This is a genomic window from Microvirga sp. VF16 (assembly GCF_016864375.1).
Taxonomy (GTDB): domain Bacteria; phylum Pseudomonadota; class Alphaproteobacteria; order Rhizobiales; family Beijerinckiaceae; genus Microvirga.
The window spans coordinates 2943041-3000394 of sequence record NZ_CP069354.1 but is presented as its reverse complement, the minus strand read 5'-3'; the positions used below and the strand labels follow the sequence as shown (position 1 = coordinate 3000394).

The following is a 57354-nucleotide window of genomic DNA, read 5'->3' as shown; positions in this document are numbered from 1 at the left end:
GGTTTACAAACACGCCATTTCCACCATCATGCCAGGGCAGCCCGTCCAGTTGTTCGACCAGATCGACGAGGCTGGCGAGAAGGCTTGAGGTGACGGAACCACGTAGTCCGGGGGAAGAACGTCTCGCTCAGCTTGCCGAACCCGAAAAAGAGGTTGCGGCAGGGACACGAACGCTCGTCGTCGGACCCTACCTGACGCGCAAACGGCGCAGCGTTGTCGATGCGGACGGCGAGGGGACCAATCCTCGCCCTCCGGAAGCCCGTCTCGATGAGATCACCGGTCTCGCTCTCGCGATCGATCTGACCATCGCCAAATCGCTGATAGCGCCCCTAGCCTCGCCTCGACCGGCGACATTCATCGGCAGCGGCAAGGTGGACGAATTGGCCGGTATGATCCGAGCGGAAGAGATCGGCCTTGTCGTCATGGACTGCGCGCTCAGTCCCGTGCAGCAGCGCAATCTCGAAAAGGCCTGGGGCGCCAAGGTCATCGACCGCACCGGCCTGATCCTCGAAATCTTCGGGCGGCGGGCGCGCACCAAGGAAGGTACGCTCCAGGTCGAATTGGCGCACCTGTCCTATCAGAAGGGCCGACTGGTCCGTTCCTGGACCCACCTCGAGCGTCAGCGCGGCGGCTTCGGCTTCCTCGGGGGGCCTGGTGAGACACAGATCGAGGCCGACCGGAGACTGATCCAGGAGCGGATGAACCGGATCGAGCGGGATCTCGAGAGCGTCGTGAAGACGCGCTCCCTGCACCGCACGAGTCGTCGGCGGGTGCCTTACCCGATCGTCGCCCTTGTCGGTTACACCAATGCCGGCAAGTCGACCCTGTTCAATCGCATGACCCAGGCCGATGTTCTGGCCGAGAATATGCTGTTTGCGACTCTTGATCCCACATCCCGCGCCATTGAACTGCCCCACGGCGAGAAAGCCATTTTGTCGGACACGGTAGGCTTCATCTCCGATCTTCCGACGATGCTCGTGGCGGCCTTCCGTGCCACCCTGGAGGACGTGGTCGAGGCGGATGTCTTGCTGCATGTCCGCGACGTGTCTCACGGGGAGACAGAGGCTCAGGCCGGCGACGTGGCTGTCGTCCTGCGTGAACTCGGCATCGATCCGGACGATACGAAGCGCATCATCGAGGTTTGGAACAAGGCGGATCTCCTGTCACCGCTGGATCGTGAGAGGCTTGCCACCACCTCGCATCGAACCGACGAGGAAAGACGGCCGATCCTCATCTCGGCCCTGACCGGGGACGGCATTCCGGAGCTTCTCACCACCATCGAGCAGCACTTGGCCATGGGACGGCCGACCTACGAGATCGATGTCGCGCCGGAGGACGGGCAAGGGCTCGCATGGCTGCATGAGAACACGGAGATCCTGGGCCGCGAAACAACGGAGAATGGGCACACCATCCTCCAGGTTCGCCTCGTGGCCGGCAAAGAACCCCGCTTCCTCAACCGGTTTCCAGAAGCCCGCGTTCTATGACGATGAACCGGGCTCGCGCTCGGCCAGTTTCGCGGCGACCCAAAGTTCTTCCATCTCTTCGAGCGAGGCGTCATCAAGGCTCCGGTCCTGCTTTCCGAGAGCTTTCTCGATGGCCTTGAAGCGTCTTTCGAACTTGGCATTCGTCCGCCGCAGGGCCCGCTCGGAATCGATGCCGAAATGGCGGGCGAGATTGGTGACAGAGAACAGGAGGTCGCCGATTTCGTCCTCGATTCTATCTCGCGCGCCGGATGAAGATGCCTCCTTAACCTCCTCCAGCTCCTCATGAATTTTGTCGATGACCTGTGCGGCTTCCGGCCAGTCGAAGCCGACCTTCGCGGCCTTTGCCGTCAGCTTCTGTGCGCGCGTCAACGCGGGCAGAGCCGTTGGGATTCCGCCGAGAAACCCAGCCTCGTGAGCCTCGGGCATTTGCCCCATCTTCTCGCGGATCACACGCCGTTCGGCCTTCTCCTTGCTCTTGATCGAGTCCCAAAGGCTCTTCACTTCCTCGGGCGATAGGTCCTTGGTGTCTCCGAAGACGTGGGGGTGGCGCCGGATGAGTTTTCGCGTGATGGCTTCGACCACATCGGGGAAGGCAAACGCGTTCTGCTCCTCGGCCATGCGGGCGTGAAAGACCACCTGAAGCAGCAGATCGCCGAGCTCATCCCGAAGATCGGCGAGGTCGCCGCGCTCGATGGCGTCAACGACCTCATAGGCTTCCTCGAGCGTGTAGGGGGCAATCGACGCGAAATTCTGCTCCAGATCCCAGGGGCAGCCGGTTCCGGGCGTGCGCAGGGCCGCCATGATCTCGAGGAGCCGTGTGATGTCGGAGGAAGGCTTCATGATGAAATCCCTGATCGCTTCGCCCGTGTCATAGCCTGAGGACAAAACGCGGAGCTAGCTGGATTCGCGCCATGTCCCTGCGTTAGCGGTATAAGGAGGAGTGAAATGCTTCAGGTATAGTAAGGACAAACCATATGAAAGCGCGGGTCAAACTGGTCGATGGCATGATGTTCGTGGGCGAATCCGGCAGCGGCCATGCCGTTGTCATGGATGGCGCCCCCGAATATGGCGGCCGTAACCTCGGCATCCGTCCCATGGAAATGCTGCTCATCGGATTAGGCGGATGCACAGCGTTCGATGTGGTCCAGATCCTTAGAAAAGGTCGTGAGAAGGTCACGGATTGCGATGTGGAGGTCACCGCCGAGCGCGCTGAGACGGACCCTAAGGTCTTCACCGCGATCCACATCGATTACCGCGTCAAGGGCAGGAGTCTTGCACCGGCCAAGGTCGAGAGGGCGATCGAGCTTTCCAAGGAAAAGTACTGTTCGGCTTCGATCATGCTCGGGGCGGTTGCCAAAATCACCCATTCCTGGACTTCTATCGACGAGGCTAAGGAGATGGAGGACGCTCCCTCCTGAGCCGTCAACATCCGGGACCACGATCATGAAGCTGTTCTTCTCGGAAGCCCAATTGGCCCACCGGCCCAAGCAGTACATGATGCATGGGCGGATCGTGGATCCCTTCGAAAATCCCGATCGTGCCACAACGCTGGCCAAAGCCTTGGAAACGCAAGGGCTGCTCAGGACGGATCCGGGCGATTTCGGCCGGGATGCGATCTTGGCGGTGCATGCCGGGCATTACGTCGGGTTCCTTGAAGATGCCTATGATCGATTCCTGAAACTGCCCAACCACGGCCCCGAAGTGCTGCCGAACGTTCATCCCTATCGGGGGGCAGGTATCGAGCTGGAGGAGCGCGGCAGGCCGCGCACGACGGGAATCCTGGGCCAAGCGGGCTGGTATATTGGCGACATGTCCTGCGCGATCATGACTGGGACCTTCCAGGCTGCTTATGCCTCGGCGCAGACAGCGATTGCCGGTGCGCAGGCGGTGCTGGCCGGAGAGCGAGCTTCGTATGCGCTCTGCCGACCGCCCGGTCACCATGCTTATCCCGACCGCGCTTCCGGCTTCTGCTTCTTCAACAATGCCGCCATCGCGGCCGCAGTGCTGCGCAGCCACTTTCCAAAGGTCGCCATCGTCGATTTCGACACCCACCATGGCGATGGCACGCAAGCGATCTTCTATACGCGCCATGATGTCTTTTACGGCTCGGTGCACACCGATCCATCGTCCTATTATCCGCATTACGCCGGATATGCTGATGAAATCGGGGCCGGACCCGGCGAAGGAGCAAACCATAATTTGCCGCTTGCGCCGGGTGCTAACGACGAAGCCTTTATTGACGCCAACCGGCGCCTGGCGCTGGAAGTTCAGGCGCATGGCGCCGAGGCGCTGGTACTGTCGGCCGGTTGGGATGCCCACCGAAGCGATCCGCTCTCGAAGCTCAACGTCACGTCGGACGCGTTCGCCCGGATCGGAGAAATCTGGGGAAAGATCGACCTGCCGACCCTGATCGTTCAGGAAGGCGGATACTCGCTCACGGCTGTCGCAGAAGCGGCTCCAGCTTTCATCGCTGCATTCAGGGCCAATGCAGCGGAATAGAACAAGTGTCACGGCGGAGTCGCCCCGGGCCTGTTTTCAAGATTAGTCGCCTCGAACGCAGGAAATCAGTCTGATCAAAGCTACGGTAGCATCGTTCAGTTCAGGGACTGCATGGTTGGCGCATTCTTTGAATCGGAGATGCTCATCGGCACGACAATGAAGGTTGATCTATCTTCTACATGTGATGCCGATCTGACGGTGCACGTCGTAGCCTGACGCCCGATAGCCTCGGCAAAGCGACATCGGAAGGGTGTTTGGAGGAAGCTCACATGCGTCGTGGCCGTCGGCATTCCCTATTGGGGCTTCTGCTCACACTGACCTGGATCGTCGCGGCCAGTATGCCAGCCCGAACAGCCGAGACGTCCGGGACTATCGCCGTCATCTCTGATATCCATTTCAATCCGTTCGCAACATCGGGTATCGCACCTCGACTTGCGGAGTCCGAGCCGGAAGAATGGCCGGTCATCTTCGCTGCCGCAAGCGGGCAGAGCTTCCCCAGGCGTGGCGAGGACACAAATCAAGCATTGCTCGCCTCCGCACTCAGTGCGCTCTCCGAGAAAGCAGGGAGCGCCGATCTTGTCGTCGTATCAGGCGATCTTCTGGCACACCGCTTCGAAGAGATAGCGGCTCGGATGCTAGGCATGGCACCAACTTCCGGCCCCGTACGAGCGCTGGATGTCAAGACGGCACGTTATGTCGCTGATGGTCTGCGCACCGCACTGCCCGGTCGCCCCATCCTCATCGCCTTGGGAAATAATGATTCCGAGTGCGGCGACTATCAGCTTGAGCCGGGTGGTGCCTTCCTTGCCTCCTTGAGCGACACGGTCCGCGAACTGGCAGGGCCAGATCATCTTGCTGCGGACTTCGGTCAGACCTTCGCATCCGGCGGCTATTATGCGATGCGCCATCCGGTACTTCTGGGCATAACGATCCTTGTTGTCAATGACGTGTTGTGGTCGACCGACTACCGGAATACGTGTGGTACCACTAGAATCCAGGCGGCAGAGGCAATGATGACCTGGCTCGAACGGCAGCTGGAAGACGCGCGTTCGGCCGACAGGGACATCTGGCTCGTTCATCACATCCCGGTCGGTATTGATCCCTATGCGACACTTCAAGCTTCGTCCGATTTGAGCTGCCCAGCACGGGTCGCACCCTTCCTTAAGGAACCCTTCGCATCCCGCTTCGCGCTCCTGCTTCAGGAATATGCCGTTATCATCCGGGCCGGTTTTTCCGCCCACACCCATCAAGACAGCTACCGGTTGCTCATGGATGCCAATGTCGCGGTTGCGGTCGAAAAGGTGACACCGTCGATCAGCCCGATATTCGGAAACAATCCTGCCTTTCACATCTTCGACTATAATCGGCGAACCGGAGACATAACCGACTTCTCGACATGGTATCTCGCCAATCTGGAGCAGGTCGCCGGAAGTGCGCCAGGCGAGTGGCGACGGGAGTATGTATTCACCCAGGTCTATGGCGAACAGGCCTATTCGGCAGCTGCCATCAAGCGGATTGCAGATGCCACGCTCGAACGTGGAGAGACAGGCGAACAGGTTCGCAATAACTTTCGACGACTTTATCAGGTCAGCCATGGCGAGATCCCTGTTGGGGCATTGACCGCTTATGCGTGCGCCATCGCTAATCTGGCCACCTCATCCTACAGCGCCTGTTACTGTGACAGAAAATAGGGTGTGCTCGAAGACGCTGCCGGTTGCTCAGGTGCGCAGAATATATTCCTTATTGCTTGCTGGCACCATCGTGCGGAGGAGAGCCGGTTTCAATATTATTCGCTTCACACGGAAAGACGCGGACTATGGAATGGATCCTAGAGACAGATCTACTTTTGTGCAGGTCTCTAAATAGTAGAATTTGGCTACTGGATCCTCCGGTGCAGTGAGCCACTTCACACACAAAGTGCGTGGTGCCTCTCAGCGCACAGCGAGTTGGGGACGCAATCAACTGGCATCGCAACGATTTCTGAAACGCGCGTCTTCAAGAAGCTCACGCAATCGCTAAGAGCGGCGCAGCACGCTGTGTGACCTTTATCTCAGAGCAATTCGCCTCCTCCATTTACAATCAATGTCATTCAGGAGGTCGGCATGTGGGTCATCTCTCATATCGTGTTCTCGTATCTGCATTTCGTTCCAGGCGGCAACGGCGGTTGGACGCAGAGTGGCGACTATCCTCGGTTCACGACGGAAGAGCGCCGAGATATATCGATTCCATTCGAAGGCTACTGGCGGCGCGTTAGCTAAGAGAGCCGGTGCCATCAGTTCAGCAGAGCACAGGTAGATGAATGACTGCGACGCCGGCCCAAGGAGATCTCACGGTTTATATCATGGATGAACGGGTAGGGACGGACCTTCGCATTACAGCAATGTGTTCCCGGTCCTAGGATACACCCATGAGATTAAATCAATGGGCACCGATAGCAGATTGGAAACCAGGGGCCACTCCGCTTATGTCATGGATCGAGCGATGCTCGTAACTAGCCCATCGCAGTTCACGTCAAGCTTCACAACACAGAGAGTGATCGAGCGCCGTCTATTGGGGAGGTTCCTCAATCGATGCTAAAGATTTTCGACAGAAGGGGCGGATAGTGCAGATCCTGCTCCTGTTGCGATAGACAACTGGTCTCAGCTATTTTTTCTCGGTAGAAGCCCAGCTTTGACATCTTCCACCGTAACGGCTTTGCGAAACACGGCCTCTCGAAGATAGATCGAGTCGAAGACCAATTTCGTATCATTCTTCCGAATGAATATGAACGGTTTACGGGTGTGTTTCATAAGCGGCTCCCATTTCAGAGTAAGACTTTGTTATCCCAAAAGTCCCTGCAGGACTGTGTCCCTCATCACAGAGCGGAAGGAATGATCCTGGCTTCCTTTCAAGAAGGATTAGGCTGAGGCCCCATCACGCCGTGGTGTCTATCTGACACTGTGATGCCGGTTACAGATACGAAGCCGCTTCTAAGGCATGAATGTTCAATCTGAAGTTCAGATGTACAGGAGCGGATGTGATGGATAAATGCGCGCGATACTGGGCCCGCTACATGAACACAATGGCCCAGTCACGTCAGGCAACAAATCCGTTCAGGCGCAAGATGCTGGTCCGAGAGGCCTATATTTGGCTTCAACGATACTTTGATGCCGAGGAACAGGAGCTTTCTCGTCGATGCATCGCTTTGGCACAGAGATAACATAAGTCGGCGGAACAGGTGTTTACTTCATAGTTTTCTGCGGCATGCGATTGTTGGCTAGTCCAGTTCAAGTGGCAGCATCGCAAGGCGATGCAATGTGGGCCGCATAGTTTTAGCCGCAAATGTTCTCACAAAAGTGATGCTTAGCCAAATTCGACGAAACTCTCACCGACCTATGCGCTTCTGACCGAGAAGCCCGGCGGTCATTGGCTTTGAACCGCCGGGCTATCATGGTCAGATCATCAATGTCGTTGATATGAAGGCAACGAATATCCTGATCGAGTGGCTTGTCAGCCGCAAAAACAATCCTGGAAAGAATGCTATCGACGATGATCCCGCACGATCGGACGAGAACGATGATCTCGTACGATCGGTCCCCGAGAGGTGTTCGTGACAACCACGCCTCCCGAGTAGGAATCAACAGGTCGACGGTGATCTCGCACTATGTGGGTCGGCCTGTCCCATAGGTCTCGAGGGCGTGTAGTGACTCGTGGATCACACGCTTCGGCGGTCGTAGCGCCATATCCGCTCAATAGCACGAGGGACAGCACAGCACCAAACCGTGCCCGATAAGTCTTCATCATTTCCAATCTCCTCTGAAAGGGGCATTGCACCGTCCAACCTTACACAGACGAAGAGCTCGCTAATGTGAGGCCGGTCACAGAGGCGGGACTGTATCGACGACGCTGCCATATGAGAGATGGCAAAGAAAAAGCGCCCAGATTGAACCGGGGCGCTGAGTTGACAGGGAGGAACCCGTTCAACCTAACGCAGTCATATGCGGATAACTGTGCGCTACGTCACACCGGAGTTGTGTGACGCCAGCCACAGAACGACGATGCACTCGGATTCATGATGGTCTCAATTGAAGGAGATCATCATGACGCTCACCATTCTTGATCCACGGACCGGTCAGAAAGTGACCATTTCACTTCCGGCTAAGCCGGCAGGCTCCGTCAGAATATAAACCTACAAATTTTGACTGCCGTGGCCCGGATGCCGGTCCATTCGCGGAATGCGGGATAAGAGTATGAATCTCAACCAGCACTATCAGGAGAAGGCCGCCAAGGCGGATCGTCTGGCGGACGATCCGCGCCAGAAGGCGGAAATGCGCGTGGAACTTCGCTCGACGGCGCGCAGATGGCGCCACTTGGCGGAGCAGGCCGATTGGCTCGCCCGCCGGTCCCGACATCCGAAGTTGTGACTTCAATCGAGACCGCTCACCGAAGCAATAGATCTTTTCCCTGAAGCGCAGTGTCGATGGACGGAAAGGTCGCGCTTGTCCGGGATGCAGGCGCTCAGCGCATAGGTATCGGAACCTGAAAGGCTTGTAACATCGTGAGGCTCGCGTTCGGACCGGTCAGGAGGTGATGATCTCGGTCGTCGGCATCGGAATAACAGCTTGGCGAACCTCGGCCTTATAGGGGCAGGATCTATCCTATCCCCCTGACGCTTTCCTTAGTGGAGGGTCGGCATGACATCGGAAAATGGGATCAACAGCATTTCCTCGTCGTCTTCATCGCTGACATAGACGTGCCAATCCGTGAAATCGCGTGTGCCGTAGGCCCCCTCGACGAGGATCCGCGCCAGGGTTAGAGCCCGGTCACGGGCCTCTATCAGGTCGAGAACCTCGGCTCCGTCACGATCGATCAGGATCTCGCCGGGACCTGCGCAGTGAAAGTACAGATAGAACATTTAAGCCTCCATCTCGATGACTTCACTCTCGCACGTGCCGTCTCCGGCTTCTGTGATGACAATCACGGTTCGCCGGGGCTGCCGGTGGCATGGTCGGTCTCACACGGAGCCCGATCATGTCCCGTCGCATCCTATGTCTCCTCGCTCTTCTGTTCGTGGCCGACGCCATTGCTGTGAACGGCCGCGCGCCCCGGCCCGTCGTTTTGTCCGGCAAGGAGATGCTTGATGTGACCCGGCTTACCCGTCTGCAGGTTTCACTCGCCGTCTAAGGCCATTTCATCTCTGTGACCGCCGTCACGGAAACAGAGTGCAGTTTCGGCAAACCTAGGAACGAACTCAGGAGGTTGTCATGGTTCTCATCGTCTTGGATCGATTGACCGATCAGCCAGTGATCGTCTCCGTCCCGGTCCGGCCTGCCGTTCGTAGGGCAGAGCCCGCAATCGTCATCCATCTCCGCCAGTTCGCGAGCAGGAGGCCGTCATGAAGCGCTCCAAAATCTCCGCGATGCGGCGCGCGCGGCGCTGGATTTTGCAAGAGCTGAGAGGAACTAAGCAGTAACACTAGGACGTTCGGAGGCGGGACGGGCTTAATCCGGCAAGATTTCCCGCAAGCTATGCAGTTCCTACCTACGTTCAGTTTACATCATCCGTCCCTGCTCAAGGGCTGAAGCGTATCCTCTCCGGTTGAGAGAATCCCTTATTCATATATAATTGCTTGGCTTCCGGATTGGAGGAGTAGGACTCCTCCTTTGCGAGACCATTCAGGGGAGGCGCGACGGTGCGTCTCGGTAGGGACCAGATCCAAAGGGATTTGCCGTTTTTCTCGGCTCTTTCCGTGAGCTCTTTTTTCTCCGCGCTCGGACCTGACGCAATTGCACAGATCGCCGCCTTGTGCACATCCCGAAAGATGCTGGATGGGGAAACATTATTTCTCAAGGGAGATCCGGGAGATGCCCTCTACGGCGTGCGGCGAGGACAGATCGTCATCACGATAACGACCGATACAGGCCGGCAGTTCACGCTCAATATTCTCGGACCCGGTGACATCTTTGGCGAGATCGCACTGTTGGATGGGCATCCCAGGAGCGCCGATGCGATCGCCTCGGGTCAGGTCGAACTCTTCATGATCCGGCGAAGCGACTTTCAGGACCTTCTCAAGCGGCAGCCGGAGATCACGACGAAAATCATCGAACTGCTTTGCGAGCGCCTGCGCTTCTCGAGTGAGCGGTTGGAAGAGGCCTCTCTCCTGTCTCTCAAATCCCGGTTGGCGCGACGCCTGTTGAAGTTGGCCGAGGATTTTGGTGAAGAAATCGACATCACGCAGGAAGAACTCAGCGTTCTCGTCGGAGCGGGGAGGGAGACGGTCAATCGGCAGCTGCAGAAATGGCGGAAGAGCGGCGTTGTGGAACTTGGTCGGGCCCGGGTGAGAATCGTTGACTTACGACGCCTGCAGAATGAAACCGCCGAACGCGAGCGAGAAGCGGATTGAGTTTATTTGAACGCCATCGCCGTGGCGTGGGAGCCCTTAGTGCACGGGTCACTTATCGTTCGATGACGTAAGCGTCGTTCCGGCCGGCTCGAGCGTGAGGTAAACCCAGCCCGTTGTCTCGGCGCTTTCCCGCTTGATATATCGGTAGTTCGTCCGGAACCACTCCAGCACGTCGTCCGTCTTGTTGTCGAGGATGAGGTCGCCACGATCCGTGCGGACGGTCAGAACCGCATGACCTTCTCCATTCTCATCGATGACCACAGTCATTCTCAGAGCGCGCCGCGGCAGACCCGCCTCGATCAGCATCTTGCGCTTGAGGAGCTGATAATCCTCGCAATCGCCCAATCCGTCGGTCGGATAGCTCCACAGGTCGACGACGTCCCAGTGGTTATGGTCAGTTACCGGTATCAATGCGCGGTTCACGGAGAGATTCACGGAGGAGAGAAGCGCGGTAAGATCCTCCGTCAGTGGGAGAATTTCCGGTTGACGGAGATCGACGATGCATTCGTCGGGGTTTCGGCTGCAGAATTCCAGCCAAGCGGAGAGGGGCGGGGCTTCATTGTCTCGAAAGAGATGAGGTCCGGCATTCACCGAACTCATCGCCGACAAGAGGCAGACCAGAGCGATCCAAATCCGTCTTCCCATTGCAGCCTCCCGCGGGAGATGTGCGATCAGGCCGGATGGGAGCACTCCCTTAGACCTGAATCGCTGATGGGATCAGACTGACTTGTTTCGTACCGTTCTTCTGTGCATGCGGTCACAAATCTTGGCTGGCACCGGACTGAAGACCTCATCGCTTCTTGGGCCTACAGATACTTGTCGCGAATATCGATGGATGACTCGATCCCGACTTTCGGGAAATCGTCTCGCAACCACGCATCTGCCTTTTTGCGGCCGATCACGTGCAACTCGACGAGGAATTCCCAATCGGCATTCAACTTCGAGGCTGCTCCGAGATTCTGCATGACCTCGTCGGCCGCAACGGCATGCAAGCGCACCTGCCTGATGTCGGGGGTAAGGACGCGCCCCTCGTCGACAAGCCTGTTCAGAAATTCGACCGCACGCACCTCCCTCATCAGTGATGAGTTGAAGCTGATCTCATTGATTCGGTTGAGAATCTCAGCGGCCGTTTTCGGGACGGTGGGCCGGCTGATGGGATTGATGTGAACCACCACGATATCGGAAGACTCGCAGAGGTAAATCAGTGGGAAGAGAGCTGGATTGCCCATATAACCTCCGTCCCAGTAATACTCTTGGTCGATTTTGACTGCCCGAAAGATGAAGGGCAGACAGGTCGATGCGAGGACGACTTCGGCACTGATCTCGTGGCTTTCAAAAACCCGGATCTTTCCCGAACGGACATTGGTGGCCGAGAGAAACAGTTTGACTTTCGACCTGCTTCGCAAAAGCTCGAAATCAACTACCTGTTTAAGCACATCGAGGAGTGGATTGTAGTTGAATGGATTGAGTTCGTATGGCGAAACGATTTGCGTCAGCATGTGAAACAGAAGAAAGGCTGGTGATGCCTCAAGACTGCGATTTCCCATAAGGTGATCGAAGAAAGAGGGTTGAAGCGGACTCAGGCGAGCGGCGCACGAGACCTGCTGCCAAAACTCCCTCAATGCCCGACGAGCCCCTTCGCGTCCTCCCTCGATCAGCCCGTAAGCGCACACAACGGCGTTCATCGCTCCGGCGCTCGTAGCGCTGATCCCGTCGAAGGTTATGGCGTCTTCTTCCAGCAAGCGGTCGAGCACGCCCCATGCAAAAGCCCCATGGGCTCCTCCACCCTGAAGAGCCAGATTGACCGATTTCACCTCCTGTCCCCGCGTGGAACGACCCTTGCGGGAAAAGTTGCTGTCAGCCCTGTTCATGATTGCCTCTTGGCGGCGGCATCGCCCAGCATCCTGACCAAGAGGATCTTATATGGCTTCGGTCCCCAATGACGAGGGTGCGAACTGGGTAGAAAACGCCCGTGCCTAGCCATCGGAAGCGGCACGGCGAAGCCTCGCACGCATTAGAGCATTAATCCCTTAAGGGCGCATCGTCGGGCGCGGAAAACCGGGTCCACTTTTCGCTAGCGCGGCCCTTACGGGACGACACACTGCGCTCGCGCCTGCGCGGGATCCCGCGCAGGCGTCAGATCGTCAGATGAGCGGCGTGCCGGATCATTCCTCGCGGAAGGTAACGGCAAGTCGATCGGTGAGGGGCTGCGTCAGATAGCTGATGATGCGCCGGGAATTTCCGCGGATCAGTACTTCGGCGGGAAGCCCGGGTGTCAGCTCCTTCCCTTCCAGCTTGCGCCGTTCTCCCGGGGCGATTGCTATCTTGACGGTAAAAAAGGCCTGCCCGGTCTCGCTGCTGACGACCTGATCCGGAGAGACGTTGGTGACCACTCCCTCAAGTTCCACCGGCGTCGGGAGCTTGAATGAGCTGATGTGGATGGTCGCTGGCTGATCGATATGGACCTGATCCACCTCGTCAGGCCGGATTTTCGCATTCACGATCAGCGGTTCCGTGTTTGGGATAATCGACATCAATTTTTGGCCGGGGCCGACGATGCCGCCGATCGTATGCACCATGAGTTCATGGACCAGGCCAGTCCGTGGTGCCCGGATGTCAAGCCGCTGAAGGCGGTCCCGAGCGGCCGAGAGCTGCTCCTCGGTTTCGGCGAGACTGGCCGTGACCCCCTGAAGCTGTCTCAGGACCTCGGATCGTGCATTTTGAGTAAGCTCAGCAATTTTGAACTGGATTTCCGTGAGCTGGGAGTGGGCGCCAGCGATGCGGGCTTCTATATCGCCCATCTCGCCTTTTAAGCGGCTGACCTCACGCTCTGTCTGGCGCAGCACGGGACGTCTGATCAGGCCCTTGCTGTCGAGCATCCGCTGGTCGGCAAGCTCGGCCGTCACCTGGGCGAGTTCTTCCTTGAGCGCCTTGTATCTCTCGTTGAAACCATCGATCTGCCGCTCGACCTGATGTTTGCGCTCCTGATGCTGAGAGAGCTGGCTCATCCGTGTGAAACGCCGCTCGTTCATGAAGTTCTCCTCGGCCGCAAACGCTGCTCTCAGGGCGCTTTCCGCCAGCTTCGAGGGAATGGAAATTTCAGGTCGCGTGATCGTCGTTCGGTCCAGGTTCTCAGCTTCGAGGCGAGCCTTCTGGGCGGTCAGATCGATCAGCTTGCGTTCGAGGATGCTTGCATCTGCCGTAACCTTGGCGGTGTCGAGCCGGACGAGGACTTGCCCCTCCTGCACGAGTTCCCCATCCCTGACGAGGATCGCTCCGATGACGCCGCCTTCCAGATGCTGAACGGCCTGAGCGCTGGATTGAACGGCAAAAGTCCCTGAAGTGACCACGGCGCTGTCAACCTTGGCGGCGACCGCCCAGCCGCCAATCCCGAAGAACACAATAAACGAACTGAACATGAACCAGCGCATCAGCCGGCGCATGGAGGAGGAATTGGCGACGAGATCAGCTTCGAACTCGGTCATGACGCGCTCCGCTGTGTGGGCTACCGTCGCCCGAGCACGGGCGACGGGCTAATCCGGCTTCAGGTTCTCGCTCCGGGCCTGAAAGCCTGGCGCTCGTTCCTGTATCAAATTGACACGCCGCGCCCCCCGGCGCTGTGGTCCAGTTCACAGTTCCTAGCTCACGAGGCCATTCACTCGCTGCGCCCGGGTCGCATCCAGGCTGGTGACGGTGGCAGTGGCGGGGCTGTCCGTTCGATTCACTGTTCCTGATACAGGCGAAGCGGGTTCGGACTGCGAGGGTGAAGTGGGGTGTGGCTCGGACACAGGCGTGCCCGCTGCGCCGGTTGGAACGGGCTGGGTGCCCGATGTTCCACCGCCTGATTGCGAGTTCGACATCTGAGACGGCTTATGCGGCTGTCCGATGCGAGGGAACAGGGCAGCAAGAACCTGCTCCTTCGGGCCGAACATTTCAGCGCGACCGCCGCGAACCGACAGGATCTTGTTGGCGGCGAAGATGGCGCTTGGCCGATGAGCAACGATAACGACGATCTTTCCGGCCTGACGCATCTGGTGAATGGCGTCGTTCAGCGACTGCTCGCCAAGCGGATCGAGGTTGGAATTGGGCTCGTCGAGCACTACCAGGAATGGATTTCCGAACAGGGCGCGGGCGAGACCGATGCGCTGACGCTGGCCGCCTGACAATATGGCGCCACCCTCGCCGACGGGGGTATCATACCCCCGCGGGAAGGCGAGGATCATGTCGTGCACACCCGCCATTTTTGCGGCTTCGATCACCTGTTCGGTGGTGGCGTCCTTGCGGAAGCGGGCGATGTTCTCCGCAACTGTGCCGTCGAACAGCTCGATGCTCTGAGGAAGATGGCCGATCGCATCAGCAAGCGCATCCGGTGAATACTGGCCGATCAGGGCATTGTCGAAGCGGACCTCGCCACGAGCTGTCGGCCAGGCACCGACCAGGGCGCGGACGAGTGTAGATTTACCGCAACCGCTCGGGCCGATGATCCCAAGGGCATCACCCGCCTCGATTTCGAAGGATACGCCGGCAACGGTCGCAACCGCTCCGCCGGGGGGCACGATTGCAACATCACGCACTGACAGTGTGTGGTTCGGCCGCGGCATGCCGTGCTGCTGCTGAGCAGTCTTCGGAAGCTTGGAGGAGAGAGCGCGAAGGCGGCGGAAAGCCTGCAAGGCGGCTGATGTGTGGCGCCAATTCCCTATGACCTGGTCGATAGGCGTGAGCGCCCGCGCGAGGATGACAGAGCTCGCGATCATGGCGCCCGCCGACATCTGCGCCTCGATGACCAGATAAGCTCCGAGCGCGAGCATTGCAGATTGCAGGACCTGGCGAACCGTCTTGGAAATGGCGCCGAAGACACTGGCGTGATCCGCAAGAGCGCGCGCATGCGAGATCGAGTTCACGTAGCCGCTGCCCCAGCGCTTGCACAAATCGTCTCCCATGCTCATGGCGGCAGCCGCCTCGGAGTTGCGCCTTGCGTCCAGCAGCACAGTCATGTTCGCCGCATGCACCTGGTTCGCAGCCTTGACCGTTCCTTTGGTGACGAATTCGTTGATCAGGCTGAGGATGACGAGAAACAGAGCGCCGCCTGCGGCAGCAAGAAATAGGATTGGATTCACGAGAAACAGGATCGCGAAGTAGATCGGCATCCACGGAAGATCGAGAAGGGCAACCGGGCCAGGGCCCATGAGGTAATTGCGGATGGCGGCCAGATCCTGCAACGGATCATGGTTGCGGGCATGCGGCCCGAAATGGAGTGGCAACTTCAGCGTCGCTTCGAACAGGGTCGGAGCCAGTCGGTGGTCAAAGGTGATGCCCACCCGCGCCATGAGCTTGCCGCGCAGCCCCTCCAACAGACCATAGAAGGCATAGAGCAGCAAAGCGAGCAGAGAAAGAGCTGCCAGTGTCGGAACGCTCTTGCTCGACAGTACTTTGTTGTAGACCAGCATCATGAAGATGGGACTGGTCAGCATCAGGATGTTTCCGAGGCAGCTGATGGCACTGATGCCGATCAGCGGCTTCTTGAGCGTGCGAAGAGCGGTACGGAGTTGGACCTCAGCGCTGTTCCTCATTCCATTCTTCATCACAAGCGTCCTTATTACGAGCCATCCACGCGATCTGAAACTGTCTGACAAGCCAGGTGGGGCCTATTGGTGTCTGTGGCCTGATCATGGATGAGCCCTGCGCCAAACGCTGTGACACGCTTCACAGTCTTTCATTTTGGAGACCCACCTCGCATCCAGAACTTGGAAAGGTCTTGGCCCGTCGTTCGACGAGCAACGCTCCTGATACCGACGAGATAATGTTGCGCGCCGACGGCAGAGGAGATGGTAGTGCAAACGGAGCGTATGCGCCGGAAGCCGGGGCCATGGCACCTGTGCAGGTTCAAAGCCTCGAACGAGGCTCTGATGATAGAGCCCCTCAGGTCATGCGGAAGGACGGTAGCCGCGTTCTCACATTGCTCAGGAAAACTCTGAATGATTCAGGAACCCGGACGATTGTTCTGTCGATGCCAACTGCAAGCCGTTCGCATTGACATCGCCTCCGATATCGATGGAACCGCCGTTGGCAGCGTTCAAGAAGACAAGCGTGTTCTGGACCTGTGTCGTCTGGATCAGGGTATTGAACTCCACATCGAGATCGTCGATAGCGAAGACGATAATCGGCGGGAAGCCTCCAGCGGGCCCCAGACTATTGGATAGGTGACCGAAAAGCACCGCGTCGAATCCGCCGGCATCGTCCCAGGCGGCGGCATCCCAGCCAAGACTTCCGCCTTCATGTTGCTCCATGGGGCCGGGAGTGTCCCAATGATCACACCCGCGGTCGCCATAATCGCTCCTGAAATGGTCGTCAGGCCGATCACCTCGATCCCCGTTTTCATGGATGTCACTCCGGCCTCCGCGCAGACGCTCATGAGGCTCGTCGTCCTGCCAGAGGTTGCGATGATGGCGGGGCATGGGGCTCTCCTCGATTGCAACCCAATCGGACGATCCCTCTGATCATCTGCGAAAATCGGGCGCGATAGCTGGCTGTACACCCAAGCCTGGCCGCAGACAGTGATCTGCGTCACACTTGGCCGGCAGGCTGTCTTTGCACGCGTCTCGCCGACCGTTATGCTCGGGGCACTGTGCTCGACCTTTGTGGGAACTCGATCATGGCTGACGTTCAATCGTCGAATGCGGCAACAGGCGCAGATAGGCCGGTCAAGTTCGAAGAGCTTGATATTTTCAAGGCCATTGATCCGCCGACTGCTGAGCTGATCGCCCGTAAGGCTCAGAACCGGACATTGGAGAAAGGCGAGTTGCTATTCAATGTCGGGGATACGTCCGACTCACTTTATGTGATTGCCGAGGGGCGAGTTCGGATCTGGACTGTTTCGGCCGCAGGTGCCGAAGTCACGCTTAATGTGCTGACGAATGGTGCCGTTTTCGGCGAGATCGGCATGCTTGACGGTGGCGTGCGGACAGCGGGTGCTTCCGCCATGCTGCGTACGCGCCTGACGAGTATCGCTCGGCGAACCTTCTACGAGGCGCTGGATCGAGACCCGCAACTGGTGCGCAACGTGATCGATCTGCTGTGCAGGCGCCTCAGATGGACCAGTGCCCGAATGGAAGATGCCACCCTGCGTCAAGCGCCTCAGCGTCTTGCGCGGATTATCGGCCATCTTGCCCGGGATCATGGCAAAGCCACGCCTAGAGGAATCGAAGTCGTTCTCAAGCTGACTCAAAGCGAGATGGCTCAATGGACGGCGATGTCGCGGGAGGGCTTGAACAAGGTTCTGAACCGATGGGCCGAAGAGCGTCTCTTGACTCAGGATCGAGGTGGGCTGGTTGTTCATGACCTCGAGCGGATCGATGAGATTGCAGAATTCGGCGAGTAGGGGTCAAAGACGCCGTTGCGCCACTATCTGTTGAGCACGCGTGAGAAATTGCAGGCGCTCGTCCTTCGCCGGAATCTCGCGGGCAAGGTCGTCAACAAGCTCAGCTAGATCCGCTAGATTTGCGGCATGCCGTTTCACGAGCAATCCCGCGACAGGGCCGAGATAGGTCGTCAGGGTGTGAGTGAGCTCGGCAAGACAGGCTTGACGGGCAGTGGAGTCCAAAGGTGCGGAACGAGCAGGGAGGCTCTCCGGCGCCACGTCATCATCGGATGGTGAAGATGTCGCTGCCGGATGAACAGGGATGACGAGGGGGGCGGCCTTTGGCAGTGATATGGCTTGTGGCCCGGGGCACGCGGGGGACGGCAGGGGCGTGTCGGCTCTGTCTTCCATCCGTGCTGTAGCCACCGAAAGCACTGTTCGATCGAGTGGCTCGATCAGGCTCACGGTAGCATTCATATCGGTCGCAGACGGTGGCATCGCCACAGTGAACGTCGTGATCCGCCGTGGACTGTGCTTGAGGTCGAATACGCCGCGCTCGCCGAAGGTCGCCGAAATGCGAGGCGCCACAGCTTCCATGACAGCTGCCGATACGAGGATTCCCCCCGGATCCGCGAGGCTTTCCAGACGGGCCGCAATGACAAGGGTCTCGCCGAAGGGAAGATCGTCCTGGAACAGGACATCGCCGAGATGGATGCCGATCCGCAGACGGACCGCATCGAACTTCGTCATTGCGGTGAGACGCGCCTGTGTATCGAGTGCGCAACGTACAGCATCGACGGCGCTTTCGAAGAGCGCGAATATGCCATCTCCGGGCATCCCAAAAAGCCATCCACCATGAGCCGCAAGCTCCTCCCGGGCGATGCGCCGGGTCGCCCATAGGGCGTCCAGGGTGTTGGTTTCGTCAACGGAAACCAAGCCGCCAAAATTCGCCATGTCGGCCGCGAAGACCGCTCGTAGGCGTCGAATTCGTTTGCCGGAAGGCTGGGGTGCATCGGGTGCCAGATTATCCATCACTCATTCATCGAGTACCTACACGTCATTGTTTGGTTTCACTGAGCTTACCACGAATCTTGAGAAAGCTCGCGCGGTCCCGTTCGCTAGGAATGAAGTCGGAAAGACGGCGGTAGAAGTCATCTCGGCCGACAGATTTCTCGGCCTGCCGAGCGACCAGCGTTGGCGCAACAGGGCCGATGAGCGGCAGCAGTACTTCGGTCACCGCACGAATTTCAGTCTGGGAAATGACGGCTTCCATCTGCGCTATCTTGAAGCCCTTGTCGTCACGGAGCATCTGCTGAGCCGCTTTTCGGAAGGTGGCGGCGTCAGCCTCGGTTTTGATTTTCTCGACAAGGAATTCCAGGAACGTATCGATGTCCATCGTCTCGTGCGAGGCCTGTTTCACCAATAGGTGGCCTATCGGGCCGAGCGAGTGGGCAAGAGATCGTCCAAGTGCGTCGATTGTGGTGGGCGTGAGGACTTCGGCCATGGTTTGGTTGAGCTGTTCCTTTGCAGGCGCAGGCTGCTCTTTTCCAGGCAGGTGGGAGAGCTCGGTGAGGTCAAGCGGTGGAAGGTCAGCACTGGGGCGCATCTCGATCGATGCATTGAGTGCGACGACGAATTCATCCGCCGTCTGAAAACGATCCTCTGGGTTTCGCGCTAGAGCCCGCTGCACGACGGCGTCGATCTCCGGCCAAAGCTCCGGCCGATAGGTCCTGATCGATGGCGGTGGTTCGTTCATGAGCTTGCGCATCAATTCAGGCAGGTCGGCCGCAACGAAGGGCTTCGCGCCGGTCAGCATTTGAAAGAGGATGACTCCGGCCGAGAAAAGATCCGCGCGGACATCGGCCGGACGCCCGAGAAATCGCTCCGGGGCCATATAGTTCGGCGTGCCGATCGGGATACCGCCAGGCTTCGTGAGATCCAGAGCCTCGACATGGGCCACACCGAAGTCGGAAACCTTGATCGAGGCGGCCGAAGGGCAGAGGATATTGGCAGGCTTGACGTCCCGGTGAATGACGCCCTTGGAGTGCGCATAGCCCAGGGCGAACAGCAGCTGGGCCATGATTTCGCCGACCTGGCGGATGGGCAGCAACGTGCCACGCCGGATCACGTTCTCCAGCGTACCTGCATTGACATACTCCATGATGATGTAGGGCGCGCCATCCTGCTCCACGAAGTCGAAGACCGTGACGATGTTCGGGTGCAGGCACCGTGCTGCGGAGCGCGCTTCGGTGGCGAAACGACGGAGGAGCTCGTCATTCTCGCTCAGGTTCTCCAGGATTTCGGGACGAAGCGTCTTGATCGCCAAGGGCCGATCAATCTGTTCATCGTAGCCTTTATAGACGACACCGATCGCACCGCGGCCGATCACGTGGTCAAGGCGATACTTGCCAATTCTGGCGGGGATGGCGCCACTGGCTCCGCCTTGGCTACTGCCTGTCCTCAGATCCTTGTCTGCGGTCATCGGAGAAAATTCCCTGACGAGCGGTAATCTGGTTCTGTTAGGCCAGGGATCAATCGTATTGATCACTTTTCAAGCATCTTCAATGCGCTATCCAAGCTCCTGCGCATCCGGTTAAACGAGCGTGACAGGGATGAGATCTCGTCCGAACCTGGGTATTCGAACTCGGCCACAGATGCATCGCCCATGCTGACGGCCTCTGCAGTTTTCGCCATTCGCGTCACCGGGCTGATCACATACCGATTTAGCAGGATGTTGAGCAGGATCAGCAAGATCAGGAAGATGATGCTCGAGGTGCCGACAAATAATCCTAGATTCCGCCAGATCGATCCTTCGGCGATGTCCATGGGCACGGAAATGATCTGTGCTCCGATCGTCTCGTTAAGCTTCCAGCCGAATCCATTCTTGTTGCCGTAAAGAGCAACCATCGAGGGAGGAGCCCTGTCCGGCGTCGAATGACAGGTCAGACAAGACTCGTCCCTGATCACCAGGGGATAGGTTGCCGTGTAGTGGGAACGGTTGTCGATCGTCTGAAAGCTGACGTCCTTGGTCAGGTCAGGATTTGCGCGGAGTTTCTCGATGAGTTCCCGCTCCCAATCGCGCGCAAGATCCGCGGGGTTCGTCGGGTTGAGTGCTGCTTCCTTGTAGAAGAACTGCGGGTAGAACCCTCGGAAATTGCGGAAAGCCGTCTGTGCAGAGAACGACGGAACCGTTTGCGGCAGGAACTGAACGCTGGAATGTTCAGCCAGCAAGGGCTGAATTTCTTCCGAGGTATAGCGGCGTATGGAAAGCGCTTGCGCTCGCAGAACATCGATCTGCGACTGCAGCTGTTCCATGGCTTCCCGCCTGGAAATTTGATAAAATGGATAAATTGATAAGCTGAGTCCAAGCAGATAGCAGACGGCGAGAATGATATTGAATTTCAGCCGTAATCCCACGGGATATCTCCAACGGCTCGAGAGGTTAGTTCGCGTAACAACTACCGGATTCCATGATAATGCAAGTCTTGGAGACGTGCCATGCATTTCGGTCAAGCAGGTGGATTTGCAGGCAGATCCTCTGTGCGCAAAAGCACATTGGGAGGGCTTAATCGGGGACATCCGATACTGAATTTCGGGGTAGGCGTCGTCTTTGCGCTTTCCTTGCTGCTGATGGGCATCGCATCCGCTCATGCCGCTGGAAGAATCGCATTAGTCCTAACGGCGGAAGATTATCAGAAACTTCCGAAATCCAGCATCGGGACGAAGCGGGGCGCCGAGATCGCCGAGGCTCTCAAAGCGCGGGGCTTTGAAGTGATCGTAAGCCCCAATCCGAGCAATGCGACGGCCAGAGCTCATCTGCGAGACTTCGCGGCGAAAGCGGAAGGATCCGATCTCGCGTTCGTCGTCTTGATCGGGCACGGCGTGGCCTGGGGTGGCCAGACCTTTTTCCTAACAACCAACACCGAACTCGGGCGAGCGACCGACCTGCTGTCACGTGCCCTCTCGACTACCAATATTGCGCAGATCGTCGGGCGAGCGCAGACAGGTGGTGTGTTCTTTTTCATGACGTCGCCGACCTTCGAGAACCCCATCGAAGGATTGGATGCCAGGCCTCAGTTCACCAGTGAAGTCCCGAAGAACGCCGTCACCATTTTCTCCAGCTCAGCTCGCATTCCGGTATCCCGCATCGACGCCGCAGGCGAGCAGGCTGCAGAGGCGCTGACCAAACTGCTCCAGCAACCAAGCCCGTCGCTCACCGAGGCGATCAAGATTGCCTCGAACGGCAATTTAGGGGCGGTATTCGGGCGCGTAGACGAAGTCAATCTCGCAAAACCTACTCCCGCGCCTCCAACGCAATCTGTCGCCGCGATCTCTCCACAACCAGCTGTCGGTGTCCAGAAGACGGAGGAAATCGAAGGAAAGCTGGAAGAGGAGCGGCGCGCGCGTGAGCAGGCAGAAACCCGCGCGCGCGACGAGCGGCTCAGGGCCGAGCGGGCCCAGGCCGAAGTGCTGAAAGCTCAGGCCGATGCCAAGAAAGCGCAGGCCGATGTCGAGCGCGCTCAGGCGGATGCTGAAAAGGCCAAGCAGGAGGCCAAACGTGTTGAAGCCCAAGCTCAGATCGCGGCCGCCCAGGCGGAACAATTGAGGCATGTGTCCGTGGCGCCGACGATAGAAGACGCCCAGCTCGGGCAAAAGCAACGCCGTTTGATCCAACAACGGCTCCGGGAATTGGGTCTCTATACGGGTCCGATCGATGCCATCATGGGCCCGCTGACACGGGAAGCGATCATGGGCTACCAGCGAAGCCGCAGCGCGGCGATCACGGGCTACCTGACGGCCGAGCAGTTTGATGCGCTCCTTCCGAAAGAAGATCAGTGAGTGAAGGCTCGCTGCTACCCACTCACTGATCTAACGCGTTCATCACGTTCATGCGATCCTGACGCTCGTGATCTGGCATGAGGGCAGGGCTGGTTTATCCTCGGGTCCACCAATCGGAGCCCGAGGTTCCAATGACTCCTCAGTCTTTTATCTCTCCCAATCGTCGGTCCGTGTTGATCCAGGCCGGAGTTATCGTTGCGGCGGCAGTCGCGCCGAGGATCCTGATCGCAGCCGAGCTTGTCGCGACGCCGGGGCAGACCGAGGGACCTTTCTACCCCGTCGAATTCCCCCCCGACATGGACAATGATCTTGTCCGGGTGACTGGCCAAGCCGCACGGGCGATAGGGCAGGTGATCCATGTATCGGGCCGTGTGCTCGACATGCGCGGGCAGCCGAGACCTGGAAGCGTCGTCGAGATCTGGCAATGCGATGCCAACGGCGTCTATCGTCATCCTCGGGCGGCCGGGCAGGGGCGCATCGACCACGCCTTCCAGGGCTATGGCCGCATGCAGGTCGATGAGCAGGGGCGCTATCGCTTCCGCACCATTCGGCCAGTGCCATATCCTGGCCGCACGCCGCATATTCATTTTGCCGTGCATGTGCCGGGGCAGGGGCGGCTGGTCACGCAGATGTATATCGAGGGCGAACCTCTGAACGCCCGTGACGGCGTCTTAAACGGTATTCGCGATCCGAATGCTCGCCGCAGCGTCATTGTTCCGCTGCTCGCGGCGCAATCGCCCGAGGCCGGCGCTCTCCATGGGCAGTTCGACATTGTCGTGGCGGCGTGATCGCCAGCGAGCCTATTCGGGCGTCTGACGCTCTCCCCTGCGGGGATGAATGCGAATCCGGCCGTGGATGATGACTTCCGTCCTCTCGACTGTGACGTCGGCCCCAGCCGGGGGCATCTCGGGTAATCCAGTGAGATCGCCAGCTTGCCCCGCGGCGGGGCCTTCCCATCCTTCCGAGCGCCAGGCGGCCTGCTGCTCGTCGAGATCGAGCACGCCTTCCTGATTCAGAATGCCCGCGACCGTGCCGACCTCAGACGCATCGCATCTCACGATCACCACAGTGCCGCCGCGGATGACGCCCTCCTGATACGCATAAGCATCGGCACGCGACACGCCGAGATCCTCCAGAAGAGGAGGCAGGTTGTGCGGGGTCGTCCAGATGTCGATGGCGTCCGCCGGAATGCCGGCCTGCTTCAGACGGTTCGCAGCGGTGGTCGCGTGGTGTTCGCTGTGGAAGAGGGATGTGACGGTCTTGGTCATCGGGTCGATCCCCTGCAGGCCATCCGTAAAACCCGGCCAGCCGGGCGATCGGCTCAATCTGCACTTCGGTCAACGTATCACGGCGTCCCCGGATCCACCACCGGCCCAGGATGGTGCTTGCGGGGGAGCCTGCACGCGGTTCATCATGGCAACGGCCGGAAGCGTTATGCGTTGGATCGTCATGGCAAAGCCTCTCAAGCTCGTCTCCGTTCCGTCCACGAATACTCCCGGCGTGGTCGCGTCGGCGGTCTATGCGGGCGGGCGGCGTGTGATGGAGATCCCGATCGAGGAAGCCGGGGAATGGTCGCGCAAGCCCGGGCATGTCGTGTGGATCGGCCTGCATGAGCCCAGCCTCGATCTTCTGAGAAAGGTTCAGGCGGAGTTCGGCCTGCATGAACTCGCTATCGAGGATGCGCTCAAGGCCCACCAGCGTCCCAAGGTCGAGCAATATGGCGAAGCTTTGTTCGTCGTTGCCCGTACGGCCCAGATGGTGGAAGGACGCATCGCTTTCGGCGAGACGCATCTGTTCGTCGGACGTGGCTATGTGGTCTCTGTTCGCCACGGTGCCTCGACGACCTACACGCCGGTGCGGGAGCGCTGCGAGGCGGCGCCGAAATCGCTCTCGGAGGGTGAGGACTTCATCCTCTATGCCATCCTCGACTTCATCGTCGACAATTACATGCCGGTCATCGAGATGATCCAGGAGGAGGTGGAAGGGATCGAGGACGGCATCCTGAGCGCGAACCAGCCACAGGGCCAGATCGTGCGGCTCTACCAGCTGCGCCGGGATCTCCTGCGCCTGCGCAATGCCGCGGTGCCGCTGGTGGAGGTGTGCCGGCGCCTCGAGCAGCCGGGCCTGCCGGGGATCGACAGCACGCTCCACCCGCTCTTCCGCGATGTCTCGGACCACATCCGGCGGGTGCAGGAGGAGATCGAGTCGTTGCGGGAGGTCCTGGCCTTCGCATTCGAGAGCAGCCTGATGACCGGACAGGCGCAGCAGAACGAGATCACCCGCAAGCTGGCCGCCTGGGCGGCCATCCTGGCAGTGCCGACCGCAGTCGCCGGTATCTACGGCATGAACTTCGATGTTCTGCCCGAACTGCACTGGGATTACGGCTATCCACTGGTGCTGGCGTTCATCGCGGTGATCTGCTCATGGCTGTATTGGCGCTTCCGCCGGAAGCAGTGGCTCTGAGCCGCCCTGCTCAGAACAGGGCGTTCATGTGGGAGCGCTCCGCACGCACGAGGCTGTTATTGCTGCGATGAGAGACGGGCTAGGCGCATGCGTTCCATGATGTGCCGGCCGGAACCGTTGACATGCCGGGCGATCACCTGTGCGGCCCCCTCGGCATCCTGCGCCTTAATGCAGGCGATCAGCTCACGATGCTCTTCCAGAACGTTCGTTTGTCGGCTCAGCGAAGTCGGGAAGCGGCGGCTGATGGCCCAGAGGATCTGACGGTGGCGCACCCATAGATCGACCGCATGGCGATTATAGTGGCGGTCGTACATGAGCTGATGGAACCGCAGGTCGAGATTGGAGTGCTTCATCTCGTCCGCAAAATTGAGCGCCTCGATTTCTGCCTGGATGCGCTCCAACTCCTCGATCTCGGCGTTCGTGACAATCCCGACGAACCAGCGGGTGAGGGCCGGCTCGATAAGCACTTCGATCTCGCAGATATCCCGTACGAATTCTTCGTCGATGGGGCGAACGCGGGCGCCGCGGTTCGGCGTCATGATGACGAAGCCTTCGCCACGCAGCTGCTGTAGAGCCTCCCTCACGGGATTGGTGGACGTGCCCATGCGGCTCGCAAGCTCGGACACCTTGAGGCGCTCGTTCGGTTTGACGCGCCCGTGAATGATGTCGTCCCGCAGTCGGTCATAGACCGACGGGCCTGTGTCCTCGTCCTCACGTTCGGGAACAGCTTGTCGAATGCTGGCAATCGTTCTCATAGGAATGTTTCTTTATTCACTCGGCCCTCACTTGCCAAGCGCGAAGCATCTTAAACCATACATTCAGATTGACAAATAATGTACGATTTGAAAACTTTTCCGTGCGACGGCCGAAAAGCCGTGGTTCGGGAGGGAGCCGGCAAAAAGCCGGCCAAGAGGAGAAAACGCTATGGGCTACCAGCACAAGCTGCCCGGCCTCGTCATGTCGACAGGCCTGTTAGGCGCCATGCTTCTAGGGGCGATGTCCCCGGCCGGCGCAGCGGATTACAAGCAGGCTCCGATGCTCGATGAGCAGGTGAAGGCAGGCAAGCTGCCCGCCGTTGCCAACCGGCTCCCGGAAAATCCCTATGTGGAAACCATGATCGACGGTGTCGGCAAATATGGCGGCACCCTGCGCACGACGATCCTCGCGAACGGTGACCATTACAATCTGACCCGCACCATCGCCAACGAACTGCTCGTGCGCTGGGATCCGCAATGGAAGAAGGTCGTGCCGTCGCTCGCCGAGGAGTTCAAGGCTTCCGAGGATGCGACCACTTACACGTTCAAGCTCCGGAAGGGGCTGAAGTGGAGCGACGGTCAGCCCTTCACGGTCGACGACATCATGTTCTGGTACGAAGACGTGTTCATGAACAACGCGCTCTCGCCGGCCAAGAACCCGACCTTCACGGTCGCCGGCAAGCCGGTGAAGGTGACCAAGATCGACGATCAGACGGTGGAGTTCAAGTTCGAGTCGCCCTACGGCCTCTTCCTGCAACAGCTTGCCTATGGCCAGGGCCACCTGCCGGTCATCTATCCCAAGCATTACCTCAGCAAGTTTCACGAGAAGTACAACAAGGACGGCATCCCGGCGCTCTTGAAGGCCAATCCCGCCGCCGGCGATTGGGTGGCGCTGTTCAACTCCAAGGTTTCGCTGACCTTCCAGCCGCCGTTCTGGCAGAACCTCGAACTGCCGACGCTCAATCCCTGGGTGCTGACCGTTCCCTATGCCGACAGCGAGCGTGTGGTCGCAACCCGCAATCCCTATTACTGGAAGGTGGACACAGCCGGAAACCAGCTCCCCTATATCGACGGAATCACCTGGGCCAAGCTCGACGATCCGCAGCTCATGGCACTCAAGATGACCTCGGGCGAGTTCGACTTCGCCTTCCGTCACATCAACAACGCGACCTTCAAGTCGGTGCTCTTCGATGGCCAGAAAACCGGCAATTACCGTTTCGTGGACGTGAAGGACCTGCCGGCGAATGACGCGGTCATCCTGCTCAACCTGAACTCGACCGATCCGGTCAAGCGCAAGATCTTCCAGAACAAGGATTTCCGGATCGCGCTCAGCCATGCGATCAACCGCCAGGAGATCATCGATCTCGTCTATGTGGGGCAGGGGGCTCCGTCACAGGTGGCTGTCCAGCCCGAGCACGAGCTCCATAACGAGCGCCAGGCGAAGCAATACACCGAGTTCGATCCAAAGCGCTCGGTCGAGATCCTCGACAAGATCATGCCGAAGAAGGATGCCGAAGGCTTCCGTCTTGATGAGAAAGGCAAGCGCTTCACCATCAACTTCATGGTGGCCGACGTCTTCGGCCTGTCCTATCCGGACGTGATGCAGATGGTGCAGAAATACGCCAAGGATATCGGCATCGATATCCAGCTCCGCACCACCGACCGCGCACGCCTCAACACGATGTGGTATGCGAACGAGCAGGACGCCTATATCTGGAACTGCGTCGGCGGACTTTCCGAGGTCTACACGGATCCACGCTGCTACATGCCCTTCCAGAAGGCCGACATCTTCTTCGCGATGAAGTGGAGCGAGTGGTATTCGAACCGCACCACGGGCGAAGAGCCGCCGGAATCGATCAAGGCGCTGATGGCCGCCTATGACAAGGTCAACGCCGCCGTCACGGATGACGACCGTCGCCAGAAGATGAAGGAATTCATCAACCTGTCGGCGGATAATTTCCTCAACATCGGCATCTCGCGCCCCATGCCGAAATACATGATGACCTCGAACAACCTGAAGAACGTCGTCAACGGCATCCCGATCACCGGCAATCTCTGGCACCCGGCTCCGACGCTGACCCAGTGGTATTTCGACAAGCCGGCCAAGTAAGGCTCCGTCTGGTGCCGGCGGCGGCATGCGTGCTGCCGCCGGATACCCCTTCGATTTCATCGAACGGTCAGGTTCATGCTTCGTTACATCACCAAGCGAATGGTGTTCGCGATACCGACACTGTTTGCCGTCTCCATCGTAGCCTTCATCATCATCCAGCTCCCGCCGGGAGATTATCTCACGACCCTGATGGCGGACTGGGCGAGCCAGGGCGGTGCGGTGGAGGCCGGTACGGTCGCCGCCATGCGCGAACGCTATGGCCTCGATCAGCCGATCTATGTTCAGTATTACAAGTGGATCGCCGGCATCTTGATCCGCGGCGATTTCGGCATATCCTTCGAGCTCGGCAAGCCGGTCACAGAGCTCATCTGGAACCGTCTCGGCTTCTCGCTGCTGCTCTCGATTCTGACGCTGTGCTTCGTCTGGGCGATCGCCATCCCGATCGGGATCCTGTCGGCGGTGCGGCAGTACTCGATCTCCGATTACACCGCAACTTTCCTGGCTTTCTTCTTCCTGGCCGTGCCGGACTTCCTGATGGCGCTCTCGGCCATGTACATCATGTCCGCCTTCTTCGGGCAGAGCGTCGGCGGGTTGTTCTCGCCCGATTATGTCGACGCGCCGTGGAGCCTCGGTAAACTCGTCGACTTCGCCCGGCATGTCTGGCTGCCGGTCGTGGTGATCGGTCTCGGATCGCTCGCGGCCCTGGTGCGTATCATGCGCGCCAATCTGCTCGACGAGCTCTCGAAGCCCTATGTCACCACGGCGCGGGCCAAAGGCATGTCGGAACTGGAGCTCCTGCTGCGCTATCCGGTGCGCCTTGCCCTCAACCCACTGATCTCGACCCTCGGCTGGATCCTGCCGGCAGTCATTTCGGGTGAGATCATCGTGTCCGTGGTCATGAGTTTGCCGACCACCGGGCCGCTGCTGCTCCGCGCGCTTCTCGCCCAGGACATGTATCTCGCTGGCTCGCTCATCCTGCTGATCTCGGTGCTCACCATCATCGGCACGCTGATCTCGGACATCCTGCTCGCCATCACCGACCCGCGGATCCGGCTCCAATGACAGATATCACCAGCCTTCCGCCCGAGACCACGACGTCACTCGATCTGCACGGCAGGGACATGGCCGTCGCCGGCCAATGGCGCCTGTTCTGGCTCAAGTTCAAGAAGCACAAGATCGCGCTCTTAAGCCTCGTCGTGATCGTGTTCATGTATCTCGTCGCGGCGTTCGCGGACTTCATCGCGCCCTTCGATCCCAATGTCCCGAACGCGCGCTTCACCTATGCACCGCCCCAGGGCCTCTCGCTGTTCCTGGACGGCTCGTTCCAGCCGCATGTCAACCAGCTCAAGATGACGCTGAACACCGAGTCGATGCGCCGGGAGTTCACGCCCGACCCGACGAAGCCGCTCTCGGTGTCCTTCTTCGTGCCGGCACAACAGCCCTATGACCTGCTCGGCTTCATCCCGATGCAGACCAAGCTCTTCGGCCTCACGAACCCGAAGCCGGGCGACAGCTTGTACATCTTCGGCGCGGATCGTCTCGGTCGCGACATCTTCTCTCGCGTCGTCCACGGTGCCAAGATTTCACTGTCCATCGGTCTCGTAGGCGTCTTCATCAGCCTGATCCTTGGGGTCACCATCGGCGGCATCTCCGGCTTTTTCGGCGGCTGGATCGATCTCGCGATCCAGCGCTTCATCGAGCTGCTCCGCTCGATCCCGACCATTCCCCTCTGGATGGGATTTGCGGCGGCGATCCCCGTCGGCTGGCCACCGCTCCGGACTTACTTCGTCATCACGCTGATCGTTTCTCTGATCGGCTGGACAAGCCTAGCGCGTGAGGTACGCGGCAAGTTCCTGTCCCTGAGAAACGAGGATTTCGTGATCGCGGCCCGTCTCGACGGCATGAGCGAGATCGGCATCATCTTCCACCATCTGGTGCCGTCCTTCATTAGTCACATCATCGCGACCCTGACGCTTGCGATCCCGTCGATGATCCTGGCCGAGACGGCGCTGTCCTTCCTCGGTATCGGCTTGCAGCCGCCGATCATCTCCTGGGGCGTCCTTCTGCAGGAGGCACAGAACATTCGCGCAGTCGCTCAGGCGCCGTGGCTGCTCTTCACGCCGGCCGCTGCCATCGTTATCTCGGTCCTGGCGCTCAATTTCCTCGGCGACGGTCTCCGCGATGCCGCAGATCCCTACGAGTCGGTGGCATGAGCATGACGAAGGACACGATCCTCGAGGTTCGGGACCTCAAGACCGTTTTCCCGACCCGTACCGGCATCTTCAAGGCGGTCGACGGCGTCTCGTTCGAGCTGCAGCGCGGCAAGACTCTCTGCGTCGTCGGCGAATCCGGTTCCGGCAAGTCCGTAACCGCGCGTTCGATCCTGCAGATCGTCGACAGGCCCGGTCACATTGAGGGCGGGTCCGTCCTGCTCACAGGCGCCGACGGCTCGACGACCGACCTCGCCAAGCTCGACTCGCGGGGCCGGGAGATCCGCAGCGTGCGCGGCAAGGAGATCGCCATGATCTTCCAGGAGCCGATGAGCTCGCTCTCGCCGGTTCACCGTATCGGCACGCAGATCGGCGAGGCGCTGCGTATCCACTTCGGCACGCCCAAGCACGAGCAGCGCGAGCGCGTTCTCGAACTCCTGCGGCAGGTCGAGATCCCGCGTCCCGAGGCGGCCATCGACCGCTACACCTTCGAGTTCTCGGGCGGCATGCGCCAGCGCGTGATGATCGCCATGGCGCTTGCCTGCAACCCCTCGGTACTGATCGCCGATGAGCCGACGACGGCGCTCGACGTGACAACGCAGGCCGAAATCCTCGATCTCATCAAAAGGCTGCAGCAGAGCCACGGCATGGCCGTGCTCTTCATCACCCATGACATGGGCGTCGTCGCCGAGATCGCCGACGAGGTCCTCGTCATGTATCGCGGCAAGGTGATGGAGAGGGGACCCGTCGAGCAGATCTTCCATGCGCCGCAGGACGCGTATACGCGCCGGCTGATCGACTCCGTCGTCAAATTGGAGAAGAAGGCGGAGGTTCGGTTGTCGCGACCGGCAATCCCGGCCGGAACCCCGCCGCTTCTCGAAGTGCGGAACCTTTCGCTGACCTTCCCCTCGGGCCTCAAGGCAGTCGACGACGTCTCCTTGAGCGTTCGACCAGGCGAGACGCTCGGCATCGTCGGCGAGTCCGGATCCGGCAAGACCACGATGGGACGCTGCCTGCTGCGCATCTACGACGCACAGGCCGGCGCCATCGATTACCGCCGCCCGGACGGTCTTACGGTCGATATCCGCACCGCCGACAAGGGCGCGCTGGAGAAAATCCGCCGCGAGGTCCGGATGATCTTTCAGGATCCCGTGGGATCGCTCAGCCCGCGCAAGACCGTCGGCCAGATCATCGCCGAGCCGCTCAAGATCGCCGGCATGAAGGGTAGGGAACTCAACGACCGCGTCGCCGACCTGATGCAGCAGGTCGGCTTGGAGCCGGCCTGGCGGGAGCGTTATCCGCATGCCTTTTCCGGCGGCCAGCGGCAGCGCATCGGCATCGCCCGCGCGATCTCGCTGAATCCGAGGCTTATCGTCGCCGACGAGGCGACCTCGGCTCTCGACGTCTCGCTGCGCTCCCAGATGCTCGACCTGATGATGAAGCTGCAGGACGAGCTCGGTCTCTCCTATGTCTTCATCTCCCACGACATGTCGGTGATCCGCTACATGTGCGACCGTGTCGCTGTCATGTATCGCGGCAAGATCGTCGAAATGGGCGAGACCGATCAGGTCGTCAACAATCCGGCGCATGATTACACGCGGGCGCTGCTCTCGGCCATTCCCCATCCCGATCCACGCAATCGGCGCATCCACAACCGGTTCCGGTACGATTCCGGCCGCACGCTTTCAGCTAACGGATAAATCGATGAAAATCACCGACGTCAAAATTATCGTCTGCTCGCCGGGGCGCAACTTCGTCACCGTCAAGATCTTTACGGACGAAGGGCTCACCGGGGTCGGCGATGCGACGCTGAATGGCCGCGAACTCGCCGTTGTCGCCTATTTGCAGGACCATCTCGCACCGCTTCTCATCGGCCGCGATCCAAGCCGCATCGAGGACATCTGGCAGTATTTCTACAAGGGCGCCTATTGGCGGCGCGGTCCGGTGACCATGGCGGCGATTGCCGGCATCGATACCGCCCTCTGGGACATCAAGGCCAAGGCCGCCAATATGCCGCTTTATCAGCTTCTCGGCGGCGCGAGCCGCGAGAAGGTGCTATGCTATACCCATGCCCAGGGCCGCGACATCGCAGAGGCGGTGGAAGCCGTCGGCAGGCGCAAGGAGCAAGGATACAAAGCCATCCGCGTCCAAGTCGGCATTCCGGGGCTTCCGGATGTTTACGGCACGGGCGCGAAGTCGGTAACGAACAACGCGCTCGACGATGCGGTCCCGCATGAGGAAACTTGGTCGACGTCGAAATACCTGCGCTACGTGCCGGAACTCTTCAAGGCAGTACGGGCGACCCATGGCTGGGACATCGAGCTTCTGCACGACACGCATCATCGCTTGACACCCATCGAAGCCGCCCGGCTCGGCAAGGACTTGGAATTCGCACGTCTTTTCTGGCTCGAAGATGCGGTTGCGGCAGAGCACCAGGAGGGCTTCCGGCTGATCCGCCAGCACACCACGACGCCGCTGGCCGTGGGTGAGGTGTTCAACACCATTTGGGATGCCCGGCTTCTGATGGAGGAGCAGCTTATCGACTATGTCCGCATGACCACCGTGCATGCGGGCGGCGTCACGGCGCTGCGCCGTATCATGGATTTTGCGAGTGTTTACAATGTCCGCACCGCGTGCCACGGCGCGATGGACATGTCGCCCATCTGTCTCGGCGCCAACCTGCATCTCGACCTGTGGGTCCCCAATTTCGGCATCCAGGAATATTCCGGCTATCTGCCGCAGATCCTTGAGGTTTTCCCGAGCGCCTGGAGCCTGTCCGACGGTTGCCTCCATCCGGGCGAGGCCATCGGCCATGGTGTCGATATCGATGAGAGGCTGGCGGAAAAGTACCCTTACCAGCGCGCGTATCTGCCCGTGAACCGTCTCGAAGACGGCACTCTGTGGCATTGGTAATCCGAGGACGAAATGAAGATCACCGCGATCAAGAGTTATGCCGTCAAGGTTGGTATCCGCAACCAGCTACTGGTGAAAGTCGAGACGGATGAAGGAACTTACGGCTGGGGCGAGAGCGGCTTGTCCGGTCGTGAGAAGGCCGTCGTCGGCGCGCTTGAGCACTATGCCGAATTCCTGCGCGGCCGCGATCCATTCAAGATCGGCGCCCTATGGCAGGAGATGTATCGCAGCCAGTATTTCGAAGGCGGCCGCGTGCTACAGGCGGCGATCTCAGCCATCGACATCGCGCTCCACGACATCAAGGGCAAGGCTCTTGGCGTGCCGGTCTACGAACTGCTCGGCGGCAAGCAGCGCGACCGCATCCCGACCTTCGCGACGACCTTCGCGGAGCCGGGCCCGGCCATGATCGAACAGGCACGAATGCTGGTCGAGCATGGCTGGACCGCCATGCGACTCTCACCTTCGGGGCATGAACACAAAGAGATCTACGAGCCGCGCGAGCACATCGCGACGACGGCGAAATGGTGTGTGAAGGCCCGTGAGGCGCTGGGCGAGGATGTCGTCCTCGGCATCGACTATCACCACCGTCTCAGCGTCGCGGAGGCCGCGAGCTTCTGCCAGAAGATGCCGTCCGGCACCCTCGACTTCCTCGAGGAGCCCATCCGCGACGAGTCACCGGGCTCCTACGAGGCGTTGCGCCGCCTGACCGACATTCCCTTCGCCATCGGCGAGGAGTTTTCTTCGAAATGGCAGTTCCAGCCCTATATCGAGCGTGATATCCACCAATACAATCGCCTCGATGTCTGCAATGTCGGCGGCCTGACGGAATCGATGAAGGTCGCGGCGTGGAGCGAAACCCACTACGTCGACATGATGCCGCACAATCCCCTCGGGCCCATCTGCACGGCGGCGACCATCCATTTCTCGGCGGCCGTACCGAACTTCTCCTGGCTCGAAACCCGCGCGAGCCCCGCGGAAACGCATCTCGGGTTCGACAACTCGGACTTCTTCCCGGTTCAGCCGCGTCTGGCAGGAACTCACTATCCCGTTCCCGATGCGCCCGGTCTCGGGATCGAGGTCAACGAGGAGCTGATCGCGAGACAGAGCTTCGAATTCTGGGAAGCGCCGCATCTGAGGAGGCGGGACGGCTCGGTCACCAACTGGTGACAGTCGGCGCGGGCAGCGCGATACTGCCTATTGAGCATTATCATGGAGCGTCAGTTCGATCATGACTTCCTTGAAACCGGTTCGCTCTGTCCTCATCACAGGCGCGGGAGGCAATCTCGGTCAGAAGCTGATCGCGCATCTCCTGACACGGGATTGGTGCGAGCGGATCGTCGCGCTCGATCGGTCGGCACCCGCTTCTGTTGCACCCGTGGACAGGGTGCAGTGGGTTGCGGGCAATCTTGCAGATCCCTCCGACATGCAATGGCACGCGGCTCTGGCCGGGGTCGATGCCGCAGTGCATTTCGCCGCCCAGAACCCGTATCCCGATGCGCCCTGGAGCGATGCCTCAGCGTCCTTCGACATGACGCTCGCTCTGCTGGCGGCGGCCAGCCGGGCCGGCCTGCAGCGGATCGTGTTCGCCTCGTCCAACCACGTGATGGGGCAATACAAGGATGCGCCTCTGGCCGATACTCTGAGCCCGGGCGGTCTGACGACGTCCCTGCCGCCGGGGCCGGGAACCCGCTGGTTCAACGGTCGGGAGATGCTCCAGGGCTTCGCCTATGCGGCGTCCAAGCTGATGGGCGAGCGAGCCTGCCTCGCCGAAGCCCAAAGGTCGAACGGCGCGCTGACAGCCGTCTGCGTCCGGATTGGCTGGTGTCAGCCCGGGGAGAACAAGCCGGAGACGATCAACACATCCGGCCTGCCCGGCGACGACACAAATATCGGCCCGGATACGGAACGGGATTTGCGGTGGTTCCGCAACATGTGGCTCTCCAACCGGGACTTCACGGCCGTCATGGAGCGGGCGCTTCTCGCGGACGCGAAAGCCTGGCCGCAGCCCGGCATCGTCGTCAACGGCATGTCAGCGAACCAAGGCATGCCATGGGATATCGAGACCACCCGCCAGCTCATCGGATACGAGCCGCAGGACGACATCTGGGATCATGTGGCCCGAGGTGAAAACGCCCAGATATGCAATCGTTACCTTTGAAAAGCCGTCTCAGACACGCGGAAGCATGCCAGCCCTACGCATCTGGCATTTGTGGTGCACGCCGGGGTCGAGTTATCCAACATCATGGCTCTGCGTGATTTCTCTCTGATGCTCCTGGTCTGCCTGCTGTGGGCGACCCATACGGTGGTGAGCAAGATCGTCGTTTCGGACATGGCGATTCCGCCGCTGTTCTATGCGGCCATCCGCTATGCCATCGTCGCCATGCTGGCGTTGCCTTGGCTGCTGCCCATGCCTAGGCCGACCTGGCGCATTCTTCTGGTCGGATTTTTCATGGGAGGAGGCGGCTTCGCTCTGTTCTTCTTAGGAATCAAGACGGCGAGCCCATCGAGCGCTGCCATCGTCTCGCAGCTCGGCCTGCCGATCACGACCCTGTTGTCAGTCGCGATGCTGGGAGAGAGGATCTACTGGCGACGGGCTTTAGGCATCGCACTGACATTCGTGGGAGGTGTGCTCGTGATGTGGGATCCCAATGGCGGTCTTCCGATCTCCGGCGGGCTCCTCCTGATCCTGGGATCCGCGGCTGTGGGCTCGCTGGCGGCCGTGATGATGAAGCAGATGGAAGGCGTTCGGCCGCTGAGATTTCAGGCCTGGATCGGCCTTGCCTCCGTGCTGCCGCTAACCTTCCTCACAGCTAGCCTCGAAGCCAATCAGATCCCGCAAGCAATGGAGGCCGGCTGGGCCTTCCTGGCGGCCCTGCTGTTCTCGGCCCTGATCGTATCTCTTGTAGCCCACACCATTTACTACGGCCTCATCGGAAAATATCCAGCCAACCTCATCGCGCCCCTGACCATCATGAATCCGTTGATGACCGTGGCGCTCGGACTTCTCATCACGGGCGATCATTTCGACGTGCGAATGGCCATCGGCACGGGAATTGCGCTCTGCGGTGTCCTGATCATCACCCTGAGGCGCAACCACGTCATGCCCCTGGCAGCCCTTGTGTGGGACCGGCAGCGGTAGATCATAAGTGGTTGATGGGGATCGACTGCAGAGGCGGGCAGGGCGAGTGAATCGAGCTGCGGGTTTCGCGCGCTTATTCTGCAGCATCCGGAGCCATCTGGGACGGGACTACCCGCGTACCATCTGTCCCGCGTGATGTTGCAAATCGCATGAAGCGGGAACGCCAGGGTTTTGGTGACGTTGCCTGCCGGTTCGGGATTTCGGTTCAGGCATTGAGGGGCGAAGCCCTGAGGATGCTGGAGCAAGGAATCCCTGCGTTAACCATAACGGTTCCAAGCACCTGCCATAGACACATCACCGCCGCTCGAACGACCCTTGGAGCATGTTTAGGCGAAACGGATCCGATTCACCGCCAAAAATGGAGCCCTGCAAGAAAAGAGATGATCCCAGCCGGCAAAAACAGTTCCAGACATTCATACCCGCAGGCTGATCAAGGTTTGCCGGTGATCGCCCCAAGCCGATCGATCGGTACCTGGACGAACGATTGCCAGAAACGCATCGCAATCGATCCACGGGTCCGAGCAGCATCTGTGATCAGCCGAAGGGATGAACCGCAATCCTGCGAGTATGGCTGTCCAATACTCGGTCAAACGCAAATCGGATCGGTGCGACGCTTAGAACCGAACCCGAAGGAGGGAGCAGCGGAGGACGTTTCATGGCTCCGCTCACCCACCAATAATGTCATTGCAAGATAGAAATGTCGCAATCGGCGCCAAATAGAAATGTCAGTGAAGTATAGGATGAGTCATATGGCGCCGGCGCGTTGTTTGATCCCTGCGGAGCTGGTCAGGGTTGCAGGGCAGGGATCAAACAACATCCAAATTATACCATCAAAGCGAATTGGAAGCGCCTCAAAATACCATTAAGTTCGGATCTATCCAAGAGAATGGCTGCACTCAGCTGACCTTGAACATGTGGCGATCGGCCTGGCCACGCCGGCGAGGCGCTTTGGCCGAGCGCTGCTCGTCCCGCTCCTGCTGAAGTTGCGCAACATACGCCAGAACAGGCCCCAAGCGCTTGTTCTCGACGATCGCGGCCTGGGTGACCCGCTGGAGCTTGTCATAGGTGCGGTAAGGCAGATCGATGCCCTTGTGGCGGATCGCCAGCCGCCCGTCCGGATAGTCGATGACCGTCACACGCTGCCGGGCCAGCGGACGTGTCATCTCATTGGGCTCGAGCAGGAACATCACCTTGTCGTACTGGAGCGTGAGGTTGTGTGTGACCGTACGTTCCTCCTTCCAGGCAAAGATGTCTTCCAGCACCATGTCCTGCGCGACAGACCGATGTGCATTCGAGTTACTGAATGGCGCTTTGGCAAAGCGCTGGTTGTGATCAGCCAGGAACCCCGGCAGGAAGGCATTGGCTGCCGCGATCGTAGAGATCCCTTGCAGCCGCATCTCCTTGACTAAGCGATCCTGCAGCGTGCCGAACGAGCGCTCGATGCGGCCCTTGGCCGGGGCCGTGTTGGCGCAGATGATGTCAATGTTGAGCTCATGCATGGCCCGTCCGAACTGGGTCATGCCGTCACCGCCTTCAGCCTCTGTCTTACTGACCCGGAAGATGGCGTGCTTGTCCGAGTAGAAGGCGATCGGGCGGCCATGGGCTGTGACGTATTTATGCGTCTCGCGCAGGTAATCGAAGGTGGATTCGGAGGACACGAAAGCCGCATGCAGGAGCTGGCTGGTGGCATCGTCGATATAGGCCAGCAGCGTGCATTGTGGCCCACGGTTCTCGAACCACCAGTGCTTGGAGCCGTCGATCTGGATCAGTTCGCCCATGCGCTCCCGGCGATTGCGCGGTTGGTGCACGGAAGGAAGTCGCCGACGGCGATCCAGCCACAAACCGTCTTCCATCATCCACTTGCGCAGGGTCTCCCGGCCGACGCGCAGATCATGACGCTCGGCCAGCTTCTCGGCAGCCAGCGTCGGTCCGAAATCCGCGTAATGCACGCGCACCAGGCTCATCGTGATCTCCCGCAGAGCCGGATGCAGACGCCGGTTGCTCACTCGGCCGCGTTTGCGGGACGCCAGTCCAGCAGCGCCATCGTGCCGGAAACGTCCCAGCAACCGCCAGACCTGCCGCTCCGTCAGGCGCAGCATATTGGCGGCTTGGCGAGCGGTGAGGCGGCTTTCCGCCAGATCCATGATGATTGTCAGTCGGTTTAACTCTGCCGTGCTCATACTCACTACCGTCATCACCCGCCGTGTCCTCATGATCCTTTGTTACGATCATACGGACTGACATCTCTAAATGGCAGGGCACTGACATTTGTATATGGCAGCTACAAATAAAATTCGCATAAGATATATTATGGAACTTAAATTGATCTGTTCCTAGAGAGACTTACGCCTGTGATCGCCTCCCAGACGATTTCGAGAACTCTCGTCGAGATCCGCGTCGAACCTCAGCGCATTTCGATCTGCAGCCCATCGTAAGCCGGCTCGATATGCGGCGGCAACTCGCGGCGCAGCTTCTCGTAATCGAGATCCGTGTGGAGGTTTGTCAGGATGGCGCGCTTCGGCTTGACCCTCTCGATCAGCTCCAAGGCTTCCGACAGCGAGAAATGCGTCGGATGCGGCGTGTATCGCAAGGCATCCAGGATCAGGACTTCCAGGCCTTCCAGGGCTGGCAAGCTCTCCGCAGGCATATGGCTCACGTCCGGCGCATAAGCGATGCCGCCAAAACGGAAGCCCAGAGCATCGATATCCCCGTGGACCATCCTGAACGGCAAGGCCTCCAAGGGGCCGCCGGGTCCGGGGACCGCCGTCATCACGCCGTGCTGCAGATGGCGCATCTTCAGGATCGGCGGGTAGCTGCTTCCGGCCGGTGTATCGAAGCAATAGCCGAACCGCATCTGGAGCAGCTCGCTCGTCATCCGGTCTGCATAGACCGGGATCCGCTGGTGCTGGACGATGGCGAGCGGCCGCAGATCGTCGATCCCATGGATATGGTCTGCATGCTCATGGGTAATGAGAACGGCGTCGAGGCGCCGGACATCGGCTCCGAGAAGCTGATCGCGCAGGTCTGGACCGGTGTCGACCAGGACGGTCGTTATGCCGCCCGGACCAATCTTTTCGACCAAGACGGAGCAGCGCCTGCGCCGATTCTTGGGATTGGACGGATCGCAGGCACCCCAGCCGACGCCCACGCGCGGCACACCCGCCGAGGATCCGCAACCGAGGATCGTCAATCTCAATGTCATGATGCGAATGCCAGCCCCAGTGCCGCGTCGGCGGCGGCTGCCTTGGAAAACAGGCGATAGAAATTGGCCGTCGTCAACGTGGCAGCGTCCTCATCGGTCATTCCGATGACGTCCGCGAGCACATGGGCCGTATGGGCCACGAAGGCGGGTTCGTTGGTTTTGCCGCGATGCGGGACGGGGGCCAGATAGGGTGCGTCCGTCTCGACGAGCAGACGCTCATGAGGAACGGCCGCGGCGATCCGGCGGATCTCCTCGGAGTTCCGGAAGGTCAGGATGCCTGAGAAGGAGACATAGAGACCGAGTTCGACGCCGACCTCGGCCAGCTTTGCGCCGGATGAGAAGCAGTGAAGAACTGCATCGAAGCGCCCTCGCCCCATTTCCTCGGACAGGATCCGGATCATGTCCTCGTCGGCATTACGGGCATGGATGACCAGAGGCAATCCGGTCACCCGTGCGGCCTCGATATGCGTGCGGAAAACCCGCTGCTGCACGTCGCGCGGACTCTTGTCGTAGTGATAATCGAGGCCTGCCTCGCCGATGGCCACACAACGCGGATGCACCGAGAGCTCGACCAGTTGCTCAACTGGGATATCAGGCTCCACCGCCGCATTGTGAGGGTGCGTTCCGACAGTGCAGAAGACACTCGCATGCGCTTCAGCCAAAGCGCGATAAGTCTCGAAACGGGCCACATGGGTTGAGATCGTTACCATGCGACTTACACCGGCGGCAGCCGCCGCAGCCAGAACCTCGGGGAGGCGGCTTTGAAAGTCCGGGAAATCCAGGTGGCAATGACTATCGACCAACATCAGTGAAGGCGCCCTCCTCTGCGGCAGCAAGCTGCATAAAGCGGATCAGCCTGCCCGTCTACCGACGGACGCCCTGAGCCGTTGCCACCGGTTCGTCATCCTCCTTCGTCTCCTTGCGCAGCATGTTGCGCAACCGCTCCTGATGCCTCTGAACCGGAGCTTCCTCGCACTCCTGCGGCCGAACCACAGGCACCGTCAGGCACACGCTTTGCGCTGGAAGGACATCGCACCAGTCGTGGATCAACTGCTTGTAGCATCGCCCCACGGGGCGAATATTGCGATTGAGATCATAGAGGCCCACGGGCGTGGGACGGTTGTTCTCCTCCCGAAGCGCTGTATCCCAGTCCATCTGATCGGTGAGCGAGTACCAGGTGAAGCCGACGATCGGCACACCTGTGTTGCGGACCCTCAGAACGTTCGCCCATTGCTTCCAAAGCCAGTTGACCGCTTCGTCGCCATTGGGCCCCTCCATGAGGTTCGTTTCGGTATGCATCACCGGCAACTTATAGCGGTCGTAGTACTGCCGCGTGATCTCGTCATAGCCGAACACGTCGCCGGCCGCCCTCGTCATCCCATCAGCCTGAACCCTGTGCTCATTGGTGACATAGTAGTCGTTGCCCATGATGCAGTGGTGGCGCAGGGACGAGCGGCTGAGGAAGAAATGGTATTCGTCCCGAGTCATGCCGCTGTCCATCAGGAACTCGTACATCTCCGAGTCGAGCCGCTTGCCGTAATTCAGATCAAGGGACAGGAATCGTCTGGCATTCATGATCTCGGCCGGCTTGATCGCCGCCGGGTTGTCTGCGTGAAAGTATTCAGAGGACTCGCTTTGGATGAACAGGGCATCCGGACGAACCTTGAGAATCCGCTCCATGGCCAGCACGTTGGCCTTCACGATGTGCTTGAGTGCCGTCACGAAGGCTTGATCGCTGCTCTGCTGCTCGTTCCACCAGCCATAGGCCGCCGAGAACTGGGCGCAGATGAACATCTCGTTGATGGGGGTATAGAGCTGAACCCAGGAAAAGCGGCGTGCGAAGTCTTCGGCGTAAGCCCCGAAAAGATCGGGGAAATCCGGATTTTGAAAATTGCCGATCCAGTCCGGGACACCGAAATGGCACAGATCGACAATCGGAATGATGTTGCGTTGTAGAATTTCGTCGAAGGTTATATCGGCAAAGGACCAGTCATAACGCCCGGGTCCTAGGAAGGTGTTATGGAGCGGGGGGCCGTAGCGCAGGACTTGGATCTCGAGGTCCTCGAGGAGATCGAAATCCGTCCGCCAGTGAGTGTAATGGCCGCATTTCTCCATCTGATCGATGCGGGTGCGGCCATTGTTGATGGTTGGGTTACTGTTCTCGACACCGGTCGCGAACATGAAGGTGGTGAACATCATACGCTTCCGCTGAGGGCCCCGGAGGGCCGATCAAAGCGGAAGCGTCAGGACGCCTCCGCCTCGATATAACGCGGGAAAATCGGCGCAGGTTGCGGAAGAGCGGTCCCAGGCACCAGACGATGGTCCGGCCCGACCGCCGAAAGCGCCCTGCCCTCCGGCGGAATTGCCAGCAAGTCGAGCAGCTTGGCGGCAGCCGTCGGCACGAAGGGCTGGGCCAGGATGCCAACCGCCCGCAGAACCTCGGCCGTCACATAGAGCACCGTGTTCATGCGGGCCGGATCGCTCTTGCGCAGCACCCAGGGCTCCTGGGAGGCGAAATAGCGGTTGGCTTCGGCTACGACCGCCCAGATCTCAGCCAGAGTCGTATGAACGGCAAAGTCCTTCATCGCCGCCCTCGCCTTCCCTGGCAAGGCATCAGCCAGCCAGAGAATGTCCTGATCGGCTTGGGTGAACTCGCCCGGTTGCGGTACGGCCCCGTCGCAGTTCTTTGCGATCATCGACAGCGACCGCTGCGCCAGATTGCCGAGGTCGTTCGCCAGATCCGCATTGATGCGGTTGACGATGGCTTCGTGGGAGTAGTTCCCGTCCTGGCCGAAGGGCACTTCGCGCATGAAGAAGTAGCGGATCTGGTCGACGCCGTAGGTGTCGGCGAGGTCGAACGGATCGACCACGTTGCCGACCGACTTCGACATCTTCTCGCCCTTGTTGAGCAGGAAGCCATGCCCGAAGACCCGCTTGGGCAGCGGCAGCTCCGCCGACATCAGGAAAGCCGGCCAGTAGACCGTGTGGAAGCGCACGATGTCCTTGCCGATGATGTGCACATCCGCCGGCCAGTAGTGCCAGCGCGGATCGCTCTCGTTCGGGAAACCGCACCCGGTCACGTAATTATTGAGGGCGTCGATCCACACATACATGACGTGCTTCGGGGCATCGGGAACCGGCAGGCCCCAATTGAAGGTCGTGCGGCTGATCGAGAGGTCCTGCAGGCCGGAACGGACGAAACTCGTGATCTCGTTGCGGCGGGTTTCCGGGCTGATGAAGTCCGGATTGGCCTCGTAATGGGCAAGCAGGTGATCCTGATAGGCGGAGAGGCGGAAGAAATAGCTCTCCTCCTCGATCCAATCGACCGGCGTTCCCGTGGGCGCGCGCCAGCTGCCGTCGGGCTGCTTCGTCAGCTCGCTCTCGTCGTAATAGGCTTCGTCCCGGACCGAGTACCAGCCGGAATATTTCGAGAGATAGATATCGCCCTTCTCCTGCATCCGGCGCCAGAGTTCCTGGGTCGAGGGCAGATGATCGGCATCCGTGGTGCGGATGAACCGGTCGTAGGAGCAGTCGAGCCGATCGGCCATGGCTTTGAACTTGGCAGCCATCTCATCGACAAAGGCCTTCGGAGTCGTGCTGTTCTTGTCGGCTGTCTGCTGGATTTTCAGGCCGTGCTCGTCCGTGCCGGTCATGAAGAACACGTCATAGCCGTCGATGCGCTTGAAGCGCGCGATCGCGTCAGACGCGACGACCTCGTAGGCATGACCGATATGGGGAGCCCCATTCGGGTACGAGATAGCCGTGGTGATGTAGAATTTCTGCTTGTCGGCCATGTCGAATCCTAAGCCCTGAAATCAAAGATCCTTCCGACGCCGAGGCTTCAGGCCGCCCGCCGAACCGCATCGGCAAGATCGTCGAACATCGTCAGGATGAAAGGCCGGCGGTCGAGGTTGAAGACGTCGATCTCGCGCGCCGAACGGCCGATCTTCTCACATACCTCCACCAAAGGCGCAAGGCGGGACGCGCCGAGCCCTGCCCGTTCGTGGAGCCGTTCGGACACCCAGCGCTGTACGGTTTCGAGAGCCAGCTCGTAGCTGTCGTCCGCATCGCGCCGCGAGAGCGCTTCCGCCAGAGCGAGGACCTGCTTGGTGTCGGTTTTCGGCAATCCGTTCAGGAGGCGGGTGACCTGATCGATGAAGGCAACCTTTTCGGCGTCGAGCAGTTCCAGGGTGCGCCGGACCGAGCCTTCGCCATAGCGCAGCGCCTGGTCCACAAGGTCCCGCGGAACATCTGTCCAGGGAGACCCGAGCGAGGCAATGGCCGCCTTGATGTCCTGGTCCTCCAGCGGGCGGAGCAGAAGGCGCCGGCAGCGCGAACGGATGGTCGGAAGAACTCTTTGGGGCGCGTGGCTGACGATGAGGAAGAGCGAGCGCGGCGGCGGCTCCTCGATCACCTTGAGCAGGGCATTGGCACTCGAGATCGTCAGGTCCTCGGCACTGTCGACGATACAGACCCGATAGCCGCCATCGGCCGCGGTCGAGCCGAACATGCCGAGCGCCTTGCGGACGGCATCGACAGGAATGGTCGCCGAAGGCCCCTTCTTGTCGGTGGCCGGAGCCCTTCTCAGAACCGAGAAATTGGGATGCGAGAGGGCCGCCACCTGGCGCGCCACGTTCGTGTCGGCGGACACATCGAGGCTTGAAACGGCTCGGTCGTCGCTTTTATGCGGATCGAGAACGGCGCGGGCGACGCGATAAGCCAGGGTGGCCTTGCCGATGCCCTGAGCGCCCCCGATCAGCCAGGCGTGATGAAGGCGGCCGCTGCGAAGCCCTTCCAGGAAGGCCTCCTCGCCTTCCCGGTGGCCGAAGAAGGCGAATTGCTCCCGGGGGTGTGGGGCGCCCTCAAGCCGATCCGGTTCGGCCACATCCTGATCGTCACGCGACATCGAGAGGCCTCGTCGCAGGCTCGGTCATTGGGGGCAGACGTTCGCGCAGGGCCGTCCAGATCGCAGTTTCGACCTCATCCGGATCCTGGTCCGCATTGATCACCACGCACCGTTTCGGCTCCGCCTGGGCAATGGACAGGTAGGCTTGGCGAAGCGACTGGTGGAAGGAAATATCCTCCTCCTCGAACCGATCCGCCCCCTCGCCTTTCCCGGCCTGTCTCGCTCCGGCCCTGGCGAGCCCGACTTCGGCGGGCAGATCGAGGATGAAGGTCAGGTGGGGCTTCACGCCCTGCAGGGTCACCGTCTCGAGCTGGTCGATCAAGCCCTTGTCGATATTGCCCACGGAGCCCTGATAGGCCCGGGTCGAATCCGCGAAACGGTCGCACAGGACGTGGGTCCCACTCCTGAGCGCCGGCGTGATGGTCTTGTCCAGGTGATCGATGCGGGCGGCGGCGAACAGCAGGGCCTCCGCGAAGGGGCCGAGATGCTTCGCGTGCCCGCCTAAAATGAACGCGCGGATTTCCTCGGCATGGGGCGAGCCGCCCGGCTCACGGGTGACAATAACCGGCTGGGCGAGCTGCCCGAGCCGGTTCTTAAGCCTCGCGATCTGGGTCGACTTGCCTGCACCCTCCCCGCCTTCAAACGTGATGAAGCAGCCTGCCATCAAATGCCTTCGATCACGCTCGTGAAAGCGCGGCGCACCCAGCCTGTGCTGAATTCCAGCAGGCCATCCAGAGCCCGCTGGCTCAGCGTTCCCTGTTGGATATCCTCATTGGCGTAAAGCGGCATTTCGAGAGCCTGCATGTCACCGCGGTTGACCTGGAGCCGGGCCACCTCGGCGCCTTTCTGGACGGGGGCTTTGAGAGGACCGGTGTAGATGATGCGAGCGGTCACCCGTTCGCTTTCCCCACGAGGCACAAGTACACGAACAGGCTTCTTGGACACAAGCGGCAGCGACCGTCTGTTCCCACCGAAAACCTGAGCTTCGCCAACAACCTGCCCGTCCGCGAAAAGCTGCTGGGTTTCGAAGGCCCTGAAACCCCAATCCAGAAGCTTGCGGGACTCCGCCGCGCGATCCTTCGCCGTCCTGAGGCCGTTCACCACTACGATCAGACGCTGCCCGTTCTGAACAGCCGACCCCATCAGCCCGTAGCCGGCTTCGTCGATATTGCCGGTTTTCAGCCCGTCAGCGCCGATATCCATGAACAGCAGGGGATTGCGGTTCTGCTGGCGAATCTTGTTCCAGGTGAACTCCCGCTCCCCGAACATCTTATAGAGATCCGGGTATGTCTCGATGACGTGAAGGGAGAGTTTCGCCAAGTCGCGAACGGTGGCCTTCTGCTCCGGGTGCCCGTAGCCCGTCGCGTTGCGGAACGTCGACTTTGAAAGCCCGATCTGCTTTCCCCGCTCATTCATCATGCGGGCAAAGTTGTCTTCCGTCCCGGCGATCCCCTCGGCGAGGGCGATCGCGGCATCGTTGCCGGACTGAACGACGAGACCTCGCAGCAGATCCTCGAGCCGGACAGGGGTATTCACCTTGGCGAACATGGAAGAGCCGCCAGACCCCCCTCCTCCTTTGCGCCAGGCGTTCTCCGAGATCATGAACTCGCTGTCGAAGTTCAGACGTCCGCTCTTGATTTCGTTGAAGACCACCTCGGCCGTCATGACCTTGGCCATACTGGCTGGTGCGGTCAGTTCATCGGCATTCTTCTCGAATAGAACCGCATGACTGTCGGCGTCCATGAGGATGGCCGTGGGCGCTGATGTTTGGAAATTCTGCGCCTGCGCCGCTCGCGACCAGACAACGGCAAGGGAAACAGCACCCCATACAAGACCAATCGCCGCCAGGGATCGGGCGATCTTAACATGACGCATCGTCAGATTCTCCAGGATCTTCCCCTAGGAGACCCCGAATCTGTGGCGCGTCAATAACAAATCAACGCCCCGCCCTCCCGGCGCGTGCGCGATGTTACAGTGATCCGATCGAGGGACGTTCGTCGAGCTACCGAAGCACGAATTTGGATGAATTGGTCGCCGTGTATGCGCCATTCCGCTGGAAGCCTGCCGGCCCATTGCCTGCCGGGGTCTCATAGAGGCTCGCAACGACAGGGCGCGATGGGGGAACGGTCCCAGGAGCCGCCGCGCTGATTCGGGCAACCGGGCTCGCTGCACCCGGTATCGTTCCGAGGTCGAACGGACGCTCAGGCGGGAGCGGTACATTGCTCGCGACAGCTCCTGCCATAGCGGCCGGTTGCGTCGTGCGAACTGGCGCAGAGTAGGCCCCATTATCCGGCTCGTAGGTGCGAAGGGCAATGGCCTGGCGCGGCGCACTCGACTGCGGCGCAGCCTGTGCGATCATGGTCGGAGCCGAGCCAGTCAGGCTTGCAGGCTGTCCGTCCGTTCGCAGACTGGCCAGAAGGATACGGTCGTCGCTGCCATTCGTGGAAGCGCGCCCGACATACTCGACCCGCACTCGCGCGGTCCCGGACTGCCGGAAGCCAAGGGCCGCGGCAGCACGCTCGGAGACATCGATCACTCGATTGCCGTGGAACGGACCGCGATCATTCACGCGGACGATCATGGAATGGCCGTTCTGCATATTCGTGACGCGCGCGTAGCTGGGCAGCGGCATGGTCGTATGCGCAGCCGCAATCGAATCGCGATCAAAGACCTCGCCGTTCGCCGTCATGCGGCCATGGAAGTTCGCACCGTACCAGGACGCCAAGCCTTCGTTGGCGCGGGGCGTCTCGTTGGGAACGTAGGTGCGGCCAGCCACAGTATATGGCTTTCCGACCATTTGGCGGCCGCCGCCTTTCGGAATGGGCTGGCCGTCCGCGACAACCTTCGGACTCGGGGCGACGCCGTATTTCGGATCGATACCGCCTCGGACGTTGGAGGAGCAATTGGCAGCGGTCAGTGCAATCGCGGTCACGCCTGCGATGCGGAGCAATGTCCGCTGATGGGAGGAAAGAAGGGTTCCCTTCTTCGCCCCGGCCGTCGCTTCTGCGCGATTACAATGCATATCGCCTCGCATTCTATTATCCGCACTGTGCATGGCAGCGCGCCCGATGATCTCGGGCATCGCGCAAAATGCTTTTGGAGCCCTTAAAGGAAAGTTAAATGGCCGCGCTTGTCAATGGCAAAGCTGGAACGCTCATAATATTGTTTCTATTTGAAAAATCGTCAGTCAAATCAGTTGGATGAAAGCAAAACTTTCAATCTTGCTTCAGCTTCAGCTGCCTCCTGGCCGCGGATGTCGGAAAAGCGCCCTCACCGAGCGAGGAAGTTGAAAAATGAGGAGGTCCGAGAAATAATCCTGTTGAATCAATACATTAATGTGCATCGATCCGCCGCGATGCAAATATTGATGGTCCGTCAGGGGGCGAGCACCACCCATGGACAACTCGTTGTTGATTCACCGGGCATTTTGAGGTGGCTTGGTTAACGAGCCGCTTGCAACCCAAGACTGTAACGGAATCTCGTCTCGAAGATGGCGGAGAGGGTGTCCGCCAAACCCCGTCCCCTCCCCGTCCATGAGCGTCCAAAGGTGCGGCAAATAGACCAGCATCTTTAATAGGTTACGTCTTCCGGCGTCCGAGCGTGTCCGCTAGAATCCAGTCATCCGGGTGGGGTACTCGGTGGGGAAGCGTGGGGCCAACACATGTCCAAGCAGCTTCACAAACTCAGCGCCAGAGAGGTGGCGACCTTAACCAAGCCTGGACGGCACTCCGATGGCGGAGGCCTGTATCTCAGCATCTCTCCCAGCCGTGCCCGTTCGTGGGTTTTCATGTGGAAGGTCAAGGGCAAGCGCCGCGAGATGGGGCTTGGCTCCCTGCGGGACGTGCCGCTCGCCAAAGCCCGCCAGCGCGCGGCCGTCGCCCGCGAGATGCTCGTCGAGGGGATCGATCCCCTCGTGGCACGAGACAAGCCCAAAGTCATGACGTTCGGTGAGGCAGCCGATGCTTTGATTGAGAGCATGTCATCCTCTTGGCGCAACGCCAAGCATCGCGCCCAGTGGAAGATGACCCTCACCTTCTACTGCGAGCCGCTCCGCTCCAAGCCAGTCGCGGAGGTCGGGACTGAGGATGTTCTCAAGGTTCTGAAGCCGCTATGGGCGGCGAAGCCCGAGACCGGCTCGCGCTTGCGGGGCCGGATCGAGCGCGTGCTCGACTTCGCAAGAGCGCGCGGGCAGCGGGTCGGCGAGAACCCGGCCCGGTGGCGGGGCCATCTCGATGCCCTGCTGCCGAAACGGGCGAAGCTCACGCGCGGCCATCACGCGGCGATGCCCTTCGATGAGGTGCCCGCCTTCATGGCTTCGTTACGCGAGCGAGAAGGCATTGCACCGCGCGCCCTGGAGTTCGCCATCCTGACGGCTGCCCGCTCGGGCGAGGTGCTGGGAGCCCGCTGGGACGAGATCAACCTCGATGCTCGCCTGTGGACCGTGCCCGCCGCCCGGATGAAAGGTGGCCGCCCGCACAGGGTTCCGCTCTCGGATCGCGCGGTCGAAATCCTGCGGCAGATGGAGCAGGCGCAGATCAGCGAATTCGTGTTTCCGGGACTGAAGCACAAGCGGCCTCTCTCAGGCATGGCTCTCGAAATGGTGCTGCGCCGGATGAAGGTTGACGTGACCGTGCATGGTTTCCGCAGTGCCTTTCGCGACTGGGCCGGAGAGCGCACGCATTTCCCACGTGAGATTGCCGAGGCGGCTCTGGCACACCTTGTCGGCGATGCCGTCGAGCGGGCCTACCGGCGCGGCGATGCCCTGGAGAAGCGGCGGCAGCTCATGGATGCCTGGGCGCGGTTCTGCGAGCCGGGCGCAAATGGAGCTGTAGTCCCCATCGGTCGGCGAACGGTGAAGGGATAGGCGCGTAGGCCATGAGCGGCGAGCTGGACGACGAGACGGTACGACAGCGCCTGATCGATATTTTCGAGCGTGAAACGCGACTCTTCGAGCGGCTTGCAGAAGTTGGCCGGGGCTTTGGTCAAGCCGTGACTGCCGCTGACAAGCAGCAGAACGCGATGGCCGCACTGGAGGCCGTCATCGAGTATCTGAACGCCCGCAAGGCGGGCCTCGACTGCATAAAGCCGCTCCTGGCCCTTTGGGGCGACATCGAGAACCTCTGCGACGGCAATGAGGTCGATTTTCTGAAGCCGCAAAGGGGCGGGGTCAGGAAAAGACCCGACAAGTCGATTGTCCTCGACACTGTGTTCGCCGCAGCATCGGCCCTGATTGATCATCTCGTTGATAGGCACGGCTGGCTCGATAATGAGGCCGTCAGTCGTGTTGCCAAGGAAATAAAAATACGAGGCCTCGCTCTAAGCCACGCCAAGTCCGCAAAGTCCGCCAAGTCCGATTCAGAACTCGTCAAGCAGCTGTCGGGTTACCGCATTCGCCTCAACAACGACTTACGCCCCAGGAACGTGAAGAAACTTTACGAAGAGACGTTGGACATCATCGCCCCGATGGAGCCTGAGAATGCGATCCCGTTCCTCCTCGATTTCGTGGGGTCGCTGGGCGCAAAGCGCGAGAAATTTTAAGTCGTGTTTAAAAATCCCAGTCGCCCAGCGAATGTCGTGGCGCGTCTGTAGCTGAACGGACGCGACGCCGGGGTTACTCCCGGATCGACAAGGAGGCTTACTCGTTGAACAAAAGCGAACAGCAGTCCGAGCGTTTTGCTTATTCCCCGACGGAATTTGCTAAGCGTCTGGGGAAGAGCCGCAGCTTCATCTACGACGAAATTGCCAAAGGCCGCTTGAAGGCCCGGCGCATGGGCGACCGCATTGTCATCACCGTCGATGATGGTCGCGATTATCTCGCGTCGTTGCCGGTCGTGAAGCCGACCGCCGCCTGAGCAACGAAGAGCCCGGCGCAATGGCCGGGCTAAGTCAAGGATTTCTAAGCAATGACCGACTATACCACGGTGGGCTTTGCCCGCCACCGGAAAACTGCGCCTGAGAGCAAGCTTACTAATCTGGGCCACGCCGTCTCCGGCAACGCCACCGTCAACTCCCGCGTCGTGATCAAGCTCGCCGCCAAGCACGGCCTGTCGCTGGCGCTGGCCCGTACCATTGCCGAACTTGCCAGCTTTCGTCTGGAGGTAGGCGATGAGCGCTAACGACGTGATCGAACTGCACGCCGTCGTGGATGGCGGCCCCGAGCGCAAGTTCGTCGGCCGCTTCGCATGGGCGTTGTTCCAGCTCATCCAGGCAGCCGACATGGGCTGCACACCGATTGATCAGCCCGCGCCGCGTTGGAGCAACTACGTCTTCCGGCTGCGCCGCCAGGGCATCGTCGTCGAGACGATCACCGAAGGACACGCCGGGGCTTATGCGGGCACGCACGCACGCTACGTCCTGCGCAGCGCGGTCGAGGTGCTCAAGGTCGTTCGCGCCGGGGAGAAGCGCCATGATGCGTGATCTCCCCATGACCGTGGCCGAGTGGAAGCGCAACTCTCGCGAGACGCTGCGTGTGCGTCTCGACACCTACAACGGCCAGACCATCGTGGACTGCCGCGCGTGGTGGTCCGACGCGAATGGCGAACTGCGTCCCGGCAAGAGCGGCTTGACCCTCTCGGTTCGCCACCTCCCTGCCCTCGCCGAGGCCCTCGCCAAGGCACTGGCGGCGGCCCAGGACGCTGGCCTCGTTACGGATGACGCATCCTAGCCAGAGACGAGCAGCAGCCGGAGCGTGAACTCCGGCTGCTTTTCTCATCCATCTCCAAGAGGCGCAGCTCTTAGAAGCCAGGGCCACTGCGAGGCATTCAGATGGCGAAACGTCACAACCACAAGGGCCGGAGCACTACGACCGAGCGCTTCGTGTCTCTGCCGCATTACATGTTGAAATCGGCCGCGTGGCGCTCGCTCTCGCCCGTCGAGCGGAGCGTCTTCATTGAGTTGGCGCTTCTCTACAACGGCACGAACAACGGACGCCTTGCGCTCTCGGCGCGGGATGCCGCCCGACAGGTCGGCTGCTCGAAGGCCACTTCGGCACGCGCCTTCATCGAGCTGGAGCGGAAGGGGTTCATCCAATGCCGACAGCAGGGCCATTTTGACCGGAAGGAGCGGCATGCAACCGAATACGGCCTGACGCTCCATGCCTGCGACCGTACCGCCGAGCGCGCATCGAGAGCCTTCATGGGCTGGCGACCCGACGATGAAAAATTTAAAACCGGTCTCACCAGAGGTACAGACGGTCTCACCAGAGGGACAGTTCAGCCTCTCACGAAAGAAAATTACCGCTCACGGTACTCCACATGAGACCGTGAGGCGTGTTTTGGCCCCTCTCACGGTCTCACCAGAGGTACACATATACATCTACCATGTGGGGTGCGGGGATGAAGCCGCTGCTCCGTGTCATCCATGACGCTCTGCGCCGATCGAGCGGTCCGCGTTCAGGATGAGCCCTTCGCGGGTTGGAGTCATCGCTTTGGCCGCTCGCATTCGACAGGCACGAGCGTCATCCCCTTCATCGGGCCATTTCTGCGGCAGGTGAAGAGCCGGGAACGGCCAAGAGCTTCGCGTCTGCCATGCGGCGCGGGTTTCAAGCCGCACAAGACCAAGATTGCACGTGGATGGCGTGGCATTCGCCTCAAGGAACACAAGTCGATTTCAACGGGTGACGGATGACGCTTGGTGACGCGTAATCCGTCATTCCCCCTTTAACGCGCACAGGCGCGTACGCGTATAGGCGCTAATGCCGAAAATCGCGTCACCAAGCGTCATCCGTCACCAGCCATCACAAGGCGATGGTTCAACCGTGACGGCGCACCCCGCGACCCGCGCTGCGAGCTCCAGAAAGAGCACCCCATGAAACACATTCCAACGCTGCACATCGTGGTTCGTCCCGTGAGCCAGGGCCGCTACGCCGCCCTCCTCGACAGCCAGGAGCTGTGCCGGTCCTCCATGCCGTTCTTCTCGGCAGCGCGTCGGCTTCTCGCTCAGGAACACGATCCGTCCACGCTGCTGAGCATGCGCCATGAGGGCTCGGCCGTCGTCGCGCTGCGGTCGACCATCGGCCGGGCGGCAAGGCTGACTGTCCAGGAGAGCGCCAAGGACAGCGCCCGGATCGTCCGTTTAAGGACCGCCGTCGCGAACGGAGAGTTCACAGAGCTGTCCGGCCATACCCTCGCTGCCGAATAGCTCAGAAGATTCCGTATGCCCGGCCACCAGCGGCAAAAGCGCGTCCGCCGGTAGGTGGTAGCCGGAAGCCTGGAAATCGCCGCTGGCGGTGCCGCCGCGCACATGCGTTTAAACGCTTAAACTTCAGAGCCGGAAAAGCCTTCAATCCTGCCGAAGTTCGGCGGTGGAAAACGGCCATTCGTGCTGCTGCGGCAGGTTTAGGACATTGGCCGTTGACGGCTTTTGAGCACTTGCAGGCAGGATCGGTGCCATCAGCAGGAAGCCGCGCCTGAGGAGGCTTCCTACGGGATGCGTTTAAACGCTAACACTGGCAGCCCGACTGGCTGGCCTTGGCCGACGGTCAGGACATCGGACACTTGGGCGCTGACAGAGCCGCCATGGGCTCTGCCGGATGAAATCGGTCGGAACAACCGCGCTGTTGATGAATTACCTGCGTTAATACAACCAAGAATAGGTCGCCTGGCGCGGCCGAACTTCGGGCAAGAGCCCTTGAACACCCGTAGCCGGTGGACACGCGACAAAGCGGTAGGCGCCTAAGAAAGCTTTGTGGCTTCGTCTGCTCAAGCGGCGTGTGTCGCGCGTATTGGGGCAACCGACATACCAGTGTCACAGGCCAGGGTCCAAGCTGCAGCGCTTGAGACCCTCTCTTCGATTACTTGCGAGGGACCATGACGACGAACGGATACTTCCCCCAAACACCGCCGGACAAGGCGAACGAACTCTTCGAGAAGCTTCTCGCTACATCCAACACCGCGCTCAAAACCCGTGAGCGACTGTTCGCAGACCTGAAGGAAGAGCTGGTTCTTCTCGCCGGCCTTCAGGAAGAACACCTTTTTCCTGTGCTGACGCGACACGGGATGCACGACCTTCTGCGAGAGGCCATCAACGACAATGAGGAAACGGCCGCGCTCCTCGGCGAGTTGGAGCGCATGCCCAAGAACAGCGCTGAGTTCATCAGCCGAGTGACCGAGCTTAGACGAGCCTTCCAGCAGCACATCCGCGACGACAGGATGGAGTTGCTTCCCGCCGTGCTCAAGGTGTTGAGCGACGAGGAAGTTCATGCCGTAACTGAGAGAGTGGAGGATGAAATGGCGAACTTTGACGACACCAAACGCGCTGAGGCCCGACATGCCCGTGACCAAGCCGAAGCCGTCCAACGGGTGACGGAAGACGTGGCGGATACGCTGCGGGCCGGTGTGGAAAGCACTCAGACCATTGTCCAAGCCATGCAGGAGGCGGTGGAGACCAGCTTCGGCGCGTTCTCGAAATTGACCCGCCGCTCGACAGATGAAGGCTCGCAGTTGGCGGGCCGCTCCGATGTGGTCGCGCTCGGGCTGAGTGAAGAGGCGGCGCACAACCTGCGCGCTGTGGCCCAATCCGCGGCCGCCCTGGCGCGCGGGCTGCAGGACGTCTCGCGCGAGGCGGTCGAGCGCAGCCAGAAGCGCCTGCAGCGCAACCTGGATGGCCTGCAGGCGCTCGCCCGCTGCCGGTCGATGACCGACCTGGTCGAGGTTCAGACCTCCCTTGTGCGCGACAACCTGGAACAGACGGTCGAGAACAGCCGGCGCATCGCCGAGCTGATGATCCAGATGGCCGACGCGGCCGCCCGCACCGTGACCGTGCAGGCCGACAAAACGGCCCAGCGCCTCAGTCGCGTCGCATAAGCAGCACTTCAGGCAACGAGCACAGGCTCCCGGCTCATCAGCCGGGAGTTCATGACGGTCCCTGGGTGCGCTGGAAATTCCGCGGGCCCATCGATCCGGTGCCTGATGTGAGGGTGGATGGGTTCTCTCCCCAACCGATGAGCAAGCATCGCCGCTAAAAAGAAAGCGCCTGTCTCAACGGGCGCTCCAAGGTGCGGCCCGCCGCTGCTAACCACGGGCCGGTTGCCCTGCGTACTCATCCCCTGCTCCAGGCGTCAGTCGGGTAGCCGACAGAGCTGAGAAAATCTTACATTTCGTCGAGATGGTTCCTCGCGGTGTCGCCTCTCGCGAAAGCGGCCCATGGCTTCAACGATCAGCCGTCTCGTCTAGCGTCCGGCTGTGTGATCCTGCCGCCTCAACCGGAGTGCTGCAGGTGCTGCTGCGCCCACAGGGCGGCCTGGGTGCGGTTGGCCGCCTGGACCTTTCGCAGAATGCTTTTGATGTAGACCTTGACGGTCGCTTCCGTGATATCAAGCTGGCGTGCGATCATCTTGTTGGAGTCGCCCTGCATCAGGCACTGCAGAATCCGGGCCTCTCGATCCGACAACCGTCCCGCAGGCCCGGCAATCGGCGTCGCCTTGACCACCTGAGCGTCCGGCAGGCTCCGGCGGGACAACTGTTCGAGCAGCGCCAGACCGATAGCAGCCGGGAGGAAGGTCTCACCGGCCATCACCAGTTCCAGAGCCGTGACCAGGCTGCTCCCATCCATGGCTGGCGAGCAAAGCCCGTTCAGCCCGGCCTCGCACAGACGCACGACAGCGTTGGGCTCCAAATGATCGGCCAGAACGACCACCCGTGCCGCAGGACACTGCGCCTTCAGCGGCTCAAGGATTTCCAGATACTCATCGGGCGAGAGGCTCTCACACAGCAGGATGAGAGCGGGCTCGCTTCCGGCAAAAGCCGAAATGTCCGATGCTGGATCGACAACATCGTCCGCCAGGGCGAATGGCGTGTCGGACAGGATATGCCTGAGACCGGCGTGCAGAACGGTGTTGCGGCAGATCAGCAGGGTGGTGATGTGCGGAACAGTGCGAGGGGCGACGGACTGCGGCTGCTTCATGACGATGACTTCGTGCGCCATAACCGACGAACTCCCCCGAGCCCTTTGGCCAATGACTCAATACTGCATGAAGAACTGGTCGGATGGTTTGCCCCGAACGTGGCAGCAACATGGCTCGGGCGGGCTAATCCCTCCGGGAGTGTGGTTCGAAGGCGGTAGCCGATGGCACGGGCCATAGGATTGGATCGGAGAGGTTACCGCGTGACGCCGAACTCGAATGAAGAGGCGTTAGGACCATACCGCACCTCTCCGGCGTTATCTGACGGGTTGCTGGTTTAGGCGTCTGCAGGAGGCGTTGCCATGGCCCAGGTCCAGAGACTACCCCGACACCAGGACAACCGGCTCCTGGCCGCTCTGGCGAAAGAGGATCTGGCCTATCTCGAGCCGCACCTGGCCGTCCTGGAACTGCAACGAGGGCAGATCCTCTATGAGCCCGGAGGGACTGTCACGCATACCTACTTCCCGCATGATGCCATGGTGTCGCTCGTCACCGTCATGCGGGACGGCAAGGCGGCCGAGATGGCGGTGTTCGGCCGCGAAGGCCTGTTCGGGCTGGTGAGCGCCTTTGTGAGCAGCCAGTCCTTCGGGCGCTACATCGTCCAACTGAGCGGCTCGGCATCGCGGATTGACCTCTCCCGGATGCAAGAGGCCATGGCAGCTCGCCCGGCGATCCAACACTTGGTCGTGCGCTACACCGAGGCACTGATGGCGCAGACGCTCCAGACTGTTGCCTGCAACGCCGTTCACAGCGTCGAGGCCCGCTGCTGCCGCTGGCTTCTCATGTCTCAGGACAGAGTGGGTGAGGCGGAGCTGCCTCTCACGCATGAGTTCTTGGCCGAGATGCTGGGCGTGCAGCGCTCGACGGTGAGCGAGGTCACGCGCACGCTGCAGGACAAGGGCCTCATCCAGCAAGGCAGAGGCATGATTACGGTCATTGACCGTCCCGCTCTTCAGAAGGCCGCGTGTGAGTGCTACGGGATCATCCGTCAGCGGTATCAACAGCTCCTGCCGCAGACCTATGAGCGGGATTGAACAGCGGCTCTAATAGCCGCCGTTCCGCTGTGGCCTCTCTTAATGCGAGCAGAAGAACGCCAATATCGTCGTCCAGCAGCTTGATCGCATTGCGGGCACACTGCCGGAAGTGCTCTCTGCGGATCGCAGTTTCGGCGTCCCATGAGCAGGCTTGGGGCTGCGCTTCCTGGATGGCCCGAGCAACCAGCTCAACCCTGTGCTCCATCGTTTCCCGGCCCATGATGACAACTCCTGTCGCCGTCCCAAGAAATGTTGCGGTTCGCCGTCGAGTCAGAGGCTGGCGAGCAAAGGCTTGCTCCGATAAAGGTGCCGAGAGAAGCAACGAACAGGATCGACGCACGCTGGAACGACGGCTCGGTGTTATTGTCAGCCGCAGGTTCAGATGAGATGTCGTGTGAATGTTGATCGTGAGGCATGAGCTTATCCTGAAGTCGTCTGACGATGCATGATCGCCAAACGTCGGCATGCGTCGATCTATTCCTTCACGAATTCTATCAATGTGTTTCGAGGGCGTCGGAAGACTAGGTCTCCTGGGCGGGAGTATTTCAACACGCCCTTTCAACCGGCTGCCGTCATCGTCCGAGACGCCATGTAGAACCCCTAACCCAAATCCGCCGCTCGCTACCTCTTTCAGCCCCGCGCTTCCTCGCAGCCCCGACATCCCTTTCGCCTAGCTATCACCGGTACGGCTTCAAGGACCCGAGCCGGCTGGAGGGGATCGATGCCTTCACTGGACTGTGTCAGCAGCCCCATCACAGGGCTGCGTCCCCCCGCCATGCCTGGGACGGGCTGCAAAAGCACGGCATCACCACCATCGACCAGCTCAGGGCCATGGCCGGATCGGCTCGAACGGCTCGAGCGGATCGGCCCCAAGACCGCGCGGGTCGTCCGGAAGGAACTCGCCCGTATCAAGTTCCCTTGAAGAGCCGCCGTCGGGCAGAGACAGCACGAAGGTCGCGAACATTCGAAAGGCGACGTTATGAGTCACGAGAGGAGCAAGCTCTCGCGAGGCACCCGCGCTTCGCGCCGCCACCTTGCTCAGACTGCCCGGAAGGGAATCACCTCGATCACCTGGTGGCTCTGGTCGGAAACCACAATGGCGAAATGCATCGGGTCCATGTTCTGGCGCAACATGGCGGCTCGGTAGGCTCGCGCGGCCTT

The 57354-nt window shown here is 60.3% G+C and carries 55 protein-coding genes (2 of these 55 only partly in view); 31 read left to right on the top strand and 24 right to left on the bottom strand.

Annotated elements, in window-relative coordinates; translation table 11 throughout:
* Positions 1-88 carry the 3' portion of an RNA chaperone Hfq gene (hfq, locus tag JO965_RS14025; protein ID WP_009491222.1) on the top strand. It extends 167 nt beyond the left edge of the window, so the window shows 88 of its 255 coding nt (coding positions 168-255); its start codon lies beyond the left edge, outside the window; the stop codon is at positions 86-88.
* A 1-nt stretch (position 89) separates the two neighbouring features.
* Entirely contained in the window at positions 90-1484 is a 1395-nt protein-coding gene (hflX, locus tag JO965_RS14020; protein ID WP_203439508.1) for a GTPase HflX, read from the top strand.
* On the opposite strand, the gene mazG is transcribed toward hflX, so the two are convergent.
* A complete protein-coding gene (gene mazG / locus JO965_RS14015) occupies positions 1479-2324 on the bottom strand; it encodes a nucleoside triphosphate pyrophosphohydrolase (RefSeq protein ID WP_203439507.1) in 846 nt (281 codons plus the stop codon). The genes hflX and mazG overlap by 6 nt on opposite strands.
* A gap of 134 nt (positions 2325-2458) precedes the next feature.
* Between mazG and JO965_RS14010 the strand changes: the two genes are divergently transcribed.
* The 5 genes from JO965_RS14010 to JO965_RS13990 all read left to right on the top strand — a co-directional run bounded on the left by JO965_RS14010 (position 2459) and on the right by JO965_RS13990 (position 8386).
* Positions 2459-2902 carry an OsmC family protein gene (locus JO965_RS14010; protein ID WP_203439506.1) on the top strand — a complete coding sequence of 148 codons (444 nt, stop codon included), beginning with the start codon at positions 2459-2461 and terminating at the stop codon, positions 2900-2902.
* Between the two features lie 25 nt (positions 2903-2927).
* Positions 2928-3983 (top strand): histone deacetylase family protein, encoded by a 1056-nt coding sequence (locus JO965_RS14005; RefSeq protein ID WP_203439505.1) that lies wholly within the window; start codon positions 2928-2930, stop codon positions 3981-3983.
* A gap of 269 nt (positions 3984-4252) precedes the next feature.
* Positions 4253-5674 carry a metallophosphoesterase gene (locus tag JO965_RS14000; protein WP_203439504.1) on the top strand — a complete coding sequence of 474 codons (1422 nt, stop codon included), beginning with the start codon at positions 4253-4255 and terminating at the stop codon, positions 5672-5674.
* A gap of 411 nt (positions 5675-6085) precedes the next feature.
* Positions 6086-6241 (top strand): hypothetical protein, encoded by a 156-nt coding sequence (locus tag JO965_RS13995; RefSeq protein ID WP_203439503.1) that lies wholly within the window; start codon positions 6086-6088, stop codon positions 6239-6241.
* Positions 6242-8212: 1971 nt separating this feature from the next.
* Positions 8213-8386, top strand: coding sequence for a hypothetical protein (locus JO965_RS13990; protein WP_203439502.1), 174 nt, complete (start codon positions 8213-8215; stop codon positions 8384-8386).
* A 254-nt stretch (positions 8387-8640) separates the two neighbouring features.
* Here the strand turns inward: JO965_RS13990 and JO965_RS13985 are convergent, their stop codons facing one another.
* Positions 8641-8877, bottom strand: coding sequence for a hypothetical protein (locus tag JO965_RS13985; protein WP_203439501.1), 237 nt, complete (start codon positions 8875-8877; stop codon positions 8641-8643).
* Positions 8878-8993: 116 nt separating this feature from the next.
* Between JO965_RS13985 and JO965_RS13980 the strand changes: the two genes are divergently transcribed.
* Positions 8994-9146 carry a hypothetical protein gene (locus JO965_RS13980; protein WP_153885282.1) on the top strand — a complete coding sequence of 51 codons (153 nt, stop codon included), beginning with the start codon at positions 8994-8996 and terminating at the stop codon, positions 9144-9146.
* 565 nt (positions 9147-9711) lie between these two features.
* Complete coding sequence (locus tag JO965_RS13975; RefSeq protein WP_246776554.1) at positions 9712-10365, top strand: Crp/Fnr family transcriptional regulator; 654 nt, start codon at positions 9712-9714, stop codon at positions 10363-10365.
* Between the two features lie 48 nt (positions 10366-10413).
* Here the strand turns inward: JO965_RS13975 and JO965_RS13970 are convergent, their stop codons facing one another.
* The 5 genes from JO965_RS13970 to JO965_RS13950 form a co-directional block, all read right to left on the bottom strand.
* Complete coding sequence (locus tag JO965_RS13970) at positions 10414-11010, bottom strand: transglutaminase-like cysteine peptidase (RefSeq protein WP_203439500.1); 597 nt, start codon at positions 11008-11010, stop codon at positions 10414-10416.
* A 161-nt stretch (positions 11011-11171) separates the two neighbouring features.
* Positions 11172-12119 (bottom strand): patatin-like phospholipase family protein, encoded by a 948-nt coding sequence (locus JO965_RS13965; RefSeq protein WP_246776553.1) that lies wholly within the window; start codon positions 12117-12119, stop codon positions 11172-11174.
* Between the two features lie 411 nt (positions 12120-12530).
* Entirely contained in the window at positions 12531-13850 is a 1320-nt protein-coding gene (locus tag JO965_RS13960; RefSeq protein ID WP_203439498.1) for an HlyD family type I secretion periplasmic adaptor subunit, read from the bottom strand.
* 153 nt (positions 13851-14003) lie between these two features.
* Entirely contained in the window at positions 14004-15935 is a 1932-nt protein-coding gene (locus tag JO965_RS13955; RefSeq protein WP_203439497.1) for a type I secretion system permease/ATPase, read from the bottom strand.
* 390 nt (positions 15936-16325) lie between these two features.
* Positions 16326-16820: a hypothetical protein gene (locus JO965_RS13950; protein ID WP_203439496.1), complete on the bottom strand. Its 495-nt coding sequence runs from the start codon at positions 16818-16820 to the stop codon at positions 16326-16328.
* Between the two features lie 197 nt (positions 16821-17017).
* On the opposite strand from JO965_RS13950, the gene JO965_RS13945 reads away from it, so the two are divergent.
* Entirely contained in the window at positions 17018-17743 is a 726-nt protein-coding gene (locus tag JO965_RS13945; RefSeq protein ID WP_203439495.1) for a Crp/Fnr family transcriptional regulator, read from the top strand.
* A 3-nt stretch (positions 17744-17746) separates the two neighbouring features.
* Here the strand turns inward: JO965_RS13945 and JO965_RS13940 are convergent, their stop codons facing one another.
* From JO965_RS13940 to JO965_RS13930, 3 genes are all read right to left on the bottom strand, one after another.
* Entirely contained in the window at positions 17747-18754 is a 1008-nt protein-coding gene (locus JO965_RS13940; protein ID WP_203439494.1) for an adenylate/guanylate cyclase domain-containing protein, read from the bottom strand.
* Positions 18755-18779: 25 nt separating this feature from the next.
* On the bottom strand, positions 18780-20204 hold the full coding sequence (locus JO965_RS13935; protein ID WP_203439493.1) for a serine/threonine-protein kinase: 1425 nt from the start codon (positions 20202-20204) through the stop codon (positions 18780-18782).
* A 62-nt stretch (positions 20205-20266) separates the two neighbouring features.
* A complete protein-coding gene (locus tag JO965_RS13930) occupies positions 20267-21139 on the bottom strand; it encodes a DUF3365 domain-containing protein (RefSeq protein ID WP_203439492.1) in 873 nt (290 codons plus the stop codon).
* Positions 21140-21220: 81 nt separating this feature from the next.
* On the opposite strand from JO965_RS13930, the gene JO965_RS13925 reads away from it, so the two are divergent.
* Together JO965_RS13925 and JO965_RS13920 are read left to right on the top strand one after the other, a co-directional pair.
* A complete protein-coding gene (locus JO965_RS13925) occupies positions 21221-22561 on the top strand; it encodes a peptidoglycan-binding protein (protein ID WP_203439491.1) in 1341 nt (446 codons plus the stop codon).
* A gap of 131 nt (positions 22562-22692) precedes the next feature.
* Positions 22693-23349: a protocatechuate 3,4-dioxygenase gene (locus JO965_RS13920; RefSeq protein ID WP_203439490.1), complete on the top strand. Its 657-nt coding sequence runs from the start codon at positions 22693-22695 to the stop codon at positions 23347-23349.
* 12 nt (positions 23350-23361) lie between these two features.
* On the opposite strand, the gene JO965_RS13915 is transcribed toward JO965_RS13920, so the two are convergent.
* Positions 23362-23829: a hypothetical protein gene (locus JO965_RS13915; protein WP_203439489.1), complete on the bottom strand. Its 468-nt coding sequence runs from the start codon at positions 23827-23829 to the stop codon at positions 23362-23364.
* A gap of 181 nt (positions 23830-24010) precedes the next feature.
* Between JO965_RS13915 and corA the strand changes: the two genes are divergently transcribed.
* Complete coding sequence (corA, locus tag JO965_RS13910) at positions 24011-25024, top strand: magnesium/cobalt transporter CorA (RefSeq protein WP_203439488.1); 1014 nt, start codon at positions 24011-24013, stop codon at positions 25022-25024.
* A 56-nt stretch (positions 25025-25080) separates the two neighbouring features.
* Here corA and JO965_RS13905 read toward each other — a convergent pair whose 3' ends face one another.
* Complete coding sequence (locus JO965_RS13905; RefSeq protein WP_203439487.1) at positions 25081-25779, bottom strand: GntR family transcriptional regulator; 699 nt, start codon at positions 25777-25779, stop codon at positions 25081-25083.
* A 169-nt stretch (positions 25780-25948) separates the two neighbouring features.
* On the opposite strand from JO965_RS13905, the gene JO965_RS13900 reads away from it, so the two are divergent.
* The 8 genes from JO965_RS13900 to JO965_RS13865 all read left to right on the top strand — a co-directional run bounded on the left by JO965_RS13900 (position 25949) and on the right by JO965_RS13865 (position 36151).
* Positions 25949-27889, top strand: a complete 1941-nt coding sequence (locus JO965_RS13900) for an ABC transporter substrate-binding protein (RefSeq protein WP_203439486.1) — start codon at positions 25949-25951, stop codon at positions 27887-27889.
* A gap of 75 nt (positions 27890-27964) precedes the next feature.
* Positions 27965-28951 (top strand): ABC transporter permease, encoded by a 987-nt coding sequence (locus tag JO965_RS13895; protein WP_203439485.1) that lies wholly within the window; start codon positions 27965-27967, stop codon positions 28949-28951.
* Complete coding sequence (locus tag JO965_RS13890) at positions 28948-30102, top strand: ABC transporter permease (RefSeq protein WP_203439484.1); 1155 nt, start codon at positions 28948-28950, stop codon at positions 30100-30102. Before JO965_RS13895 ends, JO965_RS13890 begins: the two co-directional genes overlap by 4 nt.
* Positions 30099-31799, top strand: coding sequence for an ABC transporter ATP-binding protein (locus tag JO965_RS13885; RefSeq protein WP_203439483.1), 1701 nt, complete (start codon positions 30099-30101; stop codon positions 31797-31799). The genes JO965_RS13890 and JO965_RS13885 overlap by 4 nt, the downstream gene beginning before the upstream one ends.
* A gap of 4 nt (positions 31800-31803) precedes the next feature.
* Positions 31804-33012 (top strand): D-mannonate dehydratase ManD, encoded by a 1209-nt coding sequence (gene manD, locus JO965_RS13880; protein WP_203439482.1) that lies wholly within the window; start codon positions 31804-31806, stop codon positions 33010-33012.
* 12 nt (positions 33013-33024) lie between these two features.
* Positions 33025-34179: a mandelate racemase/muconate lactonizing enzyme family protein gene (locus JO965_RS13875; RefSeq protein ID WP_203439481.1), complete on the top strand. Its 1155-nt coding sequence runs from the start codon at positions 33025-33027 to the stop codon at positions 34177-34179.
* A 61-nt stretch (positions 34180-34240) separates the two neighbouring features.
* Positions 34241-35170 (top strand): NAD(P)-dependent oxidoreductase, encoded by a 930-nt coding sequence (locus tag JO965_RS13870; RefSeq protein WP_203439480.1) that lies wholly within the window; start codon positions 34241-34243, stop codon positions 35168-35170.
* 84 nt (positions 35171-35254) lie between these two features.
* Positions 35255-36151 carry a DMT family transporter gene (locus tag JO965_RS13865; RefSeq protein ID WP_203439479.1) on the top strand — a complete coding sequence of 299 codons (897 nt, stop codon included), beginning with the start codon at positions 35255-35257 and terminating at the stop codon, positions 36149-36151.
* A gap of 896 nt (positions 36152-37047) precedes the next feature.
* Here JO965_RS13865 and JO965_RS13860 read toward each other — a convergent pair.
* The 9 genes from JO965_RS13860 to JO965_RS13820 form a co-directional block, all read right to left on the bottom strand.
* A complete protein-coding gene (locus tag JO965_RS13860) occupies positions 37048-38295 on the bottom strand; it encodes an ISNCY family transposase (protein ID WP_371826881.1) in 1248 nt (415 codons plus the stop codon).
* Between the two features lie 260 nt (positions 38296-38555).
* Positions 38556-39353 (bottom strand): MBL fold metallo-hydrolase, encoded by a 798-nt coding sequence (locus JO965_RS13855; protein WP_203439477.1) that lies wholly within the window; start codon positions 39351-39353, stop codon positions 38556-38558.
* Positions 39350-40159, bottom strand: a complete 810-nt coding sequence (locus tag JO965_RS13850) for a TatD family hydrolase (protein ID WP_203439476.1) — start codon at positions 40157-40159, stop codon at positions 39350-39352. The genes JO965_RS13855 and JO965_RS13850 overlap by 4 nt, the downstream gene beginning before the upstream one ends.
* A 58-nt stretch (positions 40160-40217) precedes the next feature.
* Positions 40218-41549, bottom strand: a complete 1332-nt coding sequence (locus tag JO965_RS13845; RefSeq protein WP_203444183.1) for a family 1 glycosylhydrolase — start codon at positions 41547-41549, stop codon at positions 40218-40220.
* Between the two features lie 47 nt (positions 41550-41596).
* Positions 41597-43147, bottom strand: a complete 1551-nt coding sequence (gene metG, locus JO965_RS13840) for a methionine--tRNA ligase (RefSeq protein WP_203439475.1) — start codon at positions 43145-43147, stop codon at positions 41597-41599.
* 47 nt (positions 43148-43194) lie between these two features.
* Positions 43195-44259, bottom strand: a complete 1065-nt coding sequence (locus tag JO965_RS13835) for a DNA polymerase III subunit delta' (protein WP_203439474.1) — start codon at positions 44257-44259, stop codon at positions 43195-43197.
* A complete protein-coding gene (gene tmk / locus JO965_RS13830) occupies positions 44249-44923 on the bottom strand; it encodes a dTMP kinase (protein WP_203439473.1) in 675 nt (224 codons plus the stop codon). The genes JO965_RS13835 and tmk overlap by 11 nt, the downstream gene beginning before the upstream one ends.
* Positions 44923-46134 carry a D-alanyl-D-alanine carboxypeptidase family protein gene (locus JO965_RS13825; protein WP_203439472.1) on the bottom strand — a complete coding sequence of 404 codons (1212 nt, stop codon included), beginning with the start codon at positions 46132-46134 and terminating at the stop codon, positions 44923-44925. The genes tmk and JO965_RS13825 overlap by 1 nt, the downstream gene beginning before the upstream one ends.
* A 127-nt stretch (positions 46135-46261) precedes the next feature.
* Positions 46262-47293: a septal ring lytic transglycosylase RlpA family protein gene (locus tag JO965_RS13820; RefSeq protein WP_246776552.1), complete on the bottom strand. Its 1032-nt coding sequence runs from the start codon at positions 47291-47293 to the stop codon at positions 46262-46264.
* A gap of 627 nt (positions 47294-47920) precedes the next feature.
* On the opposite strand from JO965_RS13820, the gene JO965_RS13815 reads away from it, so the two are divergent.
* The 9 genes from JO965_RS13815 (at position 47921) to JO965_RS13775 (ending at position 54062) form a co-directional block, all read left to right on the top strand.
* Positions 47921-49123, top strand: coding sequence for a site-specific integrase (locus tag JO965_RS13815; RefSeq protein ID WP_203439471.1), 1203 nt, complete (start codon positions 47921-47923; stop codon positions 49121-49123).
* 11 nt (positions 49124-49134) lie between these two features.
* Positions 49135-49797 carry a hypothetical protein gene (locus JO965_RS13810; RefSeq protein ID WP_203439470.1) on the top strand — a complete coding sequence of 221 codons (663 nt, stop codon included), beginning with the start codon at positions 49135-49137 and terminating at the stop codon, positions 49795-49797.
* A gap of 104 nt (positions 49798-49901) precedes the next feature.
* Positions 49902-50111, top strand: a complete 210-nt coding sequence (locus JO965_RS13805) for a helix-turn-helix domain-containing protein (RefSeq protein WP_203439469.1) — start codon at positions 49902-49904, stop codon at positions 50109-50111.
* A 51-nt stretch (positions 50112-50162) separates the two neighbouring features.
* A complete protein-coding gene (locus tag JO965_RS13800; RefSeq protein WP_203439468.1) occupies positions 50163-50375 on the top strand; it encodes a hypothetical protein in 213 nt (70 codons plus the stop codon).
* A complete protein-coding gene (locus JO965_RS13795; RefSeq protein ID WP_246776551.1) occupies positions 50365-50676 on the top strand; it encodes a hypothetical protein in 312 nt (103 codons plus the stop codon). The genes JO965_RS13800 and JO965_RS13795 overlap by 11 nt, the downstream gene beginning before the upstream one ends.
* Positions 50666-50923, top strand: a complete 258-nt coding sequence (locus JO965_RS13790; RefSeq protein WP_203439467.1) for a transcriptional coactivator p15/PC4 family protein — start codon at positions 50666-50668, stop codon at positions 50921-50923. The genes JO965_RS13795 and JO965_RS13790 overlap by 11 nt, the downstream gene beginning before the upstream one ends.
* Before the next feature lie 101 nt (positions 50924-51024).
* A complete protein-coding gene (locus JO965_RS13785; RefSeq protein WP_203439466.1) occupies positions 51025-51516 on the top strand; it encodes a hypothetical protein in 492 nt (163 codons plus the stop codon).
* Between the two features lie 549 nt (positions 51517-52065).
* Positions 52066-52398 carry a hypothetical protein gene (locus tag JO965_RS13780; protein ID WP_203439465.1) on the top strand — a complete coding sequence of 111 codons (333 nt, stop codon included), beginning with the start codon at positions 52066-52068 and terminating at the stop codon, positions 52396-52398.
* A 668-nt stretch (positions 52399-53066) separates the two neighbouring features.
* Entirely contained in the window at positions 53067-54062 is a 996-nt protein-coding gene (locus tag JO965_RS13775) for a phasin family protein (protein WP_203439464.1), read from the top strand.
* 394 nt (positions 54063-54456) lie between these two features.
* Here JO965_RS13775 and JO965_RS13770 read toward each other — a convergent pair whose 3' ends face one another.
* Positions 54457-55182 carry a response regulator transcription factor gene (locus JO965_RS13770; protein WP_203439463.1) on the bottom strand — a complete coding sequence of 242 codons (726 nt, stop codon included), beginning with the start codon at positions 55180-55182 and terminating at the stop codon, positions 54457-54459.
* A gap of 279 nt (positions 55183-55461) precedes the next feature.
* Between JO965_RS13770 and JO965_RS13765 the strand changes: the two genes are divergently transcribed.
* Positions 55462-56193, top strand: coding sequence for a Crp/Fnr family transcriptional regulator (locus JO965_RS13765; RefSeq protein ID WP_203439462.1), 732 nt, complete (start codon positions 55462-55464; stop codon positions 56191-56193).
* An 823-nt stretch (positions 56194-57016) separates the two neighbouring features.
* Here the strand turns inward: JO965_RS13765 and JO965_RS13760 are convergent.
* Positions 57017-57181, bottom strand: coding sequence for a hypothetical protein (locus tag JO965_RS13760; RefSeq protein WP_203439461.1), 165 nt, complete (start codon positions 57179-57181; stop codon positions 57017-57019).
* A 50-nt stretch (positions 57182-57231) separates the two neighbouring features.
* Positions 57232-57354 carry the 3' portion of a hypothetical protein gene (locus tag JO965_RS13755; protein WP_203439460.1) on the bottom strand. It continues 99 nt past the right edge of the window, so only the last 123 of its 222 coding nucleotides appear in the window; its start codon lies beyond the right edge, outside the window; its stop codon occupies positions 57232-57234.

Bases quoted from the DNA above. Each gene is read 5' to 3' on its own strand.
- mazG (WP_203439507.1), bottom strand. From the start codon at position 2,324: ATGAAGCCTTCCTCCGACATCACACGGCTCCTCGAGATCATGGCGGCC.
- JO965_RS14010 (WP_203439506.1), top strand. From the start codon at position 2,459: ATGAAAGCGCGGGTCAAACTGGTCGATGGCATGATGTTCGTGGGCGAA.
- JO965_RS14005 (WP_203439505.1), top strand. From the start codon at position 2,928: ATGAAGCTGTTCTTCTCGGAAGCCCAATTGGCCCACCGGCCCAAGCAG.
- JO965_RS14000 (WP_203439504.1), top strand. From the start codon at position 4,253: ATGCGTCGTGGCCGTCGGCATTCCCTATTGGGGCTTCTGCTCACACTG.
- JO965_RS13995 (WP_203439503.1), top strand. From the start codon at position 6,086: ATGTGGGTCATCTCTCATATCGTGTTCTCGTATCTGCATTTCGTTCCA.
- JO965_RS13990 (WP_203439502.1), top strand. From the start codon at position 8,213: ATGAATCTCAACCAGCACTATCAGGAGAAGGCCGCCAAGGCGGATCGT.
- JO965_RS13985 (WP_203439501.1), bottom strand. From the start codon at position 8,877: ATGTTCTATCTGTACTTTCACTGCGCAGGTCCCGGCGAGATCCTGATC.
- JO965_RS13980 (WP_153885282.1), top strand. From the start codon at position 8,994: ATGTCCCGTCGCATCCTATGTCTCCTCGCTCTTCTGTTCGTGGCCGAC.
- JO965_RS13970 (WP_203439500.1), bottom strand. From the start codon at position 11,010: ATGGGAAGACGGATTTGGATCGCTCTGGTCTGCCTCTTGTCGGCGATG.
- JO965_RS13960 (WP_203439498.1), bottom strand. From the start codon at position 13,850: ATGACCGAGTTCGAAGCTGATCTCGTCGCCAATTCCTCCTCCATGCGC.
- JO965_RS13955 (WP_203439497.1), bottom strand. From the start codon at position 15,935: ATGAGGAACAGCGCTGAGGTCCAACTCCGTACCGCTCTTCGCACGCTC.
- JO965_RS13950 (WP_203439496.1), bottom strand. From the start codon at position 16,820: ATGCCCCGCCATCATCGCAACCTCTGGCAGGACGACGAGCCTCATGAG.
- JO965_RS13945 (WP_203439495.1), top strand. From the start codon at position 17,018: ATGGCTGACGTTCAATCGTCGAATGCGGCAACAGGCGCAGATAGGCCG.
- JO965_RS13940 (WP_203439494.1), bottom strand. From the start codon at position 18,754: ATGGATAATCTGGCACCCGATGCACCCCAGCCTTCCGGCAAACGAATT.
- JO965_RS13935 (WP_203439493.1), bottom strand. From the start codon at position 20,204: ATGACCGCAGACAAGGATCTGAGGACAGGCAGTAGCCAAGGCGGAGCC.
- JO965_RS13925 (WP_203439491.1), top strand. From the start codon at position 21,221: ATGCATTTCGGTCAAGCAGGTGGATTTGCAGGCAGATCCTCTGTGCGC.
- JO965_RS13920 (WP_203439490.1), top strand. From the start codon at position 22,693: ATGACTCCTCAGTCTTTTATCTCTCCCAATCGTCGGTCCGTGTTGATC.
- JO965_RS13915 (WP_203439489.1), bottom strand. From the start codon at position 23,829: ATGACCAAGACCGTCACATCCCTCTTCCACAGCGAACACCACGCGACC.
- corA (WP_203439488.1), top strand. From the start codon at position 24,011: ATGGCAAAGCCTCTCAAGCTCGTCTCCGTTCCGTCCACGAATACTCCC.
- JO965_RS13905 (WP_203439487.1), bottom strand. From the start codon at position 25,779: ATGAGAACGATTGCCAGCATTCGACAAGCTGTTCCCGAACGTGAGGAC.
- JO965_RS13900 (WP_203439486.1), top strand. From the start codon at position 25,949: ATGGGCTACCAGCACAAGCTGCCCGGCCTCGTCATGTCGACAGGCCTG.
- JO965_RS13895 (WP_203439485.1), top strand. From the start codon at position 27,965: ATGCTTCGTTACATCACCAAGCGAATGGTGTTCGCGATACCGACACTG.
- JO965_RS13890 (WP_203439484.1), top strand. From the start codon at position 28,948: ATGACAGATATCACCAGCCTTCCGCCCGAGACCACGACGTCACTCGAT.
- JO965_RS13885 (WP_203439483.1), top strand. From the start codon at position 30,099: ATGAGCATGACGAAGGACACGATCCTCGAGGTTCGGGACCTCAAGACC.
- manD (WP_203439482.1), top strand. From the start codon at position 31,804: ATGAAAATCACCGACGTCAAAATTATCGTCTGCTCGCCGGGGCGCAAC.
- JO965_RS13875 (WP_203439481.1), top strand. From the start codon at position 33,025: ATGAAGATCACCGCGATCAAGAGTTATGCCGTCAAGGTTGGTATCCGC.
- JO965_RS13870 (WP_203439480.1), top strand. From the start codon at position 34,241: ATGACTTCCTTGAAACCGGTTCGCTCTGTCCTCATCACAGGCGCGGGA.
- JO965_RS13865 (WP_203439479.1), top strand. From the start codon at position 35,255: ATGGCTCTGCGTGATTTCTCTCTGATGCTCCTGGTCTGCCTGCTGTGG.
- JO965_RS13860 (WP_371826881.1), bottom strand. From the start codon at position 38,295: ATGGATCTGGCGGAAAGCCGCCTCACCGCTCGCCAAGCCGCCAATATG.
- JO965_RS13855 (WP_203439477.1), bottom strand. From the start codon at position 39,353: ATGACATTGAGATTGACGATCCTCGGTTGCGGATCCTCGGCGGGTGTG.
- JO965_RS13850 (WP_203439476.1), bottom strand. From the start codon at position 40,159: ATGTTGGTCGATAGTCATTGCCACCTGGATTTCCCGGACTTTCAAAGC.
- JO965_RS13845 (WP_203444183.1), bottom strand. From the start codon at position 41,549: ATGTTCACCACCTTCATGTTCGCGACCGGTGTCGAGAACAGTAACCCA.
- metG (WP_203439475.1), bottom strand. From the start codon at position 43,147: ATGGCCGACAAGCAGAAATTCTACATCACCACGGCTATCTCGTACCCG.
- JO965_RS13835 (WP_203439474.1), bottom strand. From the start codon at position 44,259: ATGTCGCGTGACGATCAGGATGTGGCCGAACCGGATCGGCTTGAGGGC.
- tmk (WP_203439473.1), bottom strand. From the start codon at position 44,923: ATGGCAGGCTGCTTCATCACGTTTGAAGGCGGGGAGGGTGCAGGCAAG.
- JO965_RS13825 (WP_203439472.1), bottom strand. From the start codon at position 46,134: ATGCGTCATGTTAAGATCGCCCGATCCCTGGCGGCGATTGGTCTTGTA.
- JO965_RS13820 (WP_246776552.1), bottom strand. From the start codon at position 47,293: ATGCGAGGCGATATGCATTGTAATCGCGCAGAAGCGACGGCCGGGGCG.
- JO965_RS13815 (WP_203439471.1), top strand. From the start codon at position 47,921: ATGTCCAAGCAGCTTCACAAACTCAGCGCCAGAGAGGTGGCGACCTTA.
- JO965_RS13810 (WP_203439470.1), top strand. From the start codon at position 49,135: ATGAGCGGCGAGCTGGACGACGAGACGGTACGACAGCGCCTGATCGAT.
- JO965_RS13800 (WP_203439468.1), top strand. From the start codon at position 50,163: ATGACCGACTATACCACGGTGGGCTTTGCCCGCCACCGGAAAACTGCG.
- JO965_RS13795 (WP_246776551.1), top strand. From the start codon at position 50,365: ATGAGCGCTAACGACGTGATCGAACTGCACGCCGTCGTGGATGGCGGC.
- JO965_RS13790 (WP_203439467.1), top strand. From the start codon at position 50,666: ATGATGCGTGATCTCCCCATGACCGTGGCCGAGTGGAAGCGCAACTCT.
- JO965_RS13785 (WP_203439466.1), top strand. From the start codon at position 51,025: ATGGCGAAACGTCACAACCACAAGGGCCGGAGCACTACGACCGAGCGC.
- JO965_RS13780 (WP_203439465.1), top strand. From the start codon at position 52,066: ATGAAACACATTCCAACGCTGCACATCGTGGTTCGTCCCGTGAGCCAG.
- JO965_RS13775 (WP_203439464.1), top strand. From the start codon at position 53,067: ATGACGACGAACGGATACTTCCCCCAAACACCGCCGGACAAGGCGAAC.
- JO965_RS13770 (WP_203439463.1), bottom strand. From the start codon at position 55,182: ATGGCGCACGAAGTCATCGTCATGAAGCAGCCGCAGTCCGTCGCCCCT.
- JO965_RS13765 (WP_203439462.1), top strand. From the start codon at position 55,462: ATGGCCCAGGTCCAGAGACTACCCCGACACCAGGACAACCGGCTCCTG.